The organism is Micromonospora sp. DT43 (assembly GCF_049841645.1).
GTDB lineage: Bacteria > Actinomycetota > Actinomycetes > Mycobacteriales > Micromonosporaceae > Micromonospora.
In genome coordinates this window covers 71,638-129,308 of the sequence record NZ_JBNCKR010000013.1, presented here as the reverse complement: position 1 = coordinate 129,308, position 57,671 = coordinate 71,638, and the positions used below count along the sequence as shown (strand labels likewise).

The window sequence follows — 57,671 nt, the reverse complement described above, 5'->3', positions numbered from 1 at the left end:
CGCCGCTCAGTGGGAACCGGTGAGCGTGGGCTGCGCGGGCTGCTCCTCGGGCGCGGTCCGCACCGGCCAGTCCGCGTCCAGCGCATCGTCACCATCCCCGGTCTCGGTCTCCGCCCGCCGGACACTACGGCGGAGGCGGAACACGAGCAGCCCGCTGATCACGAGCCCAGCCAGTACGGTCAGCAGGAACGCGACCCGGACGCCGTCACCCCCGCCGCCGCCCTGGTCGCGACGCCGATCGGTGGACACCTGCGTCGCCTCCTCGGGCAGTCCCCGGGTCACCGCGGCCTCCGGGTTGATCATGCCACCGCCGTAGCGGGGGTCCGGCTGCGCATCACCCATCCTGTCGGCCGTCGCCCGCACCCGGTGCACGACCTGGGCGGCCGACAGGTCGGGATGCGCGGCGCGGACGAGGGCAACCTCCCCTGCGGCCAGGGCGACCGCGTACTGCGTGCCGCTGCCGACGAACCGCCTCGTGCCGTTGATGCCGATGCTTGACACGTTGATGCCGGGGGCCACCACGTCGACCATGTCCGCGGCGTACTCCTCCACGAGCTTGCCGTCGGCGCCGACACCGCCGACACTCACCAACTCGGCCGGTGGCGCCACGGCGCTCGGGCCGGTCGGTGCGCCGGCCACCACGACGATGTCCCGGGAGATCGCCGTCTGGATGGCCTGCGCCACGCCCTCGGCCGTGGCATCCACGTACGAGCCGAGCGCGATGACAGTCGCCCCGGCGGAGACCGCCACCTCGATCCCCGCCGCCTGGGCCGCCACCTCGGCGGACGAGCCATCGGTGACCACGCGCACCGGCATGACGACCGACTCCGGTGCGACGCCTCCGACCGTCTCGCCGTCGGTCGGCTGCGCGGCCACCAGGCCTGCCATCGCCGTACCGCTGCCCAGGCAGTCGCTGTCCCCCCGGCCGTCACCGGTCACGATGTTGGCCCCGATCGAGACCCGGCCACTGAGCGGCACGGCTCGGCCGTCCACACCGGAGTCGACGATCGCGACGAGTTGACCGACGCCGCGGCTGTGCGGCCAGGCCAGGTCGGGTGCCAGCCGTACGGTCGCCCAGTTCGACGGCTCGCTGGCGGCGGATGCCGCGACGCACCTGCCCGCCGGCTCGGCCCTCGGCGGCGTGGACGGCAACTGCCCGGGGCCGGAGGTGGCACCGGCGGAGGGCCGCGTCCCGCCGACGGACGGCGTCGGCGCGCCGGGGTTCCGCTGCTCGGTCGGCGACCGTGGCGTGGACGTCTGCTGTGGGGCGGCCGGACCGCCCGCCGTCGGCGCGGCGGCGGGTGCGGGGGCTGTCGTGGGCAACACGCCGCGTTGCAGACCCGCGCCGACCGCGTCCCACGGCACGACGAGATACCAGCCGGCGTGGAGCGTGTTCGGGTCGGTGAGCGAACCGCCGTCCGGCTGCCGCCGGGCGGTGTTCAGGTTGAAGATCTCCGCGGACCGCGACGGGTTGCCCAGGAACCGTCCCGCGATCTCACCGAGATTCTCCGGCTTGCCCTGGTGGGCCGACGTGACCGTGTAGTAGAGCACGTACTCGTCGGCCGCGGCGCGCGCCGGCGCGACGGGTGCCGCGCCGACGAGCACGACCGCGGCGAGGACCGCCGCCGCCCGGCCCGTCGCGCGACGGCGATCCGTGTCCCGTGTCCGCGTCATCTGCTGAGCACCCAGCGCTGGTCGACGGCATAGCTCTGCCAACTCCACTGGGTGATCGGGGTGCCGTTCTTGCCACAGCAGTCGTCGCCGATGATGTCGAGCGCCTTGCCGGAGTTGCGGTTGATGAGGGCGACCCACGTGCCACCGTCGATGAACTTCCACTGCTGGCTGGGGTTGGCGAACGCCGGGTCGACCTGCACCAACTCGGCGGCGTTCTTGATGGAACCGCCGCGGATGCCGAGTGCCTTGTTGTTGAACGCGTTGGTGATCACGACGTAACCGGGCTCAGGGGCCTTGGCGACGTGCCAGTACTGGTCCTTCTGGCGCAGGTTGTCGCTGAGCTGCATGGTCGTCCCCCCGGCGGTGACGTTGTCCTTCCCCGGAACCTCCATGACCCGGCCGCTGAGGGCGTTGGTGAACTGGTAGGAGACGGCCGGATCCCAGCTCGCCGGCAGAGCGGTGACCGGAGGTGACGAGGACCGCGCGGGCGACGGGGTCCTGCCGGGCGTGGGCGGCGGATCCGCCGGGTGCGTCGGAGAGGACTTCGGCGAGGCGGAGGGCGGCGACGGGGCGACCGGGCGGCTCGCCGACGGTGCCGGGAACGGGTTGGCCAGTCGCTTGTCCGCCGTGTAGACGCCGAGGTGGTCGGCGACCGTGTCGACGAGCTGCGGGACGGCCGCCTCACGTGGCACACCGCCCTCGGCCCGTACGGCAGTGATCCCCCACTGGTACGCCGCCAGCGCCAGCGAGTACGCGTCGGTCTCCTGACCCGTCTGCCTCAACCTCATGCCGGAGAGCTGGTTGCGCAGGTCACACATCGCGGTCGCCAGGGCGGGGATCGCGACCTGCGGGTCCCAGACCGACGCGGTGTCGGACGGCCGGTACTCCTCCCACAGCGCCGGGGTGAACTGTGCGATGCCCTGGCCGCCGCCGCTGCCCTTCAGATTCGGGTTGAAGCCGGAGAGCGATCTGAGCTGCGCGGCGATCCGTGGTGCGGACACGGCCGCCGGGCAGACCTGCCCGGCCTTGATCACCGTGTCGACGTACTCCTCGGGAAGGCTCAACGTGGCGGGCGAGGGGGCGGTGGACGGCCGCGCGGTCCGGGCCGTGCCGGAGAACTGAGGCTGGTCGGCGTACCAGTTGGCGTAGCCCACAACGGTGTCGACGTGCTCCCGGGCGGACTTCGGCACGCCCTTGGCCCTGACCACCGCGTCCAGGCCGACCCTCTCGGCGGCCACGGCCACCTCCCAGACGTCCCCCTCGGCGCCGATCGACCTGGCCTGGCCGATCGACTCGCAGGTGCGGTGCGCCAGAGCGAGCACGTTGGCGCGTACGTCGGTGCGCTGGGCCTGCTGCCACGGCGCCCACTTCTGCCACGCGGTGGAGTCCAGCCCGGCGATGCCCTCACCCCGCTCGGACACGGCCGTCGGCTTGAACTGGGAGGCGGCCATCAACTGCGCGGCGAGCCGAGGCCCGGTCAGCGCCGGACAGGAGGTGGCGCCGACGACGATCGCCGGCAGCACGTCGTCGGGGACCGGCTCACCCTCGATCGTGGTCTCCGCCAGCGCCGGGCCGACCTGGATACCCGCCGCGACGATGCAGACGACGGCTGCCACGAAGGCGACTCCGGCCTCGATCCGCTGACGGGTCGTCCGCAGCGAGCGCCACGCACGCCTTCTGAACGTCTGGAAGGTGGCCAGGCGCCCGATCACCGATCTCAGTGTCACGGTTGGTTCCCTCTCCGGCGAATGTGCGCTGTGAACGAGTCGGACGAGCGGTCGGTTCACGGATGGGCGTGCCAACTTCGGAACTTTCTCGCCGTCCGGGCCGCCGGGCTCGTCGTCCGACGGCGGCACCAGGCTCAGAGGGTGAACCCGCGCGCGGTGAGGTCCTCGCGCAGCGCGCGAAGCGCGTAGAAGGTCCGCGATTTGACGGTTCCTTCGGGAATCGCGAGGTTGCGCGCCGCCTCGGCGACAGTGTGCTCCTGGAAGTAGATCTCGATCAGCGCGCTGCGCAGCCGCTCCGGCAGTCTGGCGACGGCATCGCGTACCTCGCGACCGTTGAGGAGGCGGTCGATGTGGTCGTCGGCGACGTGCCGCTCCTCGATGCGCTCGTCGAGCTGCTCGGCGGGCCTGCCCCGGGCGGCTCTGATGTGGTCGATGGCGATGCGCCGGGCGACTGTGAACAACCAGCCCCGGCTCCACTGACCGTCGGCCGTACGCGCCTCCGGATGGTTCCAGGCACGCATCAGCGTCTCCTGGAAGATGTCCTCGGCAAGGCCGCGATTGCCCATGGTCAGACGCAGGAGGTAGTTGAGCAGGATCGGCCCGTGTGTCTCATAGGCGAGCCGCAACGCCTCGTCGTAGGTCGGATCTGGCGACGACTCGCCGGAGAGCATGTTCCCCGCGGCCTGGTTCATGGCAGCGATAACGAGTGCATCGGTACCCGCGTTCAGTGTTCGTGGGGGATTTCCCGAGGAATCTTGGCAGAGCGGCGTCGCCCACTTCGACTGTGGAACCTCGCGGTGCACGGTGAACTGCTGAAACACCGCGGCGGGCGGCTCTGCCCGGGCCGGTCTCGATTCGACCCCGTCTCAGGTCGACAGGGCTCGCGTCGACTCGGTCGGCCTTCGCCCGGTCACGGCGATCCCTTGATCACGTCAGCCGTCACCAGAACTCCACCCTCGACCTGACGCACGCTCAACTGGCTCAGGTCGTCCACCGACACCGCGACGTCGCCGGCGTAGGTTCCGCCGCCTGGCTCGCCGTTGAGCCCGCCGAGCAGCAACTCCTCGCCCTCCCTGGTGACCGCCCAGAGCTGGTATGACGCGCCCGGCGCCAGACCGTCGGTGGAGACCCGCATGGTGACCTGACCGTCGTCATCGTAGAGAACCGCCGACAGTTCCACACCGCTGGCAGCGTCCTCGGTGGTGGCCATCGCGACGGCCGGGCCGGGCGAGTCGGCGCCGCTGAAGGGTTCGAGCAGCAACGCCGTGCTGAGGGCCAGGGCGAGCAGGCCGGTCAGGCCCACGGCTGCGCCGGCCCGCCGGCGGCGCGACCGGGGACGGCGGTGCGAGTGCGGGCCGCGCGACAGCGGACCAGTCGTGGGTCGCGGAGGCAGGAAACCTTCACCGGGGCCGTTCCGCTGCCGCTCGAATGTCGTCGACACCTGGTGGATCCGGATCACCGGAAGACTGTCCCCCGGCACCGGGGTACGGGCTGAACCGGCGGGCCGGGGTTCGGCGCGGACGGGTCGGGCTCGGGCCGGTCCTGCGCCGGGCGCGCCGAAGAGGTGATCGCCGGGTACGCCACGCGCCGCGCCGGGGGTACCGGCCCCGAAATCGGCGACCAGATCCCGAACGTCGCCCTCGGTCAACAGGCCGAGCGAGGCGACGGCATCGCCGATCTCCGCACGTTCGGCCCGGCACGTCGTGCACTCCCGCAGATGCGCGACGACAACGCCTCGCTCTCTTTCGGACAGTCGACCGAGCACGTAGAGGCCGACGCTGGTCCGGATGGACGCGTCAGGGCAGGTGAACGTGCTCATGAGCGGTCACTCCCGGTGCGCGGCGGACGAGCCGGACGCGCACTCGGACGAGCCGGACGCGCACTCGGACCAGCCGACGGCCACGAGGTCCGGCAGGGTGATCTCCAACGCGTCACTGACCATGCCCAGCACCCCGTTCGGGCCGAGCAGGCCGTCCGCCGCGATGGTCCACTCGTCCGCCGGTCCCAGGTAGTCGTGGATGCCGCTCCACCGCGCGCGCGTCGGCTCCAACTCGTCGCGCAACATGGCCAACCGATCGGCGACGTCGGCGGCCAACGCCTTGATCGCGGACCCGATGTCGGCCGGCTCGGGAGCCGACCCCGGCTGTGCGGTGCTCACCGGGGTCCACCACCCACGAGGGCCGTGTCGGATCGCCGAGGATCGGGCTCTTCCTGCAGTCCAGCGGCGATGTCGTGCAGCGCGTCGTCGAGCATGCGTACGTAGATGTCGTACCCCGTCAGCAACGCCTCCCGACGGACGGCGGACATCTGCAGGCGGGCGAGGTCGAGGCTCGCCAGGTGGGCACGCAGTCGGTCGAGTTGGTCGCTGATGCCGACCGCCGCGTCACGGCACGCGTCGGCCATATTGCCCTCGCCCCGCAGGTACGGTGTAATTCCGCTCATAGCGCCTCCGATCTCGGGAGAACGTCCTGAGAACGAGAGGTGACGCGCCCCGGTTCACCATTCCGTGGACGATCCTCGGAAGCACGGCAGCGCACGACGACCCCGGCGAAGGACGATGCCCGATGAGACGACGGCGCACGGCTCTCGGCGTTCTCCTCCTGCTCCCGCTGCCCGCCGTCGCGGCAGTGACCGCCGCGGCAGCCGTGCCAGCGACAGCCGTGGCCGCGCCCGCGGTGGTGTCCCGTGCTCCGGGCGAGACCGGCAAGTACTACGTGGTCGGCCCGGCGGTCGACGGGCAGCGGGAGTATCTCTTCGCGATCGCGGCGAAGACGCTTGGTGACGGCAACCGGTACCGCGAGATCTTCGCGCTCAACGAGGGACGGCTTCAGCCGGACGGCCGCCGGATGACCGATGTGACACGTGTGGAGCCCGGCTGGATCCTCGCGCTCCCGCGCGACGCGAAGGGCCCCGACGTCCGGGTCGGCGCGCTCCCGGCACCGAGCCCGTCGGCGAAGGCGCCGGCACCGTCGCCCCCGCCCGCGAAGGCGCCGGCAGCGTCGTCCTCGCCCACTGCCGACGCGGCCACGCCAACCGCCGCCCGGCCCGGCCCGGCGGAATCCGCACCCTCCAACGGTCTGCCCGAACTGTCCGCGATCTGGTCCCCGACGGGGCTACGGGTGGCGCTTGTCGCACTCGCCGTCCTGCTGCTGTTCTGGGCACAGGTGGCGCTCCGATCTCGACACCGGGCACCTCGCGCCCCCGGGCCGGGCGACCGTCGCGGGACCGGGGCCGCCCCGGAGAGCACGCCCATCCAGGCCGCGTCGGCGGCGGCCGATCCGCCTTCGCCCACCGTCACGGGTCCCGCGACGTCGGGCGTCGACAGCGCCGACCTCCCGGTCAGCGCCGATCCGCACCCACGGCCCGTGCCGGTGGCCCTTCCGGCGCCCGCGCCGCAGGACCGGGCGGCGCCGGCAGTCCCCGCGGCGGTCGTCACGGCGCTCAGCTCGGTGGAGGTGAGCGCCGACGACCGGGCGGCAGGCCTGCGACCCCCGGCGCCTGCCAATCCGTTCGCCACCCTGGTCACGCGCCTGACCTGTGGCCCGGACCCAGCGCACGTACGACTGATCGGCGCGCGCCCGGCCCGCTGGGGCTCTCCGTACGGGTGGCTGGCCGACGGAGAGCGACACCCGCCGTCGAGCGCCCCCGTCGTACTGGGTGGGCGGGACGGACGTCTACTGTGGGTCGATCTCGCGGTGGCACCCGACGTGCTCACCATCCAGGGTGAGCTGGCCGCCTGCCGCCGCTACGCTCTGACCCTGCTGGACCAGCTCAGCCGCGAGACGGACGTGATCGTGGCCGGCGACGCGCTCGGCGACACGACGCCCGAGGGCTGCCGCCGGGTCGACGCGGTCGAGGACGTGGCCGCCGAACGGTCGACAACCAGGGTACGGGTGCTGATCTGCGGCGGTGCCGATGCCGCGAAGCTGTGGGGCGCTCTGCGCGTACTCCCGCAGGGCCACAACCGGACCGTGCCGATCGTCATCGGCGCGGGCCCTGCGGCGCGGTGGTCCCTGCGGCTTGGCGCACCTGCCGCGGCGGGGGTCGGACGGTGAGGTGGCGAGCCCCGGACCAACGGGTCCCCGTGGACCTGCCGCTGCCGGTCGAGGGGTTGTGCGACATCGTGCTGGTGCGTACCGAGAACGGCGGGCTGGCCCGGCCGGAGGATCCGGGCACGGCGCTGACCGTCGAGGAGTTGGCCGACCACGCGCGGTCTGCCGGGGTCACGGGCCGCGACCTGCGCGTCCTCGTCGACGACGGCGCCCGCGACGCGCGCCTGTTCGGCCACGTCGCGGACACGCTCGGTTGCGACATCCTGGTCGCCCCGGTGGGCGCGGCGGTGCAGCGCCTGACCGGGCCGGGCCTCGCCGTGCGGACCGAGGCCGTGCCTGTCGACCGGACCAGCGGCGAGGTGGTCGACTGGGTCCTGGTGCAGCCCACCACGCTCGCGACCACGCTGCCGGGGTGGTTCGACCTCGCCGGAGGTCTGGTGCTGCGCAGAGGCGGGCTGGCGACGCTGCCACTGGCGGGCGGCCTGGAGTTCGCCAACCGTGACGACTTCGTGGTCCGCCGGGCGGCGGCGGCCCGGCTGGGCGTCGGACATCCGGACCTGGTGACGGTGGCCCTCGCCACCCGGGCCGGGGAGTTCCGGCTCTCGACCCATCGACTGGACGCCGCCGGCGACGCCCAGGGCCGGTACTCCGGCGCGGACGTGGCCGCGGCCCTCTCCTCGACCTGGCTGCACGGCGGCGACCTGCGTCTGTGGTTGCGCTGGCCGGACGACGCCTCGGAGCGCCGCCTGCTGGATGCCGAGGTGACGGCGCTGGCCGAGGCGACCGGCGCGACGGTGTGGACACCGGCGCTCGGCGGCGAGGCGGTGTTGCTGCGGGGCTGTCTGGACCTGGCGGCCCGGGACCGCTCCGGGCGGATCAGCCGCTGGCAGGAGTATCGCCCCCCGCACGCACCGGACACGCCTCGGTTCACCACCGACCGCGACGGGCGGCTCGCACCGTCCCCCGGGGCCGACGTCACCGCCGCCGGTGGCGTCGCGCTGATCAGCACCGACCGGCCGTCGGAGGTCACGCTCCTCGACCGGTACGCGGATCTGTCCGCCGAACCGGGCATGACGCTGCTCGACCTGAGCATCCTCGGCGGTGGGCGCCTCGCGCTGCGCCACCACGACGGCAGCCACCTCGCCGTCGGTGCCGCCGAGTTGCGGTCGCTGTTGACGGAGGCCGGCTGGACGGGTGCGGATCTGCAACTGTTGACCCCGGTGGCGCCCGAGTGGACCGAGGGTCTGCGGGAGCACCTGAGCGTCCTGGAGGCCGACCTCGGCGTCGAGATCTGGTCCCTGACGCCCGGCGCCGTCGTCGCGGTCCGGGACGGTCTCGCCCGAGCCGTCGACGAGCAGCGGCGCCCGACGCGCTGGCTGCGGGCCGCCGACCCCGGTGCGGACGCCGAGAACAGTCGGTGGCGCAACGACGACGGCTGGCTGATCCCGCGACGGCGGGGCACGGTCGAGCGGCCCACGCCCACGCCCACGTCGGGGCCGGCGCCCGCCGAGCCCGCCGCCGCCGCGCCGCCGCCCGAGCGGGTCCTGCCGCCCCCCGGCCCGCGTCCGTCCCGCACCGTTGCCGCACGTGGTGGCCGACCGCACGGCGTACGGTGGCTGCCGGAGCGGCCGGAGGTCAACGCCGAGCCGGTACGGGCGTGGCTGGTCAGCCCCTGGTCGCCGCAGCGGGTCGCGGTGGAGGGCGTACCGTCGGCGAACCTGTTCCTCCTCGGCCACCTCGACGGCGAGCGGCTCGCCCGCGCCCACCCGCGTCAGCACCTGCTGTGCCTGCGGGTCGAGGCCGGTGGCCTGGTGGACCTGGGCCGCGTGGATCCGCTGCCTGCGGACCTGCGCCACCTCGCCGCCGAGGCGGGGACCTTCCTGCTCCCGGCGGGCTGGCTCGATCAGGCGCGACTGCAGGCCGGCTACGACATCAACGACGGCGGCCGGCCACACGAGGAGATCGAGCTGCCCGGGAGTCGGGTCCTGCTGGGCTGCACCGGAGCCCGACACGGCGCGGACGGACTTCCCAACGAGGTGGTGCCCTGGCCGCGCGGCGAGCGGAGCGCCAACGCCTGGGCGGTCGTGCCGGAGTCGCCGGATGAGCCGCCGGGAGACTTCCTGCCGGTGCAGTACCGCCGACCGGCGGTGCGGGAGGGGCACCGGCTGTTACGCCTCGAGGTGGCGGCGGGCCGGGCCGTCGACGTGCCGGCCAGCGCCGCGGCGGTGGCCGGCCTCACCTCGGTCCGCTCACGCCTGCCCGAGCTGGTGGCCGACGGCGTGACGCTGCTGGTGCCGCAGGGCTCGTACGACCGCACCCGGGTGGACCAGGTGCTGCACGTCGACGGCGGGCGCTGGCGGCACCGTGCCAAGGGGATCGACCTTCCACTGTCGAGCCTGTTGACCCCGACCGGGGCGTGAGCCGACGCTCGACGCCTCAGGTGATGCGGTGTTCGCCGACCAGTACGGCGGCGGCCAACTCCACCCGGGACCGGTAGCCGGTACGGCTGAACAGCCGGGTGAGCCGGCCCTCGATGCTCTTCTCGCTGCCCTGCGTGGCGGCGGCCAGCTGTCGGTTGGACAGGCCTTCGGCGACCAGAGCGGCGAGCAGCCGCTCCCCCTCGGCAAGGGTCTCCGCCCGCCTCGGCACTGTGACACCGTGCTCGCGCATCGCCTGGCGTAACCGGGACCGGTGCAGGATCGCGCCCAGGTCACCGAGAAGCTCGTACGCCTCGCTCAGCAGCTCGGGGTTCCGACCGGTCCGGCGAACCACCCGCTCGATGGCCCTGGCCAGCTCGTACGGCTGGCCGACGACCCGGGCCCGTCCCACCACCTCGTCGGCGCGCGCGGCCTCGGGTCGGAGGAGCAGTTGGGCCGTGGCGAGCCGCAGCGCGCCGATGCCGCTGTCCCGGTCCGCCGCCGCCGCCGCGGACGTGGCAGCCACCCGGGCCGCGTCGACGTCGCCGCGCTCGGTCGCGAGTTCCGCGGCCACCAGCCAGAGTTCGTCGACGCCGATGACCAGGCCGTGCCGAACGGCCAGGTCCAGAGCGTCGTGGACGATCCGGCCGGCGGCTGCCGCGTCGCCCAGGATCCACTCGGTCTCGGCCGCCACCACCGCGAGCAGGTGCGGCAGCGGGGCAGCGTCGGCTCGGGCCGCGTCGAGCAGTGCTCGGGCACGTACCGGCCAGCCACGGGCGAGCTGGATCTCCGCGGCGGCCCGGTGAACGGTGCTGTGCGCCACCGGCCGGGTCACTGGCAGGTCGGCCGCGATGCCGAGGAGCGCGGCGTCGAGGGCGGCGTCCCACCGGCCCGCCCGCCAGTCGTGCAGGCACCGTTCGGGCGCCGGCAGGTCGGCCACCGTCAGACCGGCCTCGACCAGCTCACGATCCGCCCGGTCGAGCTCACCGACGACGGCCGCCGCGCGGAATCGCGCGACGCACTCGCCGGCACGGCGACGAGCCGCACCCCGAACCGAGGCGTTCACGACGAGACCGTCACCGCCCGCACCCGCGCCGGCCGGGCCCCCGCCGACCCACGCCTCGGTCCGCGCGGATCGCGGACCGTGCGCCGCCGCCGGAGCGGCCCGCGTGACGGTGGCGACCTGTCCACGGATCACCACGTCGGCGTCGGGCCAGGTCGAGGCGGACCGGCTGGCCGACAGCAGGCTCGCGGCCTCCGACCAGCGATCCAGGAAGCAGAGCGCGGCAGCGCGGGTGGTCAGGTCCGGCTCGGGGCCCTCGCGCAGCCAGGCGTCGCCGGCCGCGGCCGCCTGCACGTCATCCGCCGTCCGCGTGCCGCGCGCGCAGGCGACGGCGAGCAGTTCCGCCTCCAGCCGACCGGCTTCGCCCAGGATGTCGACGTACTCGCCGAGCAGTCGGCGCACCTGCGCCTGGGCCGTGCCGTACCGCCCGGCGCCGACCTCGACGGTGGCCAGCGCGAGCAGGGCCTCGGCGCGGTCCGCGCGATCGCCGCTGAGATCGGCCGCACCGGCCCACCAGCGCGCGGCGGCTGCGGGTGCCCGTACCGCAGCGGCGTTCGCGTGCCGGCGCAGCAGGGCCACCGCGCGGGCGGCGTCGACCAGGCCACCGGCGGCGACGATCTGGTCGGGCAGGTACTCCGGGTCCGCGCACCGCGCCCTGCCCGACCAGAGCGCCTCGACCGCCACCTGCGCGAGCCGCTGCCGCTCGTACGGGCCGAGACCTGCGGCGAGGGCCAGTGCCATCGCGGGCACCGGGAACCGCCAGCCGCGCCGGCTCTCCCGAACGACACCCTCCGCGCGCAGGTCGTCCAGGTGAGCGCCCACCTGCTCGGGCGCGAGGGCGAGGGCCTGCCCGATCAGCTCGGGGACGGTGGCGCCCAGCGGCTCGAACACGGCCAGGGCGCGGGCCACCGCGTGCGTCGCCGGTCCCCGCCGACGCGCCGGCCGGGTGAGGTCGTGCGCGGCGGGAATCCGGGGTCCGCCGAGCGGGTCGGTGAGATAGGCGCGACGGTCCACGATCCGCAGGAGGGCCGAGTCGCGGTAGCCGTCCAGGGCTGCCAGCACCGCGGCGGGGACACCGCGGCTGAGCCGGCGCAGGTGCGTCGAGAGACAATCGTGCGGCGTCGCCTGCAACACCTGACGCGCGAGCGCGTCGACCTCGGCCCCGGCCAACGGTCGCAGCCGCTGGACCCGCACGAGCCCGGCCGCCCGCAGCCTGTCGAAACCGGCCCGCTGGTGTGTGCCGGCGGGATCGGTACGCAGGGTGGCAACGCAGCGTACGGAGGTCCGAGGCACCTCGTTCAGCACGCTCAGCAGCGCCTCGGTGGAAGCCGTGTCGGCCCACTGGGCATCGTCGACGAAGAGCACCAGACCGGGGTGCCCCCGCAGCACGCGGGAGAGCGCACGGGCCGGCGGCTCGTCGACGCGAACGCAACCACGTCCGGCGGCCAGTCGGGTGGGGATCGGGACGAGCGCGGCGAGGATGCGCCCGGCGAGAGAGCCGGCGTCGTGCCGGGCGTCGGGGGCCAGCCGCAGATCGAGGACGGGCCGCCCGGCGCGCACGACGGCGTCCCGCAGCGCGCGCAGGGCGTGGGTACGACCAATGCCGGCCGGACCGGTGAGCAGGGTCAGGGGCGGCCCGTCGATCTCCGCCGGCGTGGCGCTGCGGACGTCGGTCACGACGCCGTACCGAGGATGTCCGTGGTGAGACTCACGGCGGCCAGCTCGACCCGGGAACGGCAGCCGGTGCGTGCGAAGAGTCGGGTCAGGTAATTCTCGACGGTCTTCTCGCTCATCCGCACCTGAGCCGCGATCTGCCGGTTGGTCCGGCCCTGCCCGATCAACTCGATGACCCGCCTCTCCACCACGTTGAAGGTCGTTTTCGGCGTCCGAGAGCGGGGCTGACGGACACCCCGCTCCCGCATGGCGGCGGCGACGGCGGTGCGCAGCCAGCCGGAGGTGACAGTCTTCGCCACCGCCTGGGCCTCGATCAGCCACGGTCGCGGGTCGTCGGCGGTGCGGCCGAGCGCCAGACAGGCGTGCGCCAGGGCGAGGCGGTGCCCACGGGAACGTACGAGGTCGACACCACGCACGGCGGCGTCCGCGTCGCCCCGGCACAGTGCCTGAATCAGCAGCGTGCTCTGCCCGCTGAGTCGCTGCCGCCCGACCGGGTCCGCGTCGGCGGTCGCCGCCAGCCAGGCGCTCTGCTCGTCGAGAGCGAACCGTGCCGCGAGGCCCGCCGCCCGGACCAGGAGCTGCTCGACGCCGATCCTGCTGCCGTGTCGTCGGTGGCTCTCGTACGCCAGCTGTGCGTCGCCCAGCCGCCGCGCGGCCTCGCGCGCCGTCTGGGCCTCGCCCGCCGGCCCGTTCGCGGCCCACCAGCGAAGCGCGGCGTACGGTGGCCCGGCCGGCACCGAGCCGAGCCAGGAGGCCGCCTCGGTGGCTCGTCCCCGCAGGCCGAGTGCCTCGGCGGCCCAGAGCCGGGCGAGACCCCGGATCAGGGGCACGTCGGTGCCGGCGAGGTCCACTTCGCGGGCGGCCGAGAGCATGCCGGACAGGTCGCCACGGGCGTGGCAGGTCTGGAGCCGGTGGTACGAGGCCAGCAGCCCTCGCTTCGGCGTGCCGTAGCGATGCTCGCCCAGGGCCAGCCCCAGAAGCGCTACGAGGTCCCCCGTCTCGCCGGCCAGCAGCAGGTCCTCCGCGCTTCGATCCGCCTGCGTGAGCCCATCGCGGACCGCCCCGTTCAGGATGCCGAGCTCCGTGGGGTTCAGCAGCGATCCGACAGCCGCAGGCATCGGCGCTGCCGGTTGCACTGTCGGTACGCCGGTGCGCCACCAGTCGGCGAAGTCGAACAGCGCCTGCGCGGCCGGTGCCTGCGCCAGCGCGCTGCGGGTGCGCTCGGGCACCGAAGCTCCGGTGTGGACGGCCGCCAGCGCGGCGGCGGCCGCGAGGTCCCCGACGCCTGTGGACGACCCGGCACCACCTCGGCGGATCGCCGTGTCCACCACCTCGGCGAGGCGGGCGACCTCGCCGGTGCGCAGCAGCAGCCGCAGGAGACGGGCGAGGATGTCGTCCACCGCCCGCCCGTCGCAGGCGTGCCGGAGCGCGGCGCCCAGCCAGTGCGCCGCCCGGTTCGGCTCGCGGTCGGCGGCCTCGGCGGCCACGGCGGTGAGGGTCAGCGCGGTACGCCCGTCGAGGGGCATGGCGATGCCGGCCGAGGTGACCTGGTCGGCCAGGGCCGCTCCGTCCGACGGTGTTCCGTAGGCGGCCCGGCGGAACATCGCCGCGGCACAGGCGCGGTGCAGGCGGGCCACGGCGTGCGGGCCGGCATCGGTGATCAGCCGTGCGGCGAGCGCCGGGCTCTGCGGCCGGATTCCGCCCCGTGGCTCGGCGACGAGGACCCCGTCGCCGACAAGCTCGTCGACGATCGGACCGTAGTCGGAGAGCCGGCCGAGGGTCGCCTCGGCGAGCAGCGGCAGGTCGTCGATGCGCAGCCGGGTGACGGCCGCCATGGTGGCGAGCCGCAGGGCGACCCGGCCCCGTCCGTGCAGCGCGGTGAGCAGGTGGTGATCCGTCGGCAGCGCGATCGGGTCGTGCGGGTCCAGGAGGCACAGGTGCCCGCGCACGACCGCGAGCCGCCCGGCCCGGGTCAGCTCGTGTGCGGTCTCCAGCACCGTGAGGGGATGCCCGGCCAGCGGCCCGAGCGCGCTGGTCAGGGCCGGCGGCACGGCGTCGTCGAGTGGCACGCCGTACCGCCGGGACAGCATCTCGCGCACGGCTTCGGCACTCAACGGCGGCAGCTCGACCACGACGTCCGCGAGGGTGCCGAGCCGGCCTTCGTCGGCACCGCAGGCGGCCACCACGAGACAACTGTCGCGTACGGCGGCGGCCAGCGCCGACGCCAGGGCAGAGCCGGCGTCGTCCGCGACCAGCACGGTCGGCGTCCGCCGGCCGATCAGCGCGAACGCCGCCGCGGTCTGCTGAGCCAGGGCGGCAGCGCGTACGGCCTGCTCGCCGCCAGGCTCGGCGCAGAGGGCACCGAGCGCGCTCAGCGGGCCGGCGAGTGGCGGGTCGGCCACCACCTCGTACTGCTCCCGGACGGCGTGCAGCAGCGCCGCGAAACCGGCGGTGGCGTCGTCCGTCGCCGGCGGCGTCACCCGGAGCACCGCGACCCCGGCGGTACGCCACGCGTCGGCCGCCGTGTCCAGCAGAGTCGTCCGGCCGCTCCCTGCCGGTCCGCGGACCAGCGCGAACCGGCCGCCGGTGGCGGCACTCTCCCGTGCCGCGTCGAGGGCGTCCAACTGCGCCTCGCGGCCCATGATCGTCCGCCGTGTCCGCACGGCACCTCCAGCTCCACCCCTGCCGGACGGGCTGCCCGGACGCGCCTATCCAACGAGGCGCGCCGGTGAACCGTTCACCGCGATCTCGCCGGACCGGCGCCGGTCGCCACCGCCGACCTCGTCAGGCGGGCACCGAGGCACGGTGGCCGAGGTGGAAGAGCTGAGCGAAGTAGGCCCGTTGTTCGGGCCCGGCCGCGACGATGTCGATCAGGCGGCGGGCGTCAAGCGACGTGTTGTCCGGCCGCCCGTCGGCTGGGGGCGTCGGGCCGTTCGCCGCGGCCCGAACGGCCATCGCCAGCGCGAGTTGAGCCTGGAGAACGCCGAGGTCGAGCCCGGATCTGGGGATCGTCAGGGTGAGGGCGTCGCGCCCGACGTGGACGCTGCCCGGCAGCGACATGCCGGGGTCGGCGTCAGCTGCCAGCATCGTGCCCAGTTCGGCCTGGTACCTGTCGAAGAGGGCGCGCCGGGCCGGTCCGTCGTCGCCCGCGTCGAGGGCGGCGGCGATGCTCAGGGCGGCCTCCCGCACCCCGGCGGACCGCAGATGGCGGACTGTCGCACGCAGGTCGGCCCAGACCTGCGGGAAGTCTTCGGTGAACCGCAGGACGATGGCACCGGTCTCGGGGACAACCCTCACGTTGTCCGGCCGCTGGAGTTGTTCGGCGAGCGCCGAGCCGTCGAGGGACGACTGCCCAGGGTCCATCACGTCGAGGAAGAGGGTGAGGACCAGTGCGGAGTTCACGCCGGACGGAAGGCCGGGCAACACGCGATCCGTGCGGTACGCGATGGGATCGTCGCCCAGCTCCAGGCGGCGACGCACGGCATCGTCCACAGCGCTGAAGTCCTCGGGGTGGCGCACGTAGCCGTCTGCCGGCCACTGCGCCCGGCGGCCGGCCACGGTCATCTCGACCATGCCGGCGACGCGCTCGGCCGGGACGGCGACGGCGTCGGTGCCGTCACGCAGGTGGGCTGCGGCGCGGGCCGCGTGCCCGGCCAGCTCGGGGTTGTCCCACAGCACCCGGGCGATCCGCTCGGCGGCCAACCGGTCGTGCCCGGCGGCAACCTCGGCGGCCGCCCACACCACGGCAGCCTGGACCACCTCAGCCGGTTCCCGGGCAGCACCACGACTCAGGGCGGCGACGGTCACCAGGGATTGCGAGCTCCCGCTGCTGGCCAGGTCGAGCAGCAACTGTGCGCGAGTGGAGGAGTCCGGCTCGATGAGGTACCGGTACGCCTGCTCCCCGCGCCCCTCCCGGGCGAACTCGTGGACCGCGAGAGACGCGGCCAGTCGGCCGTTCGACGGGTCCCGCGCGACCAACTCCTCGATCCGCGAATTGATCCACGCCTGGGTACTGGCATCGGCTCGCCTGCTCATGTCGGTGAGGTGGTTGAGCGCGTCGACCGACTGTTCCCAGCTCTGCGCGTGCGACCACCTCGTGATGCCGGCCTCGGCGATGAGCTGGATCAGCCGGTCCACCTCGGGGCTCTCGTCGTCGAGGTTCTCGGCCAGGGAGCGCAGCTGACGGATCCAGTACGCCCGGGACGGGGAGTCGAGATCGACGATCGTGTCCCGGATGATCCGTTCCGCCGCGCCCACCTCGTTGCGGGCAACCCTGCTGAGGGCGCTCACCATGGCGACCTCGGACGCGGGTGGCGGGGCCACGGCGATCAGCGGGGCGAACGTGTCGTAGCTGTCCGGGTAGACCTCGTCGACCAGGGCGCGCAGAGCGTCCCGACGGGCGTCGGGCCCGTCGGCGGCCAGCAGCGCGAGCGCCTGGTCGCCGAGGGTCGAGCTGGCGAGGCCGACGACCGTGGCCGCGGCCGCGCGGGCCGCGTTTCCACCGTCGACGGTTCGCCACGGCGGGGCGGCGAAGGTGCGGGACAGGACGGCCTGCCGCACCAGCGGGACGAGGTCCTGGGTGCCGTCGATGATGAGCACGTCGTTCAGCGGCGCCCAGTTCCGCATCGTGTCGGCCCAGGTGGGCGCGGTCAGCCACTCGTCGATCAGCGGCAGCACGATGCCGTTGGCGAGACGGAGCACGGCGTTCGCGGCATCCGGCTCGTCCGCCAGGACGTGCGTCTGGCGGAGCAGGATGAGCTGTCTGGCCACCTGGGTCCGCTGGCCGCTGTCCAGGTGCAGGCGCGCCGGCTCGACCGCGTCGAGCGCACCGCGCAGGTCGCCGCCGACAGCCCGTGCGACGGCCTGGAAGATGGTCAGCAGGGAGGCGTTCGCGGGCTCGCCGCTGCCCGTTCCGAGCTTCGTCAGCGGCTCGTCCCGCAGCGGTGACAGATCCTTCACCTCCAGGTACAGGTCGCGGGCGAGGCCGGCGAGTTCCTGGTACCAGCCGCGGGCCTGGGCGACCGTTCCCCGCCGAGCCCCGTACGAGCGCACCTCCAACACGCCCAGCCCGACGGTCAGGCTGCCGTCGGCGGTGTCGAGCCTGTCGAACGTGGTCACCTCCGGAAAGAGGATCCTCTGATTGACCGGTTTCCCGTTCAGTACGGCGAGCAGATACGACCTCGGGGATATCCGCCTGTCGAGCCGGGAGGCGGTCCAGGGGTCACCGCCCTCCGCCATGAGCAGCTCATCGGTGGCGTCGGCCGCGGCTGCCAGCCGGTCCTGGTAGCCGTCGTGGTGGTCCAGGTAGTACGGCGCGAAACGGTCGTGGATCGCCTGGGACTGCGTGATCAGATAGAGCCGCGCCCACCAGGGCAACTCCCCCAGATAGCGGGCCAGCGACATACGGGACAGCGCGGCGACGTGTGCCTTGGAGAGAACGTCGGGGGCGGCGAGGTTGTCGGCGACCGCGGCCGTCTGCGCGTACGCCAGTGCGAGCACGCCCTGCAGCGCCTCCACCACTCGCGGGGAGGGCGCCGCGCCCAGGCCGGCGAAGAAACGGCGGAACTCGTCGGCCTCCTGGATGCTGAAGGCGATCCCCTCCTGCTGGCTCGCCTTCGTCCGGTAGCTGGACCGGCCGGACAGGACGGAGGTGTAGGCGACGGATTCGTCGCGCCAGGTGCGATCGGCGACGCGTGCCAGGAATCGCCGCAGACCCTCGGTCGGAACGCCTATCGAGATGTGCCAGTGCCAACCTCCCTCGTCACCGCGGGGCGGCCGGCCGATCGTCCCGCCCGTCGCCAACGGCTCGGCCATCATCCCGGCGGAGGCGAGGGTCGCCGGCAGGTCGACAGTGGGCAGGCCGGCGGGGCCGGTGACCGCCTCGAAGCGGTCCTCGACCGCCTGAAGCTGTCGCCAGAGGTCCTCGGTGTCCTCGATCCGGCCTCGCTCGCCCGGAAGGTTACTGATGATCTCGGTGACCAACTCGGGCATGGCTACCTCCTCCTGGTCGCCGGCCGCCGGGTCGCTGGGCAGCAGGTACCCGTCGAACTCCCCGTCGCCCGCGTACCCGGCCGGGTAGTGCAGGGCCTTCGTCTCCACCTCGACGCGGAAGCTGCCGTCCGGGGCCACCGCGAGCCTCCGCTTGCGCAGCGAGTGCCCCGACTCCTCGGAGTCGAAGTGCGTCGGCATGGTGCGCTCACCCTCAAGCCCGCCACCCCGGTAGCCACGGCTGCCCACCGGATCCAGGAGGGGTTCGACGTGGGAGTCCGACGCCTGCCGCGCCGGCGTTCCGGCCGCACGGGCCACCCCGTCCGGACCGATCACCGCCGCGCGGGCGTGGACGTCCGCGTCGTACTCCCGCGGTGTCTGATCCGGCGCACCGACCCGTGGCGTCGCTCCCGGATCGGTCAGGTTCAACCACAGCACCCCCTCGTCGCGCGAGTGGTACGCGGCATAGACGTGCCCGTACTCGGATCTCATCCGCTCGACAAGCACCACTGCCACCGAGCCCGGACCGAGCCCGTCCGCACCCAGACGGGTGGTCAACCCGTCCCAGCCGTCGAACCGTTGCCAGTCCCGATGGTCGCCGAGCCAGACCTCCGCCGGTCGGTGGAGATCGGAGTCGTCCCGGGTGCGGGGGACGCGCACCGTGTGGGACAGTCGGTCGTCCGGGTGCAACCGGGACAGCAGCGCCTGGACCACGGCGAGGCATTCGGCGATCCTGGTCCGGCCGGTCGGATCGACGGTACGGCCCTCGGTCACGACGTCCTGGAACAGCTGCCGCAGCGCGTCGCCGGAGAGGATGGCGGGCGCACTCGGCGTAACCACGGGCGGGCCGATCAGCTCCGTCACCCGAGGCAGGACCGAGTCGGGGCCGACAACCTCGGCGACCTGTAGGTGCGCGAAGTCGTACGCTCGCAGCACCTCGGCGAGGTCGTTTCGCGCGTCACGATCCGACAGGCCGGCGACCGACCGGTCCAGTTCCGTGAGTCCCCGCTCGAACGCCCCGAGCGCAAGCCGTGCGGTCTCCACCTCGTCGGCCCGGTCGGCGGGCGCGTCGTCCAGTGCCGACGTGACCTGCTCGCGGACCGCCTCGTACCGGGATCGGCCCGTCGTCACGGCGTCGGTCACGCCCTCCTTCGTGGCGGGCACCAGGCGTCCCGGATCGTGCGGTGGGTTGGCGACGATCCTCGTCAGGGCGTGCACCCGAAGGTCGTTGCCCCGGGAGGCCGCGCTGCTGGGCCCGAGCGCGTCGAAACGACCCGATGCCCACGAGATGAACAGCGGCAGGGGCAGCCTGCCGGGGTTCAACCGCTCGACGTGCCCGTCTCCGACCACCACCAGGTCGAGGCCCATGAGGTGGGCGAACGCTCGCGGCGCGGCTTCGTCGAGCGCGGTGTCGGACAGGTCCGCGCGGGTGAGGGCCGCGGTCAGCAGTTCCCGCTCGGAGGGGAGCCGCCCGTCCCGGGCCGCCGTGTCCGTGTAGAGGGCGGAGAGGTTACGGACGCCAGCGTTCGCCTCTGAACGGTAGACGGAGTCCACGATGGGCACCCAGCGTCGCGGGTCTTCCTCGATCCGGCGTACCAACTCGGCGCGGCGGGCGGCGCTCCCGGCCTCCTCAACGATCTCCGCCATCCGCCGTGGGTCGACGGTCGGCGTGAAGCCGGTCAGGGCCGCCCGCAGTTCGTCGGCGGGCCGATCGTTCCAGCCCGTGACGGAGGCACGGCGAGCCGCCCGGCGGACCTGGGCGTCCTCCTCCGCGACGCGCAGGTCCACGCGCTGTTGCGGGGTCAGCGCCGGCGGGGTGTAGTCGCCGAGCACCTGCTCCAACCGGTCCCGGCCCGCGCCGGCCACCAGGAGCTGCGCCGGTGAGCGGTCCAGCAGGCCGTCGAGAAGCTGTGGGGCCTCGCTCACCCTCGCCCGCACGGCAGACCGCAGTGCCTCGCCGTCGGTTATCTGCGCGCCCAGGTCGACGTCCTGTAGCCGGGCGCTGGCCGCCACGGCGTGATAGAGGCGGACACCGCCGTCCGGCACGGTCACCACCCGAGGGAACCGCTCGGCGTCCGCCTCGGCCTCGGCCAGCGAGATCCGGTCCACGTCGCCGGGGAGCAACTCCTCCGCGATGCTCGCCAGGGTCCGTGGGTCTTCCCGGCTGGTGGTGACGACATCGGGTCTGGCGGGCGCCTTCTCGGCGGCCCTGGACGTCGTGCCGGCGTCCGTGCTGCTGTCCCGGCCCGGGTTGATCGTGTTCAGCAACGAGGCCGGCAGGCCGAGCCGCAGGGCGGCCGCGTCGTCGACGCTGAACTCCATCGTGCCCGGGACCCGCCGCGTCGTCCCACCCGGGACGGTGACCTCGAAGATGACGTTGGCGTACACGTGGTAGACGCCCGCCGGCGGGATCTCCCGCAGCCAGGCGCGGTGCTCCGTGGCCCGGATCTGGGTGAAGCCCCGGCCGCTGGTCCGGTCCACGCCACCACCGCCCCGACCGCCGACAGCGACGGCGGGAGCGACCGGGTGGGTCGCCAGGACAGCGGCGTCCACCGCCTGGCGGGTGGACGTGGCGGAGCCCTCGCTGACGCCCTGGGTGCCGTGCTCGTAGTCCTCCATCTCGGCGGACCTGACGTGGTAGACGTCGATGACGTCACCGAACTCGGCGGCGACGCGGGTGCCGTCCTTGAGCAGCAGCCGCCGCGCTCCGGTGTTGATGCCCTTGAACGGGATCCCGCCCGACTGACGCTGCATGTCGCCGAACAACTGCGTCACGCTTGTGTGCGTGAGGACCGATCCCTCCGAGCGCGCCTCCAGGACCCCGGCCGCCACCTGCGTGGCCCGCGCGCCCCGCGGCTGGTTCGCGGTGACCGCGTCGGCGAGCGCCCGAAACGCGTGTACGCCGTGGATCCGGGCACCGTCCGGCAGGTCGCCGAGCCGCACGCCGCTCAGATCCGGCTGGTTCCCGGCCCGGAGGCGGCTACCGTCCCACGGCGCGTACATGGGACGTTCCTCGATGACGGGTATGGCTGGCTCTTTCGGCACCGACCCGGGCAGGCGCGGAACGGAGCTGACCGAATGCAACGAGTACGTGAAACGGACCGGTTGCCGGAACTTCGCGGTGTCCTGGGGACGCTCTCCCGACATGGTCAGCATGTTGGATGTGCCGCCCTGGGTCCGCTCCGCCGTGTGCGTGCTCGTCACCGACGCGGAGACCGGCGCGGTGGTGCTGTCGCTGACCCCCCGGTTGAGAGTGCTGACGCCACCGGTCGCGCCCAGCTGCCGTACCTGCAGGTCACGGAGTTGTCGGGCGCGCGTCGTGTTGCGTCGGGTGTAGAGCTTGAGCCGGTCCCGCTTACCGCGCCCCTGGTACACGGCCTCGTCCATGATCTCGGCCTGGACCTTGAGTTCGAACGTCCTGCCGCCGATCGTGATCTCCCACGCCTTGCCGTCATCGGTGAGCTGGTACATGTGCGCCATCAGACCGGTCAGCCGCCGGTAGACCTCGTTGCGGAGACGGAGGCCGCCCAGCCGCGTGGCCCTCTCGCCGGCCCGCCGCTGGAGCGCGGTGATCCCGATCGTGTCCAGGAAGACGCCTGTCCACGGGCGACCGTCGCGCAGGCTCACCGGTGGTGCCGGATCGTCGGCGCCGGCGGTGCCCCGGACCGACGTGTCGATGCCGCCCTGCGGCTCCTGCCCGGGGGCTTCCGGCGACGCGGGAAGAAGGGATCGTGGGTCGTCGAAGTCCTGGAACCGCTCGGGGTGGGCGTGCAGGTCCTCGTCGGAGAGCATGAGGATCACCTCGCCGTCGCCCGTCAGCTGCGTGTCGTCGGACGTGAAGTAGCTGTTCTGCACCGCCGTACGGACCACGTACATGTCGTTCATGCCGGTCCAGGCCCGGTACGAGCCGGCTGTCGACTCGTTCGCGGTGAGGCTGCCGTCCCCGTGCCCGGCACCGACAAGCGCACCACCCGAATCGGTTGGAAGGCCTGTGTTGTAGCCCATCGCCGCGCGCCGGAACACCGAGTCCAACTCGTCGGCGTCGCTCATGCTGCCGGTCTGGCTCTCCAGGGTGTAGTCGTTGTACGCCTTCACCCGCTTGAGAATCTGCGGCTTGCCCTTCGGGGTGACCCGCAGGATGCCGCTCTCCGGCCCGGCCAGGACAGCGGCACCGCCCTGCAACGCGGTCCCCAGGTTCGCCTTGTAGTGCACCATGCTGAGGCCCTCCATGGCGTCCGCGTACGTCGCCTTGGTGGCGGCCACCATTCGGTGCCGCATGGCCGCGACCCCACTGGCCGAGACCGCGGCCCTTGGGGTGAGACCGATCAGCGGAGACTTCCGGCCCGACGGCAGCGGCCGCAGGTCCGGCAGCGGCTGATGTCCCCGCTCGTCCGCGTCGGCGTACGAGTCCGGCTGCCACACCTGAACCGAGCCCGTCGCGGAGCGCGGCTCGGTGTTCGCGTCCCGCGCCAGGCCCGTGAACGGCGCGGTGCCATCGCCGCCGTACGCCATCCAGTAGAGCGTGATCGGCACGTCGAAGAGCGACGCGTCCTCCTCCAGCGCCGCCGCCGACTGCACGTTGGCGGAGACCGACTCGCCGAACCGCGCGCCTTCGCGGCGGCTGCGCGTCTGGCCGCCCACACCGCCGACCGGCTCGCCGTGCGCCCACGGTTCGGCCTTGGGCATGCCGCCCAGGTCGTAACCCCGGTCCGTCGCCTTCGACCGGGTCTCCCTGGAGACCACGCCGTCCTGGCCGCTGAAGCTGTTCAGGCTCCACAGGTCGTCGCCCGCAAGGTAGCGGCTCCTCGACCCGGGGACCGCGGCGAAGCCGACAGTCAGGGAATCGTTGCGGGCATTGGTGAACGTGACCGCCAGGCCGGGCTTGTCGGAGCTACCCGACATCAGGTCGTCGATCCGACGGGTGAACACGCGGTCGGAGACCCGCTCGGTCAGGCGACGCCAGTTGACGTACTCGACACCGGGCTTGTTCATCTCGTGCCCGGTGGACGACAGGCTCTGCAGGTGCTGCCACGGTGTCATGTCGTCCGGGCCGTTCGCCTCGGCGGGGAGCATGTGCTTGCTCACCAGCCAGGGAACCAGCGAGTCGTAGATGCCGTCGATGCCGCTCACCCGGGTGGGAGCACCGTAGCCCAGACCGTGCCGACCGTCGGCGGTCGGCGTCCACCAGCGTAGGTGCGGCTTCGGCCGCTCAGACCACGGGAAGGGCCGGGGTGGATCCGGGCGACCCTGCTCCGTGCCGCTCCCGGTGGTCGGCGCCGTGTCGGTGTCCGGGCCGTCCGCCACCGGCACGATGTCCACGCTGCTCTGCGGTCCCGCGCTGCCCTGCGGACCCGCGCTGCCCTGCGGACCCGCGCTGCCCTGCGGATCCGCAGTGTCCGTCGACCCGAGGTGGCTGAGCTGGCTGAGCAGGGCGCTGAGTTCCTTCTCGCGCAGCCGGACCTGGATGTAGCCGTCCACGGGCGACGTCGACCCCGTCTCCTGCGCGCCGTCCCGACCCCAGTTGGCGTGCAGCCGCAACTGGCTGTCCAGCTTCGCCACCCGGCTGGGGTTGTTCGCCCGTATCGCGCGCAGCGCATAGCTGCGCTGCACACCTACCGACTGCCGTCCGCGCCCGCGGGACCCGGCCCACCGGCCGCCGGCGGTGAACAGGCCGGCCAGGGCGCGGAACGTACCACCGGCGTTGTACCGCCAGGCCCCACGGCGGTCCTGGCCCTGCTGTGGCTTCTGCAGCGCGGCCCTGATCTTGTCGACGATCACCTTCTTGGTGCCCCGGCCCGATTTCTCGATGGCCGTGGCGGTGGCCTCGAGGCTCAGGTTCAGGAAGCGGTCGCCCACCCGGATGTTGAGCCGCGGCCTCGACTGGTGGTCGCCGCCCCGCCGGTACGCGTCGGGCAACATACCGGTGAGGTTGTCCTGGCCCAGGAACTTCTCGATCTGCGCCGACCAGAAGGCGTACTCGGCGGGCCCGAGGAGCCGCCGCAGGTCCGCCCGTAGCTGCCGGAGGCCGGAGATCCGCTCGATCGCGTTGTGCATGTCCCAGAGCGGAAACGGCTGGTCGGCGCGCAGCTGCGTACGAACCAGGTCCGCGCGTGGCATCTGACTGGAGCCCGCGTACAGGCGAACGGTCTCCGGCCGGGGCCGGCCGTCCCCGTCGGTGAACGTCTCGTGCCGCCACGCACCCTGCTCCGCGCCCTCAGTCGTGACTGTCGCGGAGAACGCGACCGGGACCGCCATCGACCGCACCGGGTCGCTCGGCTTGAAGTACGTGTAGCCGGCGGTCGAGACGTTACTGACATGACTGCCACCACGCGTCACGGATCGACCGCCGCCGACCGTGACGAGGAACGACGCGAAGACGCGCTCGCCGAATCGGGTGACGACGCCACCGTCGGCGTACCCCGTCCGGCTCCTCTGCGCCGAGCGCAGCGCCTCGTCGGTCACGTTGACGCGCGTCTCCAACCGCGCGGTCGGCTTGACGTCCGTCTCCTCCCGCGGCGGACCGACCACGTCGGTGAAGAGCGTCACCACGTAGGTCTCGTCACCGACCCGCATCTTGACGACTGGCACTCCCTCGTCGAGCGAGGCGGTGAAACCCCAGGTGAGCGCCCGCTTGACGGTGTCGGTGGTGAGGTCGGCGCCCGGCACCGGCAGCAGTCCCGCCAGCCAGTCGCGCAACTGTTCGAGGCTGGAGACGTCGTGGACATACTGCAGGCCGGGGACCAGCGCGGCATCCCGCGAGTCGAGCGACTCCGGCGGTAGACCCTCCACCGGCCTGGTGTCCGTCGGCCAGTGCTGCGACGTCGCCGCCTTCGCCAGCGCCGCAGGCGTCGCCTGCGGCGACCGTACGGCCTGTCGTACCTTGTCGACCGGGTTGCGCCACGTGCTGTCCGGCTGGCGTACCGACCGGACCAGGTCGAGCAGGTCCCGCCGGTTCTCCGGGGTGTCGCCGTCCGCGCGGCGCAGCAGGGACCAGGCCATGGCGTCGACGCCGTCGGTGTCACCCGACCGGCCGGCAAGGTACGCACGCCGCACCTCGTCCAGCGCCCGCAGCTCGGCGTCGCTGTACGTCGCGCCGGCCTCCACCGGAAGCCTCGCCCGGGACGCCTCCAACGCCGCCGCCCCTGCCTGCGGCCCGCGCAGAAGCCACCTGTCGAGCACATACCGCCGCTGCCGCGGGCCGGCCGTACGATCGTCCGGCGCGGGGCGGTCGGCGTCGGGTGCCTCCGGGTCGCCGGCGGTGAGGCTGACGACCAGGTCGGCGGGGCGAGGCAGCAGCGGGTCGTCCTGGTTGCGCCCCGACTGCTCATAGAGCGTTGCGCGGGCGAAGTCGTAGCGGGCGACCACTGACTGCACCTGAGCTCGGGTGACGGCCATGCGGTCGGCGGTGACCGCGAGGTCGGCGGCACCCCGCGCGTCGCTCAGGAAGCTGGTCCAGGCCAGCGCGGCGGCCGAGGCCGGATCCGTCACCAGCGGCCTGACCACGTTGTCAAGGCGTGCGGCCTCCCCCGGCAACCGGCGAACCACCTGGGTCAGATCCCGTACGGATTCGCGGGGAACCGCCGCGAGCCCTGCCTGCAGGGTCTCCGGGCTGGGCGTTTCAGTGGACGCCATCCAGATCTGCGGATGACGGAGGTCGTCGATCGCGTCGTTTCGTGGGTGGGACCGATGCGGGCTCTCCTCCGCTGCCGCCTCGATCGTCGCCGGGACCGACGGGGCGTCGCCGATCGCGTGCTCGGTATCGCCGCGCGACTCGGTCGACGGGGGACGCAGCAGGCGTTCCAGGGGCGGCACGATCTCCTGCCCGGTTGCCCTGTTCACCTCGTAGCGCGCGTGGTCCACCTGGTACAGCACGTCGCGGAACTCGACCCGTGCCAGTCGGGACCGACTCGGGTCCGGGTTCGCCGCACCGGTGATTGACTGCTTCGCCGCGTCGAAGACCGCGGTGGCGACCTGCACCTGCTCGGTCCGGGCGGCCTCCGCCCCGGCCGGGTCGGCAAGCGCCCCGCGCAACTCGGATTCGACCCGATCCGTCAGCCCGTTCAGCTGGTCGAGGACGTTCCGCGCGGCCTGCTCGACGCCTTCGGCCGTAGCCGGGACCAGGTGGTCCACCTGGACCGGGACATCGACCTCCAGCCCCGTCATGGCGTACACCCGCAGGTCGTGATCGCCGGGGCCGGGGCTCTGGACGTCAAGCACGGCGAGGTCGAAGACGGGGTGCAGGGAGATCAGGTGGATGTCGTAGGGGTTCGCGGGCAGGTCGACCGGTCCGCGGGTTTCCGCATCCACGAACGCGACCCCGTCCGGGCCGTGGTGCACGACGGCGACCAGCGGAGGCGCGTCCGGACCGGTCCGTACGGTCAGCACGGCGGCCGACCCGGGGATCGACCGGGCAGCCGCCTCCACCCGCTCGTAGCTGCTGGGAGTCGCCGCCAGTCGTTCGCCGGCCACACCGGACACCAACTGCTGCGGAGAGAGGCTCGACACCAGGTCGGCGAACCGCTGCGCCGCGTCGGCGGTACGGCCACCGGTGACCTGGGAAACCAACTCCCCAGCCGCCGCCAGGCGGTCGGCGCCGATGGAGGTGCCGACCGGCGCCTGGTGGGCGGGCAGGTCGCCGTAGATCCGACGTACCGCCTCGGTCGGCAGTCCTCGGGTGACCTGCTCGCCGTCGGAGCCCGGCGCGCGGCCGGCCCCACCCTCGGAGGAGGCCACACCCCCGCCGGTGCCCGACGGCGTGTTGTCGTCCGAGCGCAGCGGGTCGGCGACCGCGGTCGCCGGCCCGCCCGATTCCTGGGGGCGGGTGTCGAACGCCGCGGTCTCCGGCCGATGCACACCATGCTGGCCGGATTCCGTCGACACCGCCGGTGAGGACTCGGCCCGGACGTCCGCCCCGGAGCCGGCCTGCGCACCCGAGCCGGCCTGCCCACCCGACCCGGCCTGCCCACCCGACCCGGCCTGCCCACCCGAGCCGGCCTGCCCACCCGAGCCACCCTGCACGCCCGCAGGCTGCCCGCCGGTCGCGGCGTCCGCGTCGGCACCACCGACGGTGTTCGGGTCGCCGGACCCGCTACCGCCACCGACCTCTGCCGTCGACACGATCGCGGTCGCCGGCATCCCCTGCGCGGTGGCGTCCCCGGTCACACCCGCCTCGGCACCGAAGTTCTGCGCTGCTCCGGCGAGCCCGCCACGGACTTCGCTCCCACCAGCGCCGTCCGACCGGCCGTTGGTGACCCGCGCGTCGCCGTCCCCCACGCTGCCGTCGGCCGCGCCACCAGCGATCCCGGCCCCTCGACCCGCCACCGCGTCCGCCCGGCCCGCCCCCTCGGCGTTCGCCCGACCCGCCACCGCGTCCGCCCGGCCCGCCGCCTCGGCGTTCGCCCGACCCGCCGGCCCGTCCGCCCGACCCGCCGGCCCGTCCGCCCGACCCGCCGCCTCGGCGTTCGCCCGCACGCCGAGGCCGGCCATCGCGCTCACCGCGCCGTCGCCGGTCCCGACGGCTGGGGACACGTCGGCGGCCATCGACGCGAGGGCCTCCGACCCCGTGCCGGTGCCCGCGTCTTCGCGTCCGGGCTGTCGAACCTCCCCGGACTCGTCGACGACGGATGCCGTGTCCTCGCTGCCGGTGCCGCTCCCCGTCTCGGCGAACAGACTGTCGGCGTCCCGGTCGACACTCTCCTCCTCGCCGACGAGGGTGTCGGCGTCCGAGACGACACTCTCGTTGTCGCCGCCGAAGGATTCACCCCGGGCCTCGACAGGCGGCTTCTCGTTCTGGTACTCGCCGTCGACCCCGAAGTCCCCGCCGCCCTTCTCCCCCTCACCACCCGGGCCGGGCTTCTCGCCGTAGCCACCGGCCTGGGACAGGTTGAGGCCGTTGACCAGCTGCCCCGGGGTGGCGGCGTTGCCCTCGTACAGGCCGCCGACGAAGGCGCTTGTCGCAGTCCCCCACCTCCACTCGATCTCCGCCCCGACCGCGACTTGCCCGGCCACCTCCGCCGGCATCGCCACCACCGCCTGGGCGGTGCCCTTGACGATGAGGCCGCCGATTCGGAACCTGAGGTCGGTGACGTAGAGCGTGCCGTCCGGACCGATTCGATCGATCTTGGCGATTCTTCTTCCGGCCCACTCGACAAACAGTTGAGCACCGACGTTTGTGAGGCCGGCGATCCCGCCGGCGATCACCGTCTGGATGAGAGCCTTCTTGATCGCGTCCCAGTCGATGCCCTCCCGGACCCCGTCGGCGTCCTGGGCCGCCTGGATGACGATCATCAGGAGCGGCTCCTGGGCGATCTCCTGCGTGACCTCGACGAAGACCTGCCGGAGAATCCCGGTGATGATGGCACGGAAGCCGCCGATCACCGCAGGGATCGCCAGGGCCCCGAAGAGCGACGCGATCAGCCAGGCGAGCTGGATGGCCAGCAGCGCCAACTGCACCACGACCATGATCTTCGCTTCCTGAAGGTCCGCAGCGCCGTTCTTCAGGTCCTTACGCGTGCCGTTGGCGGTCTTCTCCAGCTGCTCGAGGTATGTGGTCAGGTTGTCCAGCGACTCGTTGACCCCGTCGGCGAACCTGCCGCTCAGCACCTGCGGCACCCGTGCGCGCTGGTCGGCGAGCTTGTCCCGGACGTCTTTCAGGACGTCCCTGAGGTGCTCCCACTCGTCGGAATGCCCCCGCATGCCGCCTTCGCTGCCCGTCGGCCAGGTCGCGCCGACGAAGAAGTTCAGGATGTGGTTCAACCACGCGGGAATGGGGGTGTCCACTGCGAGCCGCTCCCGCTACGCGGCGGTGGACGAGGAGGCGACAACGTACCCCGGGTCCTGCACGTGACCAGCGTGCCGGCGGTGCGGGTCGCTACCACCGGTCCGTCGGGCCGTACGGGCAGAGTTGCGGGTTTTCCCTCAGGACCGGCTGTCAGCCCGCCGCCACACCTGTGGGCGCCTCGACATCCTCCAGGTAACCGATCGGAGGGCCGACCAGCCGGCCAATGGTGTCGGGGTCGGTGTCGGTGAGCAGCCGGGGTGTCGCCGACCGTCGTCGGGTGAGCGTCCGCTCCAGCCGGGTCAGCGTCGTCCGGTCGGCGTCGTCCAGGCCCGACGTCGGCTGCTCGCCGGGCAGCACCTCACGCAGCAGTACGGCGGTCGCGGGGATACCGGCCCGGTGCGCCGACGTGGGTCCCTCGTGGACGGCGAGCACCTTGAACCGTGCCCCGGCCAGGAAGACGGCCTCGTCCAGGTCCTGTCGCTCGGCGAGCGCGCCGGCTTGCCGGGCCGTACGCGACCAGACCAGGAAGTCGACGTCGGCGCCCTCGGCGGCAAGGTCTGTGGCGCCGCTGACACTGCGAAACCCGGGCTCGACCAGCAGACCACCCTCGGGGTACAGGTGCCGCGCCTGGGCCGCCAGTCTTCCCTGGCAGAGCATCACCCTCCGGTAGGGCGGCAGGCGACGCAGACCGGACACCAGGCACGGCAGGTAGCCCGGCAGGTTCGGCAGGTGTCCGGCACGCAGTCGTGCGTTGAGCCGGGCCGCCCTCTCGTCGGACCGACCGAGGAAGACGTGCACGGCGACGAAATCGGTCTTCGCCGACGCGGAGATTCCCTGCCGCAGCGCGGGCCACGCGGCCAGGGCGGCGTTGACGGTGGTGATCGAGTCGGTGAAGGCCGGACCGAGGCTGGCAGCCAGGTCCCGCTGTTCCTCCGCGGTACTGGCCCGGTCCTCGACAGGCTCGGCCACGGCGGGCGAGTAGCGGGGCACCGGGCTTCCGTCGGTGTGGGCGGCGGCCGGCCCCGCGCGCTGGGGCGCGAACGGTCCCTCCACCCTCGGCGCGGGGACGCCGGCGACGGCCGGGCGTTCCGGCTCGTCGAGGTAGGGCCCGGCGCTGGTCATCACCTGCGGCATTCCGGCGGGCGGTCTGCCCGGTGGCGCGGGGTCGTGGACGAGGTCCTCCGCCGCTGGGCGCCCGAAGTCGGTCCGAGGCCCTTCGGCTGGCGCTACCGGCGCCGCTGGTTCCACCCGACGGTGCGCGGCAACGGCCGGCGCCGCGACCGGCCGCCGGCTCAGAACCGGCGCCTCGCTCGGCCCGGCGCTGGCCGAATTCGAGGACAGGCGCGGTGACAGCGGCAGCGCCAGCCTCGCCGAGCCCGCGTCCCGGACCGACTCGTCGATCGCCGAGGGAGGTGGGCTGATGTCGGCGACCACCGCCGAGGTCACGCCGGCCTCCTTCCGCACCGCCGGAGGCGGCGTCGCCGCGGCGCGAAGCGCTGCTTCCAGCCGTACCGTCGTCGCGTCGTCTGCCTGCCCCACCAGCGCGAGGCCCGGCGCTCCGCCGGCCTCGACGAGCACCCGGCACAGCTGGTCGACCAACCGGTCGGAGGCGCGGACGTCGACCGCCAGCACCCAGTCACCGGGGTCGACGAATGCCATGCCATCGGGCCGACGGGCACCGGCCGTACGCAGCAGGACGCCGGATGGGACCACCTCGGCCAGCAGGTCCGACTCGTTCGCGTGGCGGTAGAGCCGACTGCCGATGCGCACCCACCCGGCGCTCAGGAGAGGTGGCGGCTGGCAGGACGTCCGTCGCCGGTCGCCGGGCTCGGGAACCGTGATCGGGTCCGCCGAGGCGGTGGCCGATTCATCGAGGGCCGCGGCGAGGGCGTCCAGCCAGTCGACGCGCGGTGGCGGCGTCGTCGGGTCGAGCAGGGCGGTCTCGATCCGAACTGTCGTCCGCGCCGACAGCCCCGCGAAGATCCCGGCGAGGGAGCGGGGATCCACGGGTGGCTCGCCGATGTGCCGCAGCACCAGCGTCGGCCCGTGCGGGTCCACCGGCACGTCGAAGGCCGGGTCGCCCGGCACCGCCGGCGCGGCGGCCGAGGTCCGCAGCAGCACTCCGGCGGGAACGGGATCGGCGACGAGCCCGGACACGACCATGGGGTGGTCCGGCAGGGCCCGCTCCCAGGACGGGACCGGGTATCGGTTTCCGACCACCGGGCTGCCGGCCCCGGGTCGGAAGGAGCGCCATCCCCAGGCGCCCGTACCGCCCGCCGCGTAGAGGGTGCCGTCGGGTGTGGCGTGCACGGGACCGTCGGGGGCCAGCAGTTCGACGCGGGTACGGGCCGCCAGCCGGGTCAGCCAGGTGGCGTACGCCTCGTCCGGCCGGCCGAGGCCGTTCGCGGCCACCCAGACCCGGCCGACGCCCCATTCCCCGGCGGCCCCCTCGACCACCGTGCGCAGCACGGCACCGCAGGCAGGGCTCCGGACGGCACGTTCGGAGGTCATGACCAGGACGTCGTCGGACGCGGCGGCTGCGGTGCGCAGCATCTGCCACAGCAGCGACGGCGGATCATCCACCTGCGAGAGGACCGCCGCGGAGCCGTGCCACTGGACGAAGAGCTCGTCGGCGGCGGGAGGTCCGGCGCGGACCGCCCGTCTGCGCCAGCGCGGCATCCACGGCAGCGCCATCCGACTCGGACCCCCACTTCGTCGAGGTCTCGAAACTGCCGCACCCCGATGCCCTGAGACTGACGCACCGTGTTCGACAACGGCGTGCGCCGCCGAGCACAGGCATCGGTTCCGGGGGAAATCCCCCGTCAACGTGTGCGGGTCCTCGGACGGCTCTGTTGCTGCCCGGACGGTTCCGCGGAGCACGGCTTTCCCGATGACGTCCGCTCACTCCGTCGACCAGCGTTGGCGCAGGGTGGCAAGCCCCGCCGGAGTGATCTCACCGAGAAGGCGCAGCCGGGCCATGCCGCCGTCCGGGTACACGTCCAGCCGTACCCAGGTCACCGCACCCACGTCTGCGGTGCGAAAGCGGTGCCGGGTGTCGGGTTGCAGCCGGGTCATCGGCAGCAGGTCGGCCCAACCGCTCGGGTCCTCCGGGTCCGTCGCGCTGGCTCGTAGTGCGGCGGCTCCGGGAGCGTTCCCCTTGAAGTGGCTGGTGTCCACTTCGGCGACGCGGATGACGCCGGGGGCACCCAGGCGTACGAGAACCCAGTCGTTGTCGTCGTCGCGGCGACGGGCGGTCTCCCACCCCTCCCCCATCGTTCCTGCGCGGCCCGGCGCGATCAGGTTGTTCGGCGCGCCGTAGAACATGTTGCTGCAGTCGACGACCAGGCCCCCGTTCTCCAGCGCGGCGAGGTCGACCAGACCGCCCGTGAGGAACCGGGGATCGGGGGTCACCTCGCCGTGGACCCGCAGGCGCGCGACTCCGCCGTCCGGGAATATCGACAGCCGGACGTGGGTGACCCGGCTTCCCGGGTCGACGGGGAAGACGTTGCGGGTGTCGCCGGAGAGCGCCACCCGGGGAACCAGGGGCACCCAGGTGGCGTCGGCGAGTTCCTCCGGCGCCGGGTGCCCGTCCACGCGGCAGCCGTCGACTGCCGCGTACGGCGGGTAGTTGCCCGTGAAGTGGCTGGTGTCGATCACGATCGTGCGAACGATCCCGGGGACACCGAGTCGGACGATGGCGTGGTCGTGGCCGGGCGTGCGTCGCCGACGGGTCTCCCAACCGTCGTAGAGCTGTCCCTTCGCGCCGAAGGTGTGCGGGGCGAACGTCGGCGGGTTCGGGTCGACCAGGTGGTCGGCGGGGGCGAAGAACTCGTCGTTGGCGTGGACGACCCCGCCCGACAGGGTCCGGGAGGCGAGGTCCGGCAGCGTGCTCGGTGTGGTCATCGTGCCCTCCGGGAGAGTAGGCGCCCTCGTGGCGGTCCGTCCGGTGACACCTGTTGGCCGCGTAGCCACACGGTCCGCACGACACCGTGCAGGGTCCGCCCGGCGTAGGGGGTGACGGGATGCCGGTGCCGCAGCACGGTCGGGTCGACCACGAAGGATTCGTCAGGTGCGAAGGCGACCAGGTCGGCGTCGAAGCCGACGGCGATCTGGCCCTTGGTGTCGAGACCGGCGATCTCGGCGGGCCGCTGCGCCATCCACCTGACGACGTCCGCGAGCTGGTATCCGCGCGCCCGGGCGTTGCTCCAGATGGCGGGCAGCCCGATCTGTAGCGAGGAGATGCCGCCCCACGCGGCGGCGAAATCGCCGCTCGGCGGCCTCTTCAGGGCGGGGGTGCTGGGTGAGTGGTCGGACACGACGCAGTCGATGGTGCCCGCGTCGAGGCCCGCCCAGAGCTGATCCTGGTTCGCGTGATCGCGGATGGGTGGGCAGCACTTGTACTCGGTGGCGCCGTCCGGCACATCCTCGGCGGAGAGGCAGAGGTAGTGCGGGCAGGTCTCGACGGTGACGGTGACCCCCGAACGCTTCGCGGCGGCGATCAGCGGCAGGGGCTCCGCCGACGAGAGGTGCAGGATGTGCACGCGGGCGTCGACGCGCCGCGCGGCGTCGAGCACCCGGGCGATGGCCGCCGTTTCGGCAGCCGGTGGACGCGACGTGACGAAGTCGGTGTAGCGGCGCGACGACGGCGCGGCGGTGACCGCGTCCGGGCTCTCCGCGTGCACGAGGAACAGGGCGTCGACGGCGCCAAGGGCCTTGTCGAGCGCCGCGGGGTCCAGGGGTGGGAACTCGGGCACCCCGGAATCGACGAGGAAGCACTTGAAGCCGAAGACTCCGGCGTGGCGCAGCTCCGGGAGGTCGGCGGCGTTGTCGGGTACGGCCCCGCCCCAGAAGCCGACATCCGCGTGGACCTTGCCGTCGGCGGCCTGCCGCTTGACCTGGAGGGCCGACACCGTCACGGTCGGCGGGATCGAGTTGAGCGGCATGTCGATGATCGTGGTGACACCGCCGGCGATCGCGGCGCGGGTGGCCGACCCGAACCCCTCCCACTGCGTACGTCCGGGCTCGTTGACGTGCACGTGCGTGTCGACCAGGCCGGGCAGCAGCACCAGGTCACCGAGGTCGGTGACCGGACCGTCGAGCTCGGCGTGATAGTCCGTCACCGCGTCGATGCGGCCGTCGGAGAGGCAGACCGTGGCCGGCTGCTCCCCCCGTGGGGTGACGACCCGCCGTGAGCGCAGGATGCTGTCGTAGGTCACAGCGCCTCCAGGGTGGCTCGGTCGACGCCTACCTCGCCGGGGTCGAGCGCGCCGCAGTCCAGGCCCCGGCGCAGAAAGCCGGCGAGCGCGCGGGCGGTCGCCGGTTCCTCCAGGACACCCTCGCTGCGGCGCATCAGGTACGCGCGAAGGCGCCCCGCAGTGCTGGTCAGGCCCTCGCGGAAGAACGCGTACGTGGCCGCGTACCGGGTGGGCAGCTGTGCGGGGTGCAGGTCCCAGCCCTGGTAGAAGCCGCGTTCGAGGGAGCGTCGTACCAGGCGCGCGTGCAGCCGCCACGCCGCGTGCACGGCGTCGGGGTCGCCGACCGGCAGCAGGTTTGTCGAGCCGTCGGAGAGGCGTACGCCGGTGCCGGCCGCCGCCACCTGCATGACCGCCTTCGCGTGGTCGGCCACGGGATGGCTGAGGGACTGGTGTGCGGCGGCGATGCCGCACGCGGCGCTGTAGTCGTAGGTGCCGTAGTGCAGCCCGACGCAGCGTCCCTCGGCGGCGTCGATCATCCGCGCGACGGTGGCCGTACCGTCCGCGCCCAGCACCGCCTCGGGGGTCTCGATCTGCAGCTCGAAGCGCAGACTGGCGGCGGGCAGCGCGTAGGCGGCCTCCAACTCGTCGCACAGCAGAGCCATCGCCGCGACCTGTTCCACGGCCCGGACCTTCGGCAGGGTGATGACGAATCCGGGTGGCGGCGGGCCGAGCGCGCCGAGGAAGACGTCGAGGGTGCGAACCGCACGATCCCGGGTGTCGCGGTCCAGACCCTTGCAGCGCAGCCCGACGAAGGCAGGGCTCCGGACGGCACGTAGCGCCGTGGCGGCAGCGCGGGCCGCCTCGTCCTCCTCCTCGTCGTCGCGTACGCCGTACCCGTCCTCGAAGTCCAGCCGGAGGTCCTCGATCGGCTCGGTCGACAACTTGGCCACCACCCGCTCACGCAGACTCGCCGGAAACGGCAGCGGCGGGTACCCGTCGAGCGTGGCGAGCGCCTGCTCGCCCCACTGCCGACAGAGGTCCGCGGCGAACCGGCCGGCCGGCACGTACACCGTGTGCACCGGTTGCCGACCGGGAACCTCGCCCGGATAGTGCCGCTCCAGCGCGGCGTCGACGGGCGTGAGCCGGCGGTCCAGCTCGGCGACGACCCGCGCCTCCAGTCGACGAGCCATCAGTCGATGACCTCGTACGCGGGCACGGTGAGGAATTCCACGAATTCGTCGGCCAGCGCGCCCTTCTCGAAGAGCGCGCGGGCATCCGGCCATCGCCCGGCCTCGTAGCGGTCCTCGCCGACCACGTCGCGGATCGTCGCCAGCTCCTCGTCCTCGACGCGCCCGACGAGCGCCGCGGTGACCGTCTCGCCGCTGTCGGCCAGCCGGACGCCCTGATGGATCCACTGCCAGATCTGGGAGCGGGAGATCTCGGCCGTGGCCGCGTCCTCCATGAGATCGTTGATGGCGACGGCACCGACGCCACGCAGCCACGCCTCCAGATAGCGCAGCGCGACCGAGACGTTGGTCCGCAGCCCGGCCGAGGTGACCTCGCCACCCGCGACGGTGAAGTCGAGCAGTTCGTCGGCGTGCACGACGACGTCGTCCCGCAACCGGCTCACCTGGTTGTCGCGCTGACCGAGGACGCCGTCGAAGACGTCCTGGCAGACCGGCACCAGTCTGGGGTGGGCGACCCAGGAGCCGTCGAAGCCGTCGTTCGCCTCGCGTTCCTTGTCGGCGCGTACCTGCGCGAACGCGGCCGCGTTCCGCTCGGCGTCACCGCTGGGAATGAAGGCGGACATGCCGCCGATCGCCACCGCGCCGCGACGGTGACAGGTGGCGACGAGCAGATCGGTGTACGCCCGCAGGAACGGCGCGGTCATCGTGATCGACCCGCGGTCGGGCAGGACGGCGCGCTTGCGGAAGTTCTTGACGACGGAGAACAGGTAGTCCCAGCGCCCGGCGTTGAGGCCGGCGGCGTGTGGTCCCAACTCGTACAGGATCTCGTCCATCTCGAACGCGGCGGTGATGGTCTCGATGAGCACGGTGGCGCGGATCGTGCCGCGCGCAAGGGCGAGCGTGTCCTCCGCGTGGTGGAAGACGTCGTTCCAGAGCCGGGCTTCCTGGTGACTCTCCAGCTTCGGCAGGTAGTAGTACGGGCCGCTGCCCCGCGCGAGCGACTCACGGGCGTTGTGGAAGACGTGCAGGCCGAAGTCGACCAGGGAACCGGAGGCCGCTGCGCCGTCGACGGTCAGGTGGCGCTCGTCGAGGTGCCAGCCGCGCGGGCGGACGACAATGGTGGCGGGCGGCCGATCGGTGCGCAGCGCGTAGTGCCGCCCGTCCGGCGCGTCGTAGCTGATCGAGCCTCGTACCGCGTCGTACAGGGTGACCTGCCCGGTCAGCACGTTCGCCCAGTGGGGCGTGTTGGCGTCCTCCAGGTCGGCGAGCCAGACCTTCGCACCGGAGTTGAGCGCGTTGATGGCCATCTTGCGGTCGGTCGGGCCGGTGATCTCCACCCGTCGGTCCGTCAGGCCGGGCGGTGGCGGGGGTACCTTCCACTCGGACGCCCGGATGTCCTTCGTCTCGGGCAGGAAGTCGAGCCGTCCCGTCCGGTCGATGTCGGCGCGCCGCCGCGACCGCCCGGCAAGCAACTCGGCGCGGCGGGCACCGAATCGCCGCTGCAGATCGGTGACGAAATCCCGCGCCTCCGGGCTCAGGATTCCACGTTCGGTCATGTCCGGCACTCTCGCTCCTGTTCTCGCGGTGCGGTCATTCGGCGGTCGCCTTCCGGTTCAGGCCCGCAGGCGAGCGGCCGCGCGCCGGGCGCGGTGCAGCAGATCCCGCTCGTCGACAGTGGTGAGGCGGCCGCGTTCGACGACCGGCCTACCTCCGACGAGGAGCAGCTCCACCGGGGCCGGGGCTCCGAACACGAGGGCCGCGACCGGATCGGCGATGTCGGCGTGGCCGAGCCCGTCGACGCGCCAGAGCGCGATGTCGGCGAGCTTTCCCTCTTCGAGGGATCCCATGTCGTTGTCGCGACCCAGGCAGCGAGCGCCCCCACGGGTCGCGAGAACCAGTGCCTCGCGGGCTGCCATCGCGGTCGGCCCGCCGCGCAGCCGCGCCATCAGCAGCGCCTGTCGAAGCTCCGCGACGAGCTGACCGGCCTCCTGGGAGGCGGCGCCATCGACGCCGAGCCCGACCGGCACGCCGGCGTCGAGCAGCTCTCGGACGGGGGCCACACCGGCGCCGAGGCGGGCGTTGGAGCTGGGGCAGTGGGCGAGGCCGGTGCCGGTGTCGGCGATCCGCCCGATGGCGTCGGAATCCAGGTGCACACCGTGTGCGAGCCAGACGTCGTCACCGAGCCAGCCGAGCCGCTCGGCGTACTCGGTGGGCGTGCAGCCGTACGTGGCCCGGCAGTACTTCTCCTCGTCGACCGTCTCGGCCAGATGGGTGTGCAGACGTACCCCCCTGTCCCGCGCCAACGCCGCGGCCTCGCGCATGAGTCGTTCACTCGCGGAGAACGGAGAGCAGGGGCCGACCGCGACGCGGACCATCGCGCCCGGAGCGGGGTCCGAGAATCGGTCGATCGCGTCGGCGGTCGCGGCGAGCGCGACGTCGGTGTCCTCCACGAGATGGTCCGGAGGGAGACCGCCCGCCGACCGGCCGAGATCCATCGAGCCGCGTACGGGATGGAAACGCAGTCCCACCCGGGCCGCCTCCGCCACCTCCGCGGCGAACAGGTCACCGGCGCCGGCGGGGAACACGTAGTGGTGGTCGGTCGTCGTCGTGCAGCCGGACAGCGCGAGCCAGCCCAGCCCCGCGCCGACGGCCGCCGAAACCTCCTCCTCCCGGATGCGCGCCCAGATCGGGTACAGCTCGGTGAGCCAACCGAACAGGTCCGACTGCTGGGCGAGGCCCCGGGTCACCCACTGGTAGAGGTGATGGTGGGTGTTGACCAGGCCCGGGGTGGCGAGGCAGCCGGTGGCGTCGATCCGACGGACCGGTCGGGTCTGGTCGATCCCGTCCGCCGAGCCGGCGCCGACCGCGGCGATACGGCCCCCGTCGACGAGAATGTGACCCCGTTCGAACTCCCGGCCGGACGCGTCGACTGTCGCGATCGCACATCCCTCGATGAGCAGGGGTGCCGATGGTGTCGAGGTCAGGCCTGCCACCACGACTCCTCCCAGCGCGGCGCGTCGTCGCGACGCACGGCGCCCTCGATCAGCCCGTACGGGCGGTCGGCGGCGTAGAACACCTCGTTCGGGTTGTCGAGCCCGAACGGTGCGAGGTCGACGAGGAAGTGATGCCTGTTGGGCAGCGACATCCGCACCTCGACGATCTCCGGGCGGTGTTCGAGGACGCGCTGGCCCATCGCGTACAACGTCTGCTGCAGGGACAGGCTGTGCGTGCCGACGAACGCCTCGACGAGGTGCCGCCGCGCCTGCGTGAACGACGCGGCCCAGTCGTCGCTCTCGCTCGTCGCGTGGCGCCAGCGCCCGTCGACGGCCGTGGCCAGGACCCGATCATGCGCGTCGGGGAGGGTCGTGTACTCGTCCCGGACGAAGCCGTGGAACTCCGAGGCGGTCGTGTTCATCAGCACCATGCCGGTCAGGCCGGAGACCACGACGGCACCCGATCCGTCGACAGTGACCGTCGCGGTACGCGTCTCCGCGCCGGACCGCGCGAACGAGTGCTCGCCCAGCCGGTCCCAGCCGTGCTGTTGAACGTGGACGGTCGCCCGCGTGATGACGGCCTGCGACTCGACGAAGTGTCGCGCCAGGCGCAGCCCGAAGTCCTCGATCTCACCGACGCCGTGGCGCCGCGCGAACGCGTACACCGTGTTCTTCTGGCTGTCGGTCGGCAGGACCTTCGCGTTGTCGCCGGTGCGGTGCGTGTCGGCCAGATCGCCCGCGAGCGCGACGCTGACGGTGAGGTCGGTCAGCTGGTGTCGATCGCCGTGGCGGACGACGTGGACCAGCCGCACCTCGGCCTTTCCGTACTGGTGGGCGCCGAGAACGATGTCCAACGGGTCAACTCCCTCGATACGTCGAATAGCCGTACGGGCTGATGAGCAGGGGCACGTGCAGGTGACGCCAGGCGTCCGTCACCACGAACACCACCGACACCTCCGGAAAGAACGCCCCGAGACCGAAGTAGCCGGCGGTGTCGAAGCAGAGGCGGTACGTCCCTCGGCACCAGCGCGGCTCCGGCGCCCAGCTGTGCAGGCGTCCGTCCGTGCCCGTACGTCCCTGGGCGACGCCGATCCAGTCGTCACCGGACCACCGGTAGAGGTGGACCAGCACTCCTCCGGCCGGCTCACCGCGAGCGGTGTCGAGGACGTGCGTGGACAGGTTCATTCGCTCAGCAGCCTCGTCAGGCGCAGGGCGGTGATTCGTGCCAACTCACCCCGGACCACCTCCCGCTCGGTAGTGGTGTCGTTGCCGAGCCGACCGGTGGCTGCTGCGAGGATCTCCGCGGAGGTACGCCCGTTCGCGAAGATCAGAAACGTGTGGCCGAAGCGGCCCTCGTACGCCTGGTTCGCCGCACGGAGCGCGATGCGGGTCGGCTCGTCGGTGTCGGCGACGCCGGCCTGCTCGCGCCGTGACCACGCCGCGTCGCGTCCGTCGCCGTCGGCCCGTTGCCCGATTCGGGGATGCGCCGCGAGCGCCTGGGCGATCTCCGGCCAGGGGAGGTGGGCGAGAGCCTCCGCGCCCGCGGTGAGCAGCGTCTGCAGCTCGGGATATGGCCGCGAGGCGACCACCGCTCGCGCCCACGCCGGCGATGCGCAGCAGTCCCGCAACGCCCGCTCGGCGTCGCCCGCCGGCAGACCGTTGAACCGGGTCAGACGCTGATTCACCGGGCCCTCCCCTGTCGTCCGCGCTGGTGGCAGTCAAGCAGCGAGGTGGACAACCTGGCATTGGGCGGGAAAACCGAACTTGAAACATTCCCGACCTACGGTCTCTGGAGCTTCCTCCAAGGCAAGGAGTTGTCGATGCGCCTCAACGACCTCCTTGGCCAGGCCAATCTCAGACTGACGATGCTCAGTGGCCACAGCCAGGGTCACCGTGCGATTCGTCAGTTCTTCACCACCGACCTCCTCGACCCGAGTCGCTATCTGTCCGGCGGGGAGGTGGTGCTCACCGGTCTCATGTGGCGGCGTACGCCCCCGGATTCCGAGGTGTTCGCGGCGGCCGTCGCACGGGCGGGTGTCAGTGCGGTCGGGGCGGGCGCGGCCGCGTTCGGCACCGTTCCGGCCGATCTCGTCGAGGCGTGCGCCCGCCACGGCGTGCCCGTGTTCGAGGTGCCCGTCGAGGTCTCCTTCACCGCCATCAGCGATGCCATCGGCACCGCCCTCCGCGTCGAGAAGGCCACCGGCCTGGCCGCGGTCGTGAATCGACACCAGGGTCTGATCGCGGCCCTGAGCGAGGACGCTCACCTCGCCGACCTGCTGCCCTCGGCCGCCGCCGACATCTCCTGCTGGGTCCTGTCGGCGACCGGCCGGCTCGTCGCGGGCACCTCGCCCCTCGCGGACGACCTGCGCGCCCGCCTCGCGCGTACGTTCCTGACCGCGCCTCGGCTGCCGCACGTTCTCGGCGTCGCCCGCGACAAGCGATACTCGCTCTTCGCCGCGGGCACACACCCCGGGCGACGTCTCGGTGCCTGGTTCCTGGCGTGCGCCGGCGACGCGACCGCCTGGGACCCGGACCGGCGACTTGCCGTCGAGGGACTGGTCACCCTGCTCGCCCTCGAACGCGCCCACCTTGACCGACATCTTCGCGTCGAACGACGCCTCGCCGCGCTCATGCTCCAACCGCTCGTCAGCGGCACCGCACCCGCCGAGATCGCGGCCCGTCTCGAGTCGTGCCGCCTCGACCCGAACGCCACGTTCCTCGCCCTCACCGCCGGTACCAGCACGGGGGCGCCCGACGAGCTGGCCCTCACCGTCGTCGAGGAGATCGCACGACCGCTGGCGCCGTCCGCCGCCATCGCGGAGATCGGCGACGAGGTGCAGGCGATCGTCCAGATCGATCCCCTGCCCGACGGGGACACCGCGACCGTCGGGGCAGCCCCGCCCGACTTCGTGGCGCAGATCCGCCGCGCGGCGCGGGCACTGACGCCGGGCCTCGCCGGCGCCCGGTTCGCCATCGGGATCAGCGCCCCGACGAACGGGCTCGCCGGGTTGGACGGCGCGGTCGAGGAGGCACGCCACGCCTACCGGTACGCCCTGGCCGGGCAGGAACAGGTAGCCGTGGTTTCCAGCGGCGAGTTGTCCTCCCACGCGCTGCTGCTGGCCGGCGTTCCGGCCGAGGCCCGGCGGGCGTTCCACCGCCGGCTGCTTCGCCCGATCGCCGAGTACGACAGGTCCCACGACGCCCACCTCGTGCACACCCTCGACACGTTCCTGCGCTGCGACGGCTCGTGGACCCGCTCGGCGAAGCTGCTGCACGTCCACGTCAACACATTGCGGTACCGCATCCAGCGCATCGAGCAACTGACCGGCCGTCAGCTGCACCGATTCGACGACCGGGTGGATCTGTATCTCGCACTCGAGCTCCACCGCCAGTAGGCCGGCGCTGCTGTGCGAACGCCCAATGTCCGGCGGTGCCCACCCGTACGCCTTCGTGGCCTCAGCCAATGGGATGTGACAGCCCGCGCTGCTGGAATTGCTCCCAGATGAGCCGCCTGGACTCACGGGGATGGGGAGTTCGTGGACCTGAACACGGTGCGCGCGGTGATACCGGCTTCGGCCGCCGGGCGGTGGCGCGCGGGAGACGCGTGGCTGGCCGGCGGAACGTACCTGTTCTCCGAGCCACAGCAGCACCTGCACCGACTTCTGGACCTGACCGGCGAGGGCTGGCCAGCACTGACCGTGACACCCCGGGGCCTGGAGATCGCCGCGACCTGCACGATCTCCGAGCTGGCCGCCATCGTCCCGGTGCCGCACCAGATGATCCCGGGGGAGCTGGTCCGGCAGTGCTGCGCGGCGTTCCTCGCCTCGTTCAAGATCTGGAACGTGGCGACCGTGGGCGGCAACCTGTGCACGGCACTGCCGGCCGGTCCGATGATCTCGCTCGGCGCCGCCCTGGACGGCACCTGTCTGCTGCGGACCCCCGCCGGGGATTCGCGTGAGCTTCCGGTCACCGAGTTCGTCACGGGAGCCGGCACGACAGCCCTCGTCCCCGGAGAGTTCCTTCGTTCGATGACCCTGCCCGCCCCGGCACTGCGCTGCCGCACCGCGTTCCGAAAGGGATCGTTGTTTCCGTTGGGCCGGTCCGCCGCGCTGCTCATCGGTCGTACCGACGCCGTCGACGGGTCGTTCGTGCTGACCGTCACCGCGTCGACCGTGCGGCCGGTGCAGTTCCGGTTCGACGCCGTGCCGCCACCCGGGACGCTGCGGCAGGCGGTCGCGGACGGCATTCCCGCGGAGGTGTACGTCGACGACGTGCACGGCCTACCTGCGTGGCGACGTCATCTCACACTCGTCTTCGCAGAGCAGATCCGCACCGAACTCGCCGAGCGGAGCACGCCGTGAACGCCCCGCCCATCGTCGTCGACGGCGAATCCTGCTCGGGGGTGCCCCGGCCCGGGCAGTGCCTGCGCACCTACCTGCGCGAGCGGGGCAGGTTCGGGGTCAAGAAGGGTTGCGACACCGGTGACTGTGGTGCCTGCACGGTGCACGTCGACGGCCGGCCGGTCCACAGCTGCGTGTTTCCGGCCATCCGTGCCCAGGGTCGCCGGGTGAGCACGATCGAGGGTCTCGCGACGTCCGCCGGGCTGCACCCGGTGCAGCAGCGGTTCCTGGACGCACAGGGTTTCCAGTGCGGCTTCTGCACCCCCGGCGTGATCATGACCGCCGCCGCGCTGGACGAGGACCAGCTCCACTCGCTGCCCCAGGCGTTGAAGGGCAACCTGTGCCGGTGCACCGGCTACCGGGCCATCGAGGACGCGATCCGCGGCGTCCGCCACGTCGTCGAGCCGCTCGCGGGCGCAACGGTGGGCGTGAACCTGGCGGCACCGGCGGGGCGGCAGGTCGTCACCGGTGCCGCCCGCTACACCTTCGACGTCGACGTCCCCGGAATGCTGCACCTGAAGGTGCTGCGCTCCCCCCATCCGCACGCACGGATCCTGTCCATCGACGCCGGCGATGCGCTCGCCGTCCCGGGCGTGCACGCGGTGCTCACCCACGCGGACGCCCCCGACCGGCTCTACTCGACCGCCCAGCACGAGCATGCGAGCGATGACCCGGCCGACACGCGGGTCCTCGACGACGTGGTGCGCTACGTGGGTCAGCGGGTCGCCGTGGTCGTCGCCGACACCGAGGCCGCCGCCGAGGAGGGCTGTCGGCGCGTCGCGGTCCGGTACCGGGTGCTGCCGGCGGTCATCGGCCCCGAGGAGGCGATGACGTCGGGCGCACCCATCCTGCACGGCGACAAGGGCGCCGAGTCGGGCATCGCCCGTCCGGATCGCAACGTGGCCGGCGAGGTGCACGCCGAGGCCGGAGACGTCACCGCCGGCCTCGCCGCCGCCGATCTCGTCTACGAGCAGACATTCCGCACTCAGCGGGTGCAGCACGCCAGCCTGGAGACGCACGGCGCCCTCGCCTACGTCGACGACGACGGGCGGCTGACCGTACGCTCCAGCACGCAGACCCCGTTCCTGACCCGCCGCGCTCTGTGCCGCCTGTTCGACCTTCCCGAGGACCGGGTGCGGGTGGTCGCCGGGCGGGTCGGTGGCGGGTTCGGCGGCAAGCAGGAGATGCTCGTCGAAGACCTGGTCGTCCTCGCCGCGCTACGGACCGGCCGGCCGGTGAAGCTGGAGTACACCCGCGCGGAGCAGTTCACCGCGGCCACCACCCGCCACCCCTTCACGATCCGGGTGACAGCCGGCGCACGCAGGGACGGCACCCTCACCGGTATCCGTCTGCGAGTCGTCTCCAACACCGGCGCCTACGGCAATCACGGGCCCGGCGTGCTGTTCCACGGCTGTCACGAATCGCTCTCCGTGTATCGGTGCCCGAACAAGAGGGTGGACGGCTACGCCGTCTACACCAACACGGTGCCCGCCGGGGCGTTTCGTGGATACGGTCTCGGGCAGGTCAGCTTCGCCGTGGAGTCGGTCCTCGACGAGTTGGCCCGACGCCTCGACATCGATCCGGTCACGTTCCGCACCCGCAACGTCGTACGACCCGGTGACCCACTGGTGGCGCCCGCGGGCCACGACGACGACCTGACGATTGGCAGCTACGGTCTGGACCAGTGCCTGGACGTCGTCGACGCCGCGGCGCGCGAGGACACGGGACCGACTGCCCCGCCGGGCTGGCTCAGCGGGCAGGGCATGGCGATGTCGATGATCGCCACCGCGCCACCCGGCGGGCACTACGCGGACGCCCACGTCACCCTGCTCTCCGACGGGCGCTACGAGCTCACCGTCGGTCTCGCCGAGTTCGGCAACGGCAGCACCACTGTCCACCAGCAGATCGCCGCCGAGGCACTCGGCACGAGCGCCGACCGGGTCCGCATCCACCAGTCCGACACCGACCTGGTCCGCCACGACACGGGCGCGTTCGGCTCCACCGGCACCATCGTCGCGGGCAAGGCCGTCCTGCGTGCCTGCCAGGCCCTGCGCCGACGGCTGCTCACCCTCGCCTCCGAGCACAGCGGGGTACCGGTCGGCGACTGCCGCCTGCGCGCCGACGCCGTTGACTGTGCCGGTGCCGATCTGCCCCTCGGCGACCTGTGGCAGCAGGCCCGAGTGGCGGGCAACCCGCTCACCGCCCAGGGGCACTGCGCGGGTGACGCGCGCTCGGTGGCCTTCAACGCGCAGTGGTTCCGGATCGCGGTCGACACCGAGACGGGCGAGGTGCGGATCCTGCGCAGTGTCCACGCCGCCGACGCCGGAACGGTCATGAACCCGATGCAGTGCCGTGGCCAGGTCGAGGGCGGAGTCGCGCAGGCGATCGGCGCCACCCTGCACGAGGAGGTACGCGTCGACGCGGGCGGCGTGGTCACCACGGCCACGTTCCGCCAGTACCACCTACCGACCTTCGCCGACATTCCTCGTACCGAGGTCCACTTCGCCCGGACCAGCGACGCCGTGGGCCCGCTCGGCGCGAAGTCGATGAGTGAGAGCCCCTTCAACCCGGTCGCTCCCGCGCTGGCCAACGCCCTGCGGGACGCCACCGGTATTCGCTTCACCGACCTGCCACTCACCGCCGACCGCGTCTGGCTCGCCCTCAGGCAACGTGGGCTCGGCCAGGATCCCGACGCCACCTAGGCGATCACACGGACACCACGACAGACGATCGTCCGAACAGGAGTACCAGTTGCGTTCCATTCCCATTCGCGCAGCACTGGCCACGGCCACCGCGACACTCATCGTGCTGGGCGTCGCACCGGTCCCGGCGCAGGCTGCCGCGACCGAGGTGCAGATACTCGGCTTCAACGACTTCCACGGCCGTCTTGAGGCTCCCTCCGCGGGAGTCGGCGGCGCGGCGCAGATGGCCGGCATGATCAATCAGCTGAAGGCCGCAAACGACAACACGGTGGTCCTCTCGGCCGGGGACAACATCGGGGCCTCCCCGTTCATCTCGTTGGTACAGAAGGACGCGCCCACGCTCGACTTCCTCAAGACGATCGGGCTCGGCGCATCGTCGATCGGCAACCACGAGCTGGACCGTGGCTACGACGACCTCAACGACCGGGTCGTGCCGCGCGGCGGCTTTCCGTACCTCGCCGCAAACGTCTACCGGGGCAGCGAACCTGCTCCGGGCCGGTTGGAGGAGTCGACGGTCCTGACCGTCGGCGGGGTGCGGATCGGCGTCGTCGGTACGGTCACCGTCGAGACACCGTCCCTGGTGTCCCCCGCCGGTATCCGTGGCCTTCAGTTCAAGGACCCGACCGCGGAGGCGAACCGCGTCGCGGCGGGGCTGAAGAAGGACGACAAGGTGGACGCCGTCGTGCTGCTCGTGCACGAGGGCTCCGAAACCAGCGGTACCGACGCCGCCGCCTGCGCCGGCGTGGCGAATCCGGCCACCCCGTTCGGCAAGATCGTGCGAGGTGCCAGCGCCGACATCAATGTGATCATCTCCGGACACACCCATGTCGCGTACAACTGCGCCTACGACGTGCCGAAGCTGAGGCACAAACGACTGGTCATGCAGACCGGCCGGTACGGGGACGCGTTGGACCAGGTCAAGCTCACCGTCACCGGTGGCAGGGTGACCGCGGCCGAGGGAGCCGTCCTACCGATCAAGGGCTATCCGGAGGACCCGGCGGTCGCGCGGCTCGTCGCGGGCGCGAAGGCCGAGGCAGACGTGCAGGGCAAGGTCAAGATCGGCGAGATCACCACCGACATCAAGCGCGCCGTCACCGAGACGGGAGCGGAGGACCGCGGGCACGAGTCGGTCCTCGGCAACTTCATCGCGGACGTCCAGTTGGAGTCGACGAAGGCCGCCAACCGGGGCGCGGCGCAGATCGCCTTCATGAATCCGGGCGGCCTGCGCGCCGACCTGATCAAGCGCCCGGACGGCAGCGTCACGTTCTCCGACGCCGCCACCGTCCAGCCGTTCGCCAACGACGTGATCACGAAGTCGTACACCGGTGAGGAGATCAAGGCGGCGCTGGAGCAGCAGTGGCAACCTGCCGGCGCGTCGCGGCCCTTCCTGCACCTGGGCATCTCGAAGGGCTTCAGCTACGTCTACGATCCCAACGGTCCGGCCGGGAACCGCGTCATCGCCGAACGGATCTTCCTCAACGGCACGATGATCGACCCCGACGGCAGCTACCGGGTGACTGTCAACTCCTTCCTTGCCTCGGGCGGTGACAACTTCCAGGCTCTCGGCGCCGGCAGCGATCCCTTCGCCACCGGCGACAACGACCTCACCGTGCTTGTCGACTACTTCCGAGCGAAGTCGCCGGTCACCGCCGACGCCGTGGAGCGGGCCTACACCCTCGGCCAACCGGGTGCTCCGGTGCCCGACGGCGGCTCGACCGGCGGCCCCGGCAACGGCGGCAGTCCCGGCAACGGCGGTGGGGCCGGCGACGACGGCGGGGCCGGCGACGACGGCCAGGGCCTGCCCATCACCGGCACCAAGGTGGTCACGCTCCTGGGAGCAGGCCTGATTCTGCTGCTGGCCGGCATCGTCGCGATGGTGACGGCTCGGCGTCGTCGGATCCGCCTGACCATCGAGTAACCCGAGAATGAGCGGACGGTCGTCTCCGGGAGCCACAACCGGCTTCCGGAGACGACCGCTCCTTGTATGCAGGTCAGCAGCCGAGCCGCTTGCTCGACAGAGCGATGTCGTCGATCCAGAGGTCGAACTCGCCAGGTGTCGTGCCGCCCTGGTACAGCTGCCAGCCGATCTTCACCGTGTCGACAGTCGGCAGGACGAAGGGAACGTCGTTGCCACCGTGGTTGCTCGTGGAGGCGGTCAGCTCCGGGTTCGCCACGCCGTCGATCCACACCGCGACGCGGTTGTCCGCCGCGTCGATCTTCCACTCGAAGCACTGCCAGGTGTCCTCGACGACCGGGGCGGACTCCCGCCAGTTGGTCCAGTCGCCGGTCGGACCGCCGTCGGCGCCGACTCCCCAGAAGGTTCCGGGGACCGTGGGCGCGTACTGCCCCCCGACCGGACGGACGACCTCCGCGCTGCCGGCGCCTGTCGCTTCCACGAGCGTGAAGTGCGCCCAGTCCGGGGCCGTGGGGAAGGCATCGACGCGCAGACGCATCCGGCCGTAGAAGCGGTTGCCCGGCGCGGCGAAGTCGTCGACCCGCAGGAAGGCGCGCCCGTTGTCGACCGTGTGGACGTGCAGCACCTGGTTGCCACGGCGGGCACGTTCCACGGTGAGCGTGCCGTGGCGGGTGTCGACGCCCCAGTTCAACGTGCTGGCTCCCCCGGGAGACAGTCGCTCGAAGTCCTCACAGAAGAGCAGGCCCCGGGGGCATGAGGGCGGGGAGGCCCCCGACGCGGCGGCCGGAACGCTGCCGGCCGCGGCGACGAGGACCAGGGCGGCGCTGAACACCGCGAGAAGATTGCGCATGGTCATCCTCCAGGACGGCTGGCCCCAGCCAGGGGCCGGGCCAGCAGGAACTTTCCGGCCCTCCGACGCCGTCACGCTCGCGCTCGCACCGCCAGCGGCGCGGTTGGCCTCGCGCTGCGGCGATCCGGGCTACTCCGGCACGACCGCGTCAGATCCGGCTATCTCGATGTGGTTCGGTGTGTGCGAAGAGGTTGGCCTCGGTCGGTCGGTAGCCGTGAACGGGGCCCGACCGACCACGACGGCACCGGGCCCGGAGCCGGCGGCTCCGGGCCCGGTCATCGTCCTGACACGACGGACCGGTACGTGTCGCGGGTCAGGGGCTGGTGCAGGAGAGGCCGCTGGGCGCCGCGCTGCTACTGCCGTTGGCCAGGAAGCCGAAGGTCGTCGAGGCGTTCGCGCCGAGAGTCCCGTTGTAGTCGGCGTTGCGGACACTTACCGTCCCGCTGGTACCGGTGTTGATGCCGCTCCAGACGTTGGCGATGGTCTGCCCACCGGCCAGCGTCAGCCGTACGGTCCAGCCGCTGAGGGTGGTGGAGCCGTTGTTGGCCACGGTGACCTCGCCCTGGAAGCCACCGTTCCAACTGTTGACCATGCGGTACGTCGCGGTGCAGGCGCCCGGCGGAGCGGTCGTCGGCGGAGCAGTGGTCGGCGGAGCAGTAGTCGGCGGAGCAGTGGTCGGCGGAGCAGTAGTCGGCGGAGCAGTCGTCGGCGGAGCAGTGGTCGGCGGAGCGGTCGTCGGCGGTGTGCCCGGCACGGTGGTGGAGGCGGCGTTGAGAGCGTTCAGGACGGCGGTGTACGCCGCCTTGGGGTTGCTGTTGCGGTCGAAGAGCAGCGGGTTCTCGTTGCCACGCCAGGAGTCGCTGTCCCGGATCCCCCACGTCGTGATGCCGACGCAGCGGGGAACGTTCATGCAGGCCTGGGTCAGGCCCTGGTACTGGCTGGTCGAGGCGTTGGTGACGTCGGCCTCGGTCAACGCCACGTCGACCCCGAGGGCCGCGAAGCTGGACAGCGTCTGCTGGAAGTTGCCCGGCAGTGAGCTGCCACCGGTGAAGTGGGTCTGGAGGCCTACGCAGTCGACCGGGACGCCCCGGGCCTTGAAGTCCTTGATCAGGTTGTAGACGCCCTGCGTCTTGGCGTACGTCCAGTTCTCGATGTTGTAGTCGTTGTAGCACAGCTTCACGCTCGGGTCGGCGGCCCGCGCGGTCCGGAACGCCACCTCGATCCAGTCGTTCCCGGTGGACTGCAGGTTCGACGACCGCCGGCTGCCGTTCTCGGCGTAGGCCTCGTTCACCACGTCCCAGTAGGCGAATTTGCCCTTGTAGTGGGCCATGACGCCGTTGATGTGGCTGATCATCGCGGCCCGCAGGGCGCTGCCGCTGAGACTTCCCCAGAACCTGGGCTGTTGGCCGTGCCAGGCCAGGGTGTGGCCACGGAACCGCATGCCATGCTCGGTGGCCCAGTTGTAGATCGCGTCACCGCGACGGAAGTCGAACTGGCCTGGGTTGGGCTCGGTCGCGTCGGGCTTCATCTCGTTGACGGCCGTCATCATGTCGAACTCGCGGTTCGCGATGGTCAGGAAGCCCGAGTCGGTGAGACGGTCCGAACCCATGGCGGCGCCGAAGTACCGGCCGCTGCGCTCGACTGCGGCTCTCAGGGTGGTCCCGGGCGGTCCGCTGAGATCGGCGCGGGCGAAGGTCGCCAGGGCCATCGAGGACACGGTGATCGCCAGGGCGCAGGCCCCACCCAGAAGCAGCCTGGCGGCACCCCTGGTTCGGCGTTTCGGTTGAGCGGGTACGTCGTTCATCTGTGCTTTCCCCTCGATGTTCTGTCTGGTCCATTGCCGACGCGCGGCGCAGATCCGGCGATCGCTGCACGGCCGGCGAACGGAGCACCGCGCTCGCCTCTGGACCAGCACGCCGCAGGTGACGCCGGGCCGGCGACAACCCCGCCGCGCCCGAATCGGTGACCACCGCAGGCTGCCCGGCCCGCCCGGTGGATGGTGAGCACTCCGCGCCGCACGCCCGGCGGAGTGACACTGCCCTGCCCGTGATGCTATATCGAATCAATTCGATTTGCGCGGTCGCCGCCGATGGTGTTGAGCCCGCGACGCTGCGCGATCGGGGACCAGTCGGCGGGCCTGCGGTCGGCGAGCGTAGTCACCGGGCCGAATGAACACTGACGCGCGTCTATGTTGCAGGTGTGGACCCAGATGTGCTGGAATGGCTCATATCGCCGCAGCGCGGGGGCAACCGTGCTGAGAACGGCCAGCACGGGAGCATCGCAGGGTCGGCAGCGCGTCACTGTGACAGACGGTCGCCTGCCACAGCACCGGGCCACCGTCACGAGGGCGTGCATCGCGCCGGGCGGGCATCCTCGCTCGCCACACGTGTCCCCCGGAACGCGTCCGCCGACGGCCGACGCGCGCGAGGCCCGACCTCCCGGGGGCTACCGATTCGGTCTGCCAGCGCACCAGAACCGGCGACGAGGTGAGAAGCGACGATGATTTCCCGAGAGAGTCTCGCGGGGTGGTACCGCCACCGCCTGCTCTGGGTGGCGGTGATCCTGCTGGCGGTGTCGGCCGGCACGGTCGTACTGGTCAACCGGGCCGACCAGGAGACGAAGCCGGCGGATCTGCAGGCGCAGATCGTGGCCCGGATGCGTACCACGCTCGAACAGGCCGACCCGGGCCAGCACAACCACGCCGGACACAGCGCCCAGCCGGGAGCCACCGCGGAGAAGCCGCCGGTGATCTGCGGGATCCGCGTCTACGGCTACGAGCCGGCGGACGCCACCGCTCTCGCCGACGTCCAGAAGGTCTACGGCTTCCACCTCTGCGGAGTCGCCGAGCAGAAGCGCCCGTGGGACGTGGCGGTCAAGCTGGCCGGCCCCCTGATCATGGACATGTCCACCAACCCCCCGGGCATCCAGGTCGTCGAGGCGACCGCGGACGTCAGGTTCGTCGACCGGCTGCGGGAGATGTTCCCGGCCAAGTACGCGACGTTGGCGCAGGAGGAGGCGCTGACCCCTGCGGAGATGGCCGACCAGCGCCGCCGGTACGACGCCGCGGCCGGGCTCTGACCAGGCCGGGCGGCCGAGCAGGTACGTGGATCCGCCATCGATCCGGCGATCCGGACAGCTCGCTCCACATCCGCCTAAAGATAGATCAGCATTGATATTTGAGTGGATGGGTGCAACAGTGGCCCTGGGAGCGTTCCCACATCGATGTCTCGTACCGATGAACGGAGGATGAACAGTGCGTTTACACAAGCCCGATCAATCCGGCGGACGACAGCGGTCAACCGTCCGTCGGTCCCTCCAGGCGGTCGTCCTGATGGTCGCCATGGTGGTCGGTACGCTGCCCTCGGTCGGCGCAGCTCAGGCACACGGCACCGTCATCGGTCCGGCGACCCGCGCATACCAGTGCTGGAAGACCTGGGGCAACCAGCACACCAACCCGGCCATGCAGCAGCAGGACCCGATGTGCTGGCAGGCGTTCCAGGCCAACCCCGACACCATGTGGAACTGGATGAGCCAACTGCGAGACGGTCTCGCCGGTCAGTACCAGGCCCGCACCCCGGATGGGCAACTGTGCAGCAACGCCCTCGCCCGGAACGACGCGGTGAACAAGCCCGGGGCATGGAAGACGACAGCCGTCAGCCGCAATCTCACGGTCCAGATGTACGACCAGGCCAGTCACGGTGCTGACTACTTCCAGGTCTACGTCACCAAGCAGGGGTTCAACCCCGCCACCCAGCGGCTCGGGTGGGGCAACCTCGACCTGATCGCGACGACCGGGCGCTACGCGCCGGCCCAGAACATCTCGTTCAACGTCTCGCTCCCCGCACGCAGCGGGAACCAGATCCTGTTCGTGCTCTGGAGGGCGTCGCACCTGGACCAGACCTACATGTGGTGCAGCGACATCACCATCGCCTGATCGGCAGGTCCGACCGGTAGGCAGCAACCACTCCGGCCCAGGGCGCGTTGACGCCCTGGGCCGGACTGCCCGCCCTTTACCCCCTGATCGAGGAGCTGAACATGCAGAGACGGCGTTATCGCCCGGCCACCATGCTGGCAGGGCTGCTCATCCTGACCCTGTCCGCGCTTCTGGTGCCACCGGCGCCGGTGGCCAGCCCTGCGTCAGCCGGCCCATCCCACGCCCGTGCGGTGCCACTCGCCGAGCTGACAGTGGTGTCCGAGCGGGTGGCGTTCGGTCTGCAGCGTCCGATCGCGCTCGCCGGACTGCCGGACGGGCGCATGTTGATCGCGGAGAAGAACGGCACCGTCCGCTCGTACCACCCCGACACCGGGCTGGCGGCAGACCCGGTGCTCGACCTGACCGCCCGGATCGACACGTCGGACAACGAGCGCGGCCTTCTCGGCATCACGCCCGCGCCGAACTTCGCGCGGACCGGAATGCTCTACGTGGCCTACACGAGCCTGCCGGCCGGCACGCTGACCCTGGCGCGAGTGCCCATCGGCGCCCCCGATCGGCTCCAGGTGCTGCTCACCCAGGAGCACGCCGAGTTCGGCAACCACAACGGCGGCCAGGTGGCCTTCGGCCGCGACGGCTACCTCTACTGGTCCACAGGCGACGGCGGCAACGCGAACGACCCGTTCAAGAGTGGCCAGAACCTCGGCACCCTGCTCGGCAAGATCGTGCGGATTGACGTCAACCGTAGCTGCGGTGGCAAGCCCTACTGCGTACCCTTCGACAACCCGTTCGTCCGCACCGCGGGCGCACGGCCGGAGATCTGGGTCTACGGGCTGCGCAACCCGTGGAAGTTCTCCATCGACCCGGTCGACGGCTCCCTGTGGATCGGTGATGTCGGCCAGGGGCTGGTCGAGGAGATCAACCACATCCGCCCGTCGCAGCGTGGAGCGAACCTCGGTTGGTCCTGCCGAGAGGGCACGCCGGTCTTCGACCAGACGCAGTGCCGGCCGGGCGTGCGGCTCACCGACCCGGTCTTCGAGTACGAGCACTACCTGACGGAGAACTGCTCGGTGATCGGTGGCGTGGTGTACCGGGGGTCCGCGACCCCGGAGGCGCGGGGCACGTACATCGCGAGCGACTACTGCTCGACCCTCGCGTTCGCCGTCCGCCCCAAGTCCACGGGTGGCTACGAGTCCGCCACGATCGGCAACCTCCCCACCCAGCCCACCGCGATCGGCACCGATGTAAACGGCGAACTGTACGTGACCAGCGACCTCCCAGGATGGCTGAGCCGGGTACGGTTCGAGCGGGTCCAGCCTGCCCCGGCAGCGGGGTGACGAACCGCTGAGCCTCGGGGTGATCCGCCCACATCCGTGACACCACTGTGGACGGCCGCGTACGAGCGGCCGTCCACGCCGGGGTCCGACCCCCATCGTTTCGCCTACCGCCCCACTCGGCCCCCGGCGACCGCCTCGCGGACTGTGGCGCGTGCGGCGGTGTCGATGAGGTCTGCGACCGGGCCGGGCTGAGAGACCGCTACGGCGTGGGACGCGTCGATCTCGACAATCGTGGAACCGGCCCGCTTGGCCAGGAAACGCTGCAGGTCCACCGAAATCCCCCTGTCCTGGGTGGTGATCATGGTCCAGGAGGGGATCGTCTTCCAGGCGGCCCTGGTGACGCTCTCCGTCTGGGCGGCCTCGGTGGGCGGCCGCTGCGTGACCGCCATCAGCTCAGCGGTGTCGGGTTCGCGACGGCCATGACGGGGTAACCCCGACGCTTGAGGTGAGCGATCACCCCATTCCAACTCGACGCGTCGGCGAACGCGCCATGGACGAGCACGATGGTGGGCATTCCTGCCTGTTGGGCAGACCGGTCAGAAGCAGCACTCATCTGGCACTCCTCTCGAGAGGCCCCGCGATCCATTGGACGTGGCAGCGCAAACCGGACGACGAGGCTGATTCGTTTGACGGCCGCTTATTGAGCCGCAATCCCTGCCGTGGGAGCGGCACAACGTTCAGTATCCCGAGCGGGCCGAACCTTTGCCAGCGAGACCTGAAGACCCGCTTTACGCGATCGCGCCGAGATAGCGCGATAAGGCCGAGACGTCACCAGCGTCGGAGATCAGCGCGATATAGCCGTCGGGTCGGATCAGCACAAGGGTGCGATCGGCAGCGTCATAGGCGCTGACAAGACGATCCTGGGTGCCGGCGATGAGGCGTACGGCTGCGGGTCGTCGGCTCGCTGCCTGTTCACGAAGACGCGCCGTCACCCGCCGCAGCGGCCATCGATCTCGATGCGGACAGGGCGGCGGCGAAGCGCTGCGGCTCAGCCGGCGCCATCACCACGATGCTGAGGTGCGGCGCGCTCTGCACCGTCAGGAATTCGTTGGTGAACGACATCTCACCGAACGCCGGGTGCCGCAGGGTCTTCACGTGGTGCTGCCACGTGGAGACGGTCTGGTCGTGCCACAGCTGCCGAAATTCGGGGCTGCGTTCGGAAAGCTCGGTGGTGATCTCGGCGAGCCGAGGATGGCCAGGGTACTGCCCGGCATGCAGGCGCAGCAGCCCGACCAACTCGGCGGCAGCGCCTGCCCACTCCGCTCCCCACCGCTCGCGGGCCTCCGGGGCGAGCATCGTCCACCGGACGGCGTTTCGGTGGCGGGCGGGCATCGCCGCGAAGTCGGCGTACAGGAACGCCGCAGCGGTGTTGAAGTACGCGACGTCGAGCATGGGCTGCAGCACGCCCGCGGGGGTGTCGCCGAACGCTGCGATCAGCTGCCGTACCCGCTCGTTGGCGGGATCGTCGGGATCGGCGGCCGGCCGCTGCTCGGCGACGCGTGCGAGCGCGAACAGGTGCCGGCGCTCGTCATCGGTCAGACACAGCGTGCGGGCCACGCTGCTCAGCACCCCGGGCGACGCAGTCGGCTGCCGCCCCTGCTCGAGGCGCGCGTAGTAGTCGACGCTCACGCCGGCGAGTTGCGCGACCTCTTCGCGGCGCAGCCCCGGGACTCGCCGCCGCTGCCCGCCCGGCAGGCCGACTCGACGAGGCTCTACGCGGCTTCGCCGATCACGCAGGAAGGCGGCCAGAGCTTCATTACGGATCACCCACCGAAGGTTACGCGAGGGTGGGTATCGGATTCCTAGGTCATGGTGTGCCTGGCACATCACACCGGGCGATGGTTGCCTCAGTCCCGTAGGCGCTACTCGAGAAGTGGACAGGGATGAGCCGTCCCATTTAAAGCTCGGCTCCAGTCCCACGCAATTGTTCGCGATGGCCGGCGAAGACCGGCTCGAAGGAAATGGACCAGAACAGATGGCGTACATCAAGGTCGGGGAGGAAAACTCCACCGACATCGAGCTGTATTACGAGGACCATGGAACCGGCCGGCCGGTGGTGCTCATCCACGGGTTCCCCCTCAGCGGACGCTCCTGGGAGAAGCAGGAAGCCGCGCTGCTCGACGCCGGCTACCGGGTGATCAGCTACGACCGGCGAGGCTTCGGGCGGTCCAGCCAACCGGCCGGCGGCTACGACTACGACACCTTCGCAGGCGACCTCGACACGATCCTGAAAACCCTCGAACTCGACGATGTCACGCTCGTGGGCTTCTCGATGGGCACCGGTGAGGTCGTCCGCTACCTGGGAACCCGCGGCTCGGCCCGAGTGGTCGGGGCGGCCCTGCTCGGACCGCTCGGACCGTTCCTGCGCAAGACCGATGACAACCCGGACGGTGTCGAGACGGCGTTCTTCGAAGGCATCAAGTCCGCCATCAGGGCCGATCGACCAGCAGCGATCAAGTCGTTCCTCGACAACTTCTACAACATGGATGCCCTCGGCGGCACCCTGGTCAGCGACTCCGCCTGGCAGGACAGTTTCACCGTGGCGCTGGGCGCCTCCCCCATCGCCGCGGTGAAGTGCGTCGACGCGTGGCTGGAGGACTTCCGCGCCGACATCGCCTCGATCGATGTTCCGGTGCTCGTCGTCCAGGGCGACTCGGACCGGATCCTGCCGCCGCCGGTCACCGGCAACCGGCTGCCCGCGCTGCTGCGCGACGTTCGGCATGTCCAGATCGAGGGCGGCCCGCACGCGATCGGCTGGACGCACGCCGAGCAGGTGAACCAGGAGCTGATCGCCTTCCTCGGCTGAGAAGCCACCCGCACCGTCCATCCGCACAGACGAAACATTGGAAAGGAACGTCGTGTTCTCTCTCTCGATCAAGGCCCGCCGAGTGGCGCTGGGAGCAGCCGGCCTCGGTGTGCTGATCAGCCTCGCCGGGGTCGCCGCGCCGGCCCTCGCCGAAAGCAGCTACCTGCACCCCGCTAAGGAGAAGCCGACCGTCGTGCTCGTGCACGGTGCGTGGGCGGACGGGTCCAGTTGGGACAAGGTGGCAGCCAAGCTCCAGCACGACGGCTACCGGGTGGTCACGCCGCCGAACCTGCTGTCGGGCGTGCAGAACGACGCGGACAGTCTCCGCGCGTACCTGGACACCATCACCGGACCGATCGTCCTCGTCGGGCACTCGTACGGCGGCATGGTCATCACCAACGCGGCCCTGGGCGACAAGCAGGTCAAGGCCCTGGTGTACGTCGACGCGTACATCCCGGATGCGCACGACACGGTGCTGTCGCTGACCTCGGCCGTGCCGGGCTCGGTCTTCGCGGCCGAAGCATCCACCGTCTTCGACCAGGTCGCCATCCCCGGCGCCGACCCGGGAATTGTCAACCTCTACGTGAAGCCGTCGATCTTCGGCAGGGCTTTCGCCGACAGGACGATCCCCGCCAGGGACGTGGCGGTACTGGCCGCCCGGCAGCGCCCCCTGGCCTTGAACGCCCTGGTCGAGGAGTCCGGCGAACCGGCCTGGCAGACCATTCCCTCGTGGTCGGTGATCGGCAAGCAGGACGCCGTCATCCCCGCCGCCGAGCAGCTCGCCATGTCCAAGAGGGCCAAGGCACACACCATCGAGATCAACGCCCCCCACCTGTCCATGGTCACCGAAACGGGCGCGGTCACCAACCAGATCGAGGCCGCCGCCAAGGCGACCAACTGACACAGCGGCCGGGCGGGGGGGGGGGCCGGGGTCTGGGTGGCGCGGGGGGGGGGGGCGCGCGGGGGCGGGGTGGGGGGCG

General features: G+C 72.0%; 35 protein-coding genes. 11 read left to right on the top strand and 24 right to left on the bottom strand.

Annotated features, from left to right (window positions below):
• Window positions 1–6: 6 nt before the first annotated feature.
• The 6 genes from ACLQ26_RS26240 to ACLQ26_RS26215 form a co-directional block, all read right to left on the bottom strand.
• Complete coding sequence (locus ACLQ26_RS26240) at window positions 7–1,674, bottom strand: S8 family serine peptidase (RefSeq protein WP_425746965.1); 1,668 nt, start codon at window positions 1,672–1,674, stop codon at window positions 7–9.
• Window positions 1,671–3,401: an RICIN domain-containing protein gene (locus tag ACLQ26_RS26235; RefSeq protein ID WP_425746964.1), complete on the bottom strand. Its 1,731-nt coding sequence runs from the start codon at window positions 3,399–3,401 to the stop codon at window positions 1,671–1,673. The genes ACLQ26_RS26240 and ACLQ26_RS26235 overlap by 4 nt, the downstream gene beginning before the upstream one ends.
• A 134-nt stretch (window positions 3,402–3,535) precedes the next feature.
• On the bottom strand, window positions 3,536–4,093 hold the full coding sequence (locus tag ACLQ26_RS26230) for a sigma-70 family RNA polymerase sigma factor (protein WP_425746963.1): 558 nt from the start codon (window positions 4,091–4,093) through the stop codon (window positions 3,536–3,538).
• Between the two features lie 218 nt (window positions 4,094–4,311).
• The gene (locus ACLQ26_RS26225) at window positions 4,312–5,220 is read right to left on the bottom strand and encodes a zf-HC2 domain-containing protein (protein ID WP_425746962.1); all 909 of its coding nucleotides are present in this window, start codon (window positions 5,218–5,220) and stop codon (window positions 4,312–4,314) included.
• A gap of 6 nt (window positions 5,221–5,226) precedes the next feature.
• Window positions 5,227–5,559, bottom strand: a complete 333-nt coding sequence (locus tag ACLQ26_RS26220) for a hypothetical protein (protein WP_425746961.1) — start codon at window positions 5,557–5,559, stop codon at window positions 5,227–5,229.
• Complete coding sequence (locus tag ACLQ26_RS26215) at window positions 5,556–5,843, bottom strand: hypothetical protein (protein WP_425746960.1); 288 nt, start codon at window positions 5,841–5,843, stop codon at window positions 5,556–5,558. The genes ACLQ26_RS26220 and ACLQ26_RS26215 overlap by 4 nt, the downstream gene beginning before the upstream one ends.
• Window positions 5,844–5,965: 122 nt before the next feature.
• Here ACLQ26_RS26215 and ACLQ26_RS26210 point away from each other — a divergent pair, with 122 nt between their 5' ends.
• Both ACLQ26_RS26210 and ACLQ26_RS26205 read left to right on the top strand, forming a co-directional pair.
• Complete coding sequence (locus ACLQ26_RS26210; RefSeq protein WP_425746959.1) at window positions 5,966–7,456, top strand: hypothetical protein; 1,491 nt, start codon at window positions 5,966–5,968, stop codon at window positions 7,454–7,456.
• A 29-nt stretch (window positions 7,457–7,485) separates the two neighbouring features.
• On the top strand, window positions 7,486–9,873 hold the full coding sequence (locus tag ACLQ26_RS26205; RefSeq protein ID WP_425746958.1) for a hypothetical protein: 2,388 nt from the start codon (window positions 7,486–7,488) through the stop codon (window positions 9,871–9,873).
• A gap of 16 nt (window positions 9,874–9,889) precedes the next feature.
• Here the strand turns inward: ACLQ26_RS26205 and ACLQ26_RS26200 are convergent, their stop codons facing one another.
• The 12 genes from ACLQ26_RS26200 to uraD all read right to left on the bottom strand — a co-directional run bounded on the left by ACLQ26_RS26200 (window position 9,890) and on the right by uraD (window position 40,435).
• The gene (locus ACLQ26_RS26200) at window positions 9,890–12,610 is read right to left on the bottom strand and encodes an AAA family ATPase (RefSeq protein ID WP_425746957.1); all 2,721 of its coding nucleotides are present in this window, start codon (window positions 12,608–12,610) and stop codon (window positions 9,890–9,892) included.
• Window positions 12,607–15,270 (bottom strand): AAA family ATPase, encoded by a 2,664-nt coding sequence (locus ACLQ26_RS26195; RefSeq protein ID WP_425746956.1) that lies wholly within the window; start codon window positions 15,268–15,270, stop codon window positions 12,607–12,609. The genes ACLQ26_RS26200 and ACLQ26_RS26195 overlap by 4 nt, the downstream gene beginning before the upstream one ends.
• 121 nt (window positions 15,271–15,391) lie before the next feature.
• Window positions 15,392–29,374 carry a hypothetical protein gene (locus tag ACLQ26_RS26190; protein WP_425746955.1) on the bottom strand — a complete coding sequence of 4,661 codons (13,983 nt, stop codon included), beginning with the start codon at window positions 29,372–29,374 and terminating at the stop codon, window positions 15,392–15,394.
• A gap of 151 nt (window positions 29,375–29,525) precedes the next feature.
• A complete protein-coding gene (locus tag ACLQ26_RS26185; protein ID WP_425746954.1) occupies window positions 29,526–32,069 on the bottom strand; it encodes a hypothetical protein in 2,544 nt (847 codons plus the stop codon).
• 207 nt (window positions 32,070–32,276) lie between these two features.
• Window positions 32,277–33,278 (bottom strand): allantoicase, encoded by a 1,002-nt coding sequence (gene alc / locus ACLQ26_RS26180; RefSeq protein ID WP_425746953.1) that lies wholly within the window; start codon window positions 33,276–33,278, stop codon window positions 32,277–32,279.
• Window positions 33,275–34,591 carry an allantoinase AllB gene (gene allB / locus ACLQ26_RS26175; RefSeq protein WP_425746952.1) on the bottom strand — a complete coding sequence of 439 codons (1,317 nt, stop codon included), beginning with the start codon at window positions 34,589–34,591 and terminating at the stop codon, window positions 33,275–33,277. The genes alc and allB overlap by 4 nt, the downstream gene beginning before the upstream one ends.
• Window positions 34,588–35,760 (bottom strand): DUF6986 family protein, encoded by a 1,173-nt coding sequence (locus ACLQ26_RS26170; protein WP_425746951.1) that lies wholly within the window; start codon window positions 35,758–35,760, stop codon window positions 34,588–34,590. The genes allB and ACLQ26_RS26170 overlap by 4 nt, the downstream gene beginning before the upstream one ends.
• A complete protein-coding gene (gene aceB / locus ACLQ26_RS26165; RefSeq protein WP_425746950.1) occupies window positions 35,760–37,313 on the bottom strand; it encodes a malate synthase A in 1,554 nt (517 codons plus the stop codon). Before aceB ends, ACLQ26_RS26170 begins: the two co-directional genes overlap by 1 nt.
• A 57-nt stretch (window positions 37,314–37,370) precedes the next feature.
• Entirely contained in the window at window positions 37,371–38,750 is a 1,380-nt protein-coding gene (locus tag ACLQ26_RS26160; RefSeq protein ID WP_425746949.1) for an 8-oxoguanine deaminase, read from the bottom strand.
• A complete protein-coding gene (gene pucL, locus ACLQ26_RS26155; RefSeq protein WP_425746948.1) occupies window positions 38,738–39,604 on the bottom strand; it encodes a factor-independent urate hydroxylase in 867 nt (288 codons plus the stop codon). Before pucL ends, ACLQ26_RS26160 begins: the two co-directional genes overlap by 13 nt.
• Before the next feature lie 4 nt (window positions 39,605–39,608).
• Window positions 39,609–39,935 carry a hydroxyisourate hydrolase gene (gene uraH / locus ACLQ26_RS26150; protein ID WP_425746947.1) on the bottom strand — a complete coding sequence of 109 codons (327 nt, stop codon included), beginning with the start codon at window positions 39,933–39,935 and terminating at the stop codon, window positions 39,609–39,611.
• Window positions 39,932–40,435, bottom strand: a complete 504-nt coding sequence (uraD, locus tag ACLQ26_RS26145; protein WP_425746946.1) for a 2-oxo-4-hydroxy-4-carboxy-5-ureidoimidazoline decarboxylase — start codon at window positions 40,433–40,435, stop codon at window positions 39,932–39,934. Before uraD ends, uraH begins: the two co-directional genes overlap by 4 nt.
• 135 nt (window positions 40,436–40,570) lie before the next feature.
• Between uraD and ACLQ26_RS26140 the strand changes: the two genes are divergently transcribed.
• The 4 genes from ACLQ26_RS26140 (at window position 40,571) to ACLQ26_RS26125 (ending at window position 47,770) form a co-directional block, all read left to right on the top strand.
• The gene (locus ACLQ26_RS26140) at window positions 40,571–42,145 is read left to right on the top strand and encodes a helix-turn-helix domain-containing protein (RefSeq protein ID WP_425746945.1); all 1,575 of its coding nucleotides are present in this window, start codon (window positions 40,571–40,573) and stop codon (window positions 42,143–42,145) included.
• 141 nt (window positions 42,146–42,286) lie between these two features.
• Window positions 42,287–43,111, top strand: coding sequence for an FAD binding domain-containing protein (locus ACLQ26_RS26135; protein ID WP_425746944.1), 825 nt, complete (start codon window positions 42,287–42,289; stop codon window positions 43,109–43,111).
• Window positions 43,108–45,852, top strand: a complete 2,745-nt coding sequence (locus ACLQ26_RS26130; RefSeq protein WP_425746943.1) for a molybdopterin-dependent oxidoreductase — start codon at window positions 43,108–43,110, stop codon at window positions 45,850–45,852. The genes ACLQ26_RS26135 and ACLQ26_RS26130 overlap by 4 nt, the downstream gene beginning before the upstream one ends.
• A complete protein-coding gene (locus ACLQ26_RS26125) occupies window positions 45,821–47,770 on the top strand; it encodes a bifunctional metallophosphatase/5'-nucleotidase (RefSeq protein WP_425746942.1) in 1,950 nt (649 codons plus the stop codon). Before ACLQ26_RS26130 ends, ACLQ26_RS26125 begins: the two co-directional genes overlap by 32 nt.
• Before the next feature lie 73 nt (window positions 47,771–47,843).
• Here ACLQ26_RS26125 and ACLQ26_RS26120 read toward each other — a convergent pair whose 3' ends face one another.
• Together ACLQ26_RS26120 and ACLQ26_RS26115 are read right to left on the bottom strand one after the other, a co-directional pair.
• Window positions 47,844–48,617: a hypothetical protein gene (locus ACLQ26_RS26120; protein WP_425746941.1), complete on the bottom strand. Its 774-nt coding sequence runs from the start codon at window positions 48,615–48,617 to the stop codon at window positions 47,844–47,846.
• A 313-nt stretch (window positions 48,618–48,930) separates the two neighbouring features.
• Window positions 48,931–50,421 carry an endo-1,4-beta-xylanase gene (locus ACLQ26_RS26115; RefSeq protein WP_425746940.1) on the bottom strand — a complete coding sequence of 497 codons (1,491 nt, stop codon included), beginning with the start codon at window positions 50,419–50,421 and terminating at the stop codon, window positions 48,931–48,933.
• Between the two features lie 695 nt (window positions 50,422–51,116).
• Between ACLQ26_RS26115 and ACLQ26_RS26110 the strand changes: the two genes are divergently transcribed.
• The 3 genes from ACLQ26_RS26110 (at window position 51,117) to ACLQ26_RS26100 (ending at window position 53,885) form a co-directional block, all read left to right on the top strand.
• Window positions 51,117–51,695: a hypothetical protein gene (locus ACLQ26_RS26110; protein ID WP_425746939.1), complete on the top strand. Its 579-nt coding sequence runs from the start codon at window positions 51,117–51,119 to the stop codon at window positions 51,693–51,695.
• A gap of 253 nt (window positions 51,696–51,948) precedes the next feature.
• The gene (locus tag ACLQ26_RS26105) at window positions 51,949–52,551 is read left to right on the top strand and encodes a lytic polysaccharide monooxygenase (RefSeq protein ID WP_425746938.1); all 603 of its coding nucleotides are present in this window, start codon (window positions 51,949–51,951) and stop codon (window positions 52,549–52,551) included.
• A 101-nt stretch (window positions 52,552–52,652) separates the two neighbouring features.
• Window positions 52,653–53,885, top strand: coding sequence for a PQQ-dependent sugar dehydrogenase (locus ACLQ26_RS26100; RefSeq protein WP_425746937.1), 1,233 nt, complete (start codon window positions 52,653–52,655; stop codon window positions 53,883–53,885).
• Window positions 53,886–53,989: 104 nt separating this feature from the next.
• On the opposite strand, the gene ACLQ26_RS26095 is transcribed toward ACLQ26_RS26100, so the two are convergent.
• The 4 genes from ACLQ26_RS26095 to ACLQ26_RS26080 form a co-directional block, all read right to left on the bottom strand.
• Complete coding sequence (locus ACLQ26_RS26095) at window positions 53,990–54,352, bottom strand: alpha/beta hydrolase (RefSeq protein WP_425746936.1); 363 nt, start codon at window positions 54,350–54,352, stop codon at window positions 53,990–53,992.
• Window positions 54,274–54,438, bottom strand: coding sequence for a hypothetical protein (locus ACLQ26_RS26090; RefSeq protein ID WP_425747038.1), 165 nt, complete (start codon window positions 54,436–54,438; stop codon window positions 54,274–54,276). The genes ACLQ26_RS26095 and ACLQ26_RS26090 overlap by 79 nt, the downstream gene beginning before the upstream one ends.
• A gap of 175 nt (window positions 54,439–54,613) precedes the next feature.
• Complete coding sequence (locus tag ACLQ26_RS26085; protein WP_425746935.1) at window positions 54,614–54,817, bottom strand: hypothetical protein; 204 nt, start codon at window positions 54,815–54,817, stop codon at window positions 54,614–54,616.
• Complete coding sequence (locus ACLQ26_RS26080) at window positions 54,798–55,652, bottom strand: helix-turn-helix transcriptional regulator (protein ID WP_425746934.1); 855 nt, start codon at window positions 55,650–55,652, stop codon at window positions 54,798–54,800. Before ACLQ26_RS26080 ends, ACLQ26_RS26085 begins: the two co-directional genes overlap by 20 nt.
• A gap of 208 nt (window positions 55,653–55,860) precedes the next feature.
• On the opposite strand from ACLQ26_RS26080, the gene ACLQ26_RS26075 reads away from it, so the two are divergent.
• Together ACLQ26_RS26075 and ACLQ26_RS26070 are read left to right on the top strand one after the other, a co-directional pair.
• The gene (locus tag ACLQ26_RS26075; RefSeq protein ID WP_425747034.1) at window positions 55,861–56,691 is read left to right on the top strand and encodes an alpha/beta fold hydrolase; all 831 of its coding nucleotides are present in this window, start codon (window positions 55,861–55,863) and stop codon (window positions 56,689–56,691) included.
• Between the two features lie 52 nt (window positions 56,692–56,743).
• A complete protein-coding gene (locus ACLQ26_RS26070; RefSeq protein WP_425746933.1) occupies window positions 56,744–57,592 on the top strand; it encodes an alpha/beta fold hydrolase in 849 nt (282 codons plus the stop codon).
• Window positions 57,593–57,671: the final 79 nt, after the last annotated feature.

Excerpts from the sequence above, each read along its gene's own strand:
- ACLQ26_RS26240 (WP_425746965.1), bottom strand. The coding sequence starts at position 1,674 with ATGACGCGGACACGGGACACGGATCGCCGTCGCGCGACGGGCCGGGCG.
- ACLQ26_RS26230 (WP_425746963.1), bottom strand. The coding sequence starts at position 4,093 with ATGAACCAGGCCGCGGGGAACATGCTCTCCGGCGAGTCGTCGCCAGAT.
- ACLQ26_RS26225 (WP_425746962.1), bottom strand. The coding sequence starts at position 5,220 with ATGAGCACGTTCACCTGCCCTGACGCGTCCATCCGGACCAGCGTCGGC.
- ACLQ26_RS26215 (WP_425746960.1), bottom strand. The coding sequence starts at position 5,843 with ATGAGCGGAATTACACCGTACCTGCGGGGCGAGGGCAATATGGCCGAC.
- ACLQ26_RS26210 (WP_425746959.1), top strand. The coding sequence starts at position 5,966 with ATGAGACGACGGCGCACGGCTCTCGGCGTTCTCCTCCTGCTCCCGCTG.
- ACLQ26_RS26185 (WP_425746954.1), bottom strand. The coding sequence starts at position 32,069 with ATGGCGCTGCCGTGGATGCCGCGCTGGCGCAGACGGGCGGTCCGCGCC.
- alc (WP_425746953.1), bottom strand. The coding sequence starts at position 33,278 with ATGACCACACCGAGCACGCTGCCGGACCTCGCCTCCCGGACCCTGTCG.
- ACLQ26_RS26170 (WP_425746951.1), bottom strand. The coding sequence starts at position 35,760 with ATGGCTCGTCGACTGGAGGCGCGGGTCGTCGCCGAGCTGGACCGCCGG.
- aceB (WP_425746950.1), bottom strand. The coding sequence starts at position 37,313 with ATGACCGAACGTGGAATCCTGAGCCCGGAGGCGCGGGATTTCGTCACC.
- uraH (WP_425746947.1), bottom strand. The coding sequence starts at position 39,935 with ATGAACCTGTCCACGCACGTCCTCGACACCGCTCGCGGTGAGCCGGCC.
- ACLQ26_RS26140 (WP_425746945.1), top strand. The coding sequence starts at position 40,571 with ATGCGCCTCAACGACCTCCTTGGCCAGGCCAATCTCAGACTGACGATG.
- ACLQ26_RS26120 (WP_425746941.1), bottom strand. The coding sequence starts at position 48,617 with ATGCGCAATCTTCTCGCGGTGTTCAGCGCCGCCCTGGTCCTCGTCGCC.
- ACLQ26_RS26115 (WP_425746940.1), bottom strand. The coding sequence starts at position 50,421 with ATGAACGACGTACCCGCTCAACCGAAACGCCGAACCAGGGGTGCCGCC.
- ACLQ26_RS26110 (WP_425746939.1), top strand. The coding sequence starts at position 51,117 with ATGATTTCCCGAGAGAGTCTCGCGGGGTGGTACCGCCACCGCCTGCTC.
- ACLQ26_RS26105 (WP_425746938.1), top strand. The coding sequence starts at position 51,949 with ATGGTCGCCATGGTGGTCGGTACGCTGCCCTCGGTCGGCGCAGCTCAG.
- ACLQ26_RS26100 (WP_425746937.1), top strand. The coding sequence starts at position 52,653 with ATGCAGAGACGGCGTTATCGCCCGGCCACCATGCTGGCAGGGCTGCTC.
- ACLQ26_RS26090 (WP_425747038.1), bottom strand. The coding sequence starts at position 54,438 with ATGAGTGCTGCTTCTGACCGGTCTGCCCAACAGGCAGGAATGCCCACC.
- ACLQ26_RS26075 (WP_425747034.1), top strand. The coding sequence starts at position 55,861 with ATGGCGTACATCAAGGTCGGGGAGGAAAACTCCACCGACATCGAGCTG.